Here is a 44,804-nt window from a genome sequence, read left to right as displayed (position 1 = left end):
TAAGGAACAACTGTCGTAGCCGTAATGATCTTTTATTTACAACAGATAAGTTCCGCCAATATACTAGCTGCCGAGGGCTTCTGTCGGCAGCTTTTTTATCTATATCTAGAAACCATGGTACATCGTGTTCGATTCTAACTTCAATGGCTTTATTAAATATAGGCTTTCATGATGGTTTTCATTTCAACTATTTCTGAAGATTGGTGAGCGAAACTGGCGCGCCGCATGTTGCTGTTTTTTTTAAAACAAACCTTTTATCCGTAAAGGCGGTGACTAATATATCTCCATCTTCAAGATCAGCATCTTCCATGTTCAAGATGACCCTTGCGCGTCCCTCTATAACTCCGGCAGACACGGGCAGACCTACTAATGCTTCAGACGGGAGATTTTCTCGTATGTACTCCCCTGCAATGATTTCACCATCAGACGTGATAACACGTGGTGGAGTTAGTTTTTCATAGCTGTACTCGTCTTTTCTTTTGCTGATGATGTATCCAGTTTATTTGTGCATCCAACCTCGTAAAGTTCCTCAAGAGCGAGATAGAAGATATCTTCCTTTTCATGAATGATGCCCGCTTGTACGAGTTGTTCGGTTTCTTTCAGCAATGCCTGCTTATAAACAAAGTATCGTTTGGATATTATGTTTCGTCCAGCAATTCTTCCCTGTACCTATCATGTAAGTAGACGATTCAGAGTATTTTTGTAGTAGCCCCCACTTTCTCGGTTTAAACGGTATTTTGCTCCGTCATGTTCCTTAGCCAGACTGGTATTACAGTCCTTACTGGGTTGTTATTCATAGTAGGGTTGGTCGCAGGCATATGCAGTGTTGTTCCTGTTATAGATGAAGCAGACTACTACTTGATTAAGGCTTCTATAAATGAAAATCAGGTACTGATAGGAGTTTTTTTCAGTTGCTAATGGTTGTTGCGTATGTTGGTATTCCGATATTGTGTTATATCTGATATTAAGCAAACATCATAAAGGGCTAGCTCTTGGATCTGTTGCTTGCAGAATCATTGCGGGTTGTTCATTGTGATTGATTGGTGTTATCATGCTTCTATTGCTATTGACATTAAGTCAAGAAGTCGCAAAAGTCGGAAGTTTGGATGTGTCGTATTTTCAGACCTTGGGTGGTTTGATGCGGGACGGTCGTGATTTGGTGAACCATGTAGCGACAACACGGGCCTTTGTCTTAGCCATGTTTTTATTCAATGCCTATTTTTACCAAACAAAATTAGTTCCGCGTTGGTTGTCAGTTTCAGGTGTTATTGGGTCAATATTATCCCTATTGGCAAGCCTATTATTTATGATTCGGTTCATCGCTCTGGATGCTGCCTACATGGTATTGAACGTGCTGATCGCTGTTCAACAATTGGTATTGGCAATATGGCTGATCATGAAAGGATTCAATCGGGCGGAATAGTTTCTATATCCAATGAAGTAAAAATGTGCAGGAGATGAGCTCGTCCATCTCTGCCGATGCTCTCAAATGAATGTCCTTACCAAACGTATTGTTAAGCCGTAAATTCCCTGTAAAAAAAGCGCATTGGAATTTTCCAAGCGCTTTTTGCTTTTACGGTATTATTTTAACGTGAGGTTTCCGTCAAGCCCTTCATAATAAACTCTGCTAGATACTGTATCAATTGCGGAAAATGGCTAAGCCCAATCTCTTCCTTATGTGCATCGATATAGGCTAACGAATCAAGAAAGGCGGGCAAAAGTTCATCATCTATATCATCTCGTATTTTTCCTTCTGCCTTCCATTTTTTGAATAATCCAGTATAGAGGCTGCGAATGGAATCATCTTCAGCTTTAACTTCTTCATAGTATTGTTCCAGTTCCCGAAAGAGATCATGATTGTACCATTCTTTTAGGATATTACTCGTGTTCGTGGCACTAATGTTCTGCTCCACGATCTGTTTCACTAGCGTTACGGGATCCTGATTCATGTCCAGGGATTCAATCATCCGCTTTTTGAATTTTTCGTTTTCTTTCATATAAATCTCAAAGAACAATCTTTCTTTTGAGGGATAGTAGTTATAAAAAGTACCTACCGCGATTCCTGCCATTTTCGCAATTTCTGAAATATTCGTATCCTTAAACCCTTTGGAGTGGAATAATTCCCATCCGCAATTAAAGATCATCGTTTTTTGTCCATTTGGCAACGAACCTTTCATGAATGAATATTTTATAATTCATTCTCATTAGATCATAGCTGCATTTTGATGTCAAGATTTGGTGTCTCCTACAATGAACAAAGGTGACCGGATGAATACTACATCCACTCAATTGTCGTCGGTGGTTTAGACGCAATATCGTATATGATACGATTGACATGGCATGTGGAAAGCATCAGACTACGGCTTTCTTGTTTCGAAAATCGCTTCCGGGAATTGTCTTGATGTTCTATCGAGCAATGCTGTTGGAGTGTTCTTTAGGTGCTTGTCGAAGAATGCTACCGAGTATGCGTTGATGATATCATGTGCTCGTCTGCCAATCGGCCCTCCTAGTCCAAATTTCGAAGAAATCGGGGATAAATAGGTTAGGTCAGTTAAATCAGCATGAAACATCCCAGGAACCTGAACGAAGTAGCCGTCTCCTGGCAAACTATTATATACCGCACGCATCGTGGTCTGAGTTTTCTCGATATCCTCCTCCGTCCAACCGCCGGCTCTTTGTCTTTCAAGCCGCATTGTGTCGGCATCTCGGGTAATCCACATGCTTGGCTGTTGCAATCCCTTCTGTACGACTTCTGCAGTCATATCAACATCCATCACCAAGCAGGCCTTTAGGCGCGGATCTTTCAAGCATGCTTCGGCACCAACCGTACCGCCAAATGATACCCCCAATATGCCAGTATGCTGCAGATCAAGCTTGCCGGTCAGAATATGATTCGGATCAGCGCTATTTATAGATTCCAACTGATTTAGCACGAAGCTGATATCTTTTGCAAAATACGGGATAACACCGTCCATGATTTCTGCATTGTTTAAGAGGTCTAATTTCTCAACAGTACTCCTGTTTTGTTCCCTAAGCGAATCCATCTCGGGTTTTGAGAGTCCCGCTATTTCACGTCCATCTGGAAAAGTCACCGATGCGGCTGCTCCCGGCTGGTCGATACCTACGGCAATATAGCCATGAGAGACTAATTCCTCAATCTGATAGGTGTTCATCTGACGGTATCCAGTAAGTCCTTCTAGAAAAAGGACGACCGGATAATTGTTTTTATTATCGGCTGCGACTATGGAAGAAGAGGAATGTGAAATCACATATTTGAGGTGCTTTAAGGAGAATACCGGGAAATTGTGCAATCGCGCTAAGGCTGTTGGAACAGAGCTGGAATTCTGCAAGTATGGAGCATACGATATGGATGATCCCTTCTTAGACGGATACCATACTTGCACCATCAGACCACGATGCGCACTTTTGTCAGAACCGAAAACTTCGTGACGACTTAAGTCCGTCCAATGGTAGGTTACAGTCCCGATTTCATATGATCCGCTTGGACGCGGGAAATGAAATACCGGAAAAATAATTGGAAGAGCAATCGATATTCCGATACCAATGATGCCTAATGTGATAGGAACAATAGTTACATAACGTTTCGTTAGGATTTGTTTAACATTCCCCCCTGCTTGTATAGTGCCCTGCAGCAAGCTAACTAATAAGAAAAGTACAGTCAGCACATATGCTGGAGCCATTTGCCAGCGCGGGCCTTCTATTAGCACTTGCACAATTGCTATACAGAGGGTGGCGGGTATGACAAGCCCCTTCCAACGAACGCGGTGAGGGCGCGGGATTATTAGGATCAATAATGCCATAAAATTGGCAAACGATAAAAGAATCTCGAATGGTCTCATATTCTCATCCTCCAAGCTGATACTCATCTACAAGATCATATTGCATCAAGACATTGACCAATTGACAGCTTCCGGAAACTAGAATACATGCGGGATTATTCAATAACCCAATTGGAGTTTCTCAACAAAAACGAATGAATATATTTAAATTCATTCATATTAAAACATAATCGTATTTGGTCGTCAATAGATCAATATTTCTTGAAAAAGAGAAATCCTAATGACACAGCGTTCTTGCGTAGCTTGTGACGAAGTACATTTGAATCGTCCCTTCCTGCGTCATAAAAACCAGCGGCAGCCTTTGACTGGATTATAAAGTCTTGGATAGCCGCTGGTTCATTTACATTACCAATAGCTTCTAATTCCACATTGCAGACGAATCAAAGCCTCAAAATAATAATAATCTCCCCAAATCATGTAATCATCCGGCCCACGATCTCCTCTAACGTGATAAGAGCCATGCTGCAGTAAACCTTCTGCATCTGGCATATTCATTGTGGAATAGTTTGCAACAAGTGACTCCATCTGTTCATGCAGCGATTGGGTGAAATACTCACGATCTGGATCTTCCACATCAAGCAGACCGTTCAGCTCAATCAAACCGCAGGCAACGATTGCAGAAGCAGAGCTGTCACGAGGCGTTGACGCTTCAACTGGAACGTCAAAATCCCAATAAGCAACATGATCCTCTGGCAGATGATCGATAAAATATTTTGCCATACGCTTAGAGGCAACAAGGAAGTCAGGATCTTGCGTATATCGATAAGCAAGCGCAAAGCCATAGACACCCCAAGCTTGACCTCGTGTCCAGGTTGAGCCATCCTGATAGCCCTGATGCGTGCCTCCGCGCAGAGCATTGCCATTCTCCTGATCGAAATAGAAGGTATGGTAGGAAGAGGAATCGCCTCTAACTAGAAAACGCAAGCTCTTGCGTGCATGCTTATACGCAATATCATAGTATTCCTGTTCACCTGTCTGCTCATATGCAAAGAACAATAACGGAAGATTCAGCATGCAATCAATAATGATTCTGCCGCCGTTCTCAGGATCTCCTTCTTTGCCCCATGCTTGAATAATGCCCATCTTCGGGCGCCACCGATTCGCAAGCACACGTGCTGCCTGCAAGGCTACCTGCTTTGCTTCTTCACTCTTTGTTATGCGATACTGGGCAACGGCAGATAGTGAATAGAGAAAGCCGATGTCATGATGATCCAAATCCACATGATGATCCAAACGATACTTAAAGTTCTCCAAGAACTTTTCCGCTGCTTCTTTATAATAGGAATCTTGATTATATTCATACGCCAGCCATATCATCCCGATATAGAAGCCCTCGATCCAATCGTTGTTCTCTCCCCATTCATAGCACTTGTCTCCCGTAATATGAGGAAGCAATCCTGGGTGATTGCGCAGATTATTTGCTATTTTCGCCTGTGCATCTTCAATTGCTTTACGCCACATGAGTTCTACTCCCCTGCCAGTTTAAAGTTTATTGACTCTTCCATCATCCTCTGTGATTTGTCCCAGGAGACAAACTCTCTTGGTGTTGTTCCTACATCACGCTTAAATAGTTTAATGAAATAGCTTTTGTTCGAATAACCGAGCAAATCTGAGATTTCCTCTACCGTTTTGTTCGATTGCAGCAGAAGCTCCTTTGCCTTCTGAAGTTTGACTCGATTCACATACTCTATAAAATTGATATTCAACTCTCGCTTAAACAGCCGACTGAAATAACTCGAGTTGAGATTTAAATAGCTGGCCATCTCCTCTAGCGTTATCCGCTCCGAAACATGCTGAATGACATATTGCTGCGCCTTAATCACTTCCGGACGCGAAGATATTGTAATCTCGCTTAATTTAGCAGCCATACGTGATAAGTAGTCTAGGAACCACTCCGATAAATGCGACAAGGTTACGATTTGGCTTATGGTTAAATAGAGCTTTTCATCGGAAAACTCGCTTTGAAAATGAAGTGTAACTTTTATTTTCATATGTAAATCCAAAAGTAATTGCAACACCCATTCTTTTACATAATCAGGATGAAAACGAGAGGATCTCACCCAATTCGACCAATCTTGTATTGTCATCATGAGTCCAGACTGATTCTTAGCTGCGATATGCTCGCTAATCATGGAATAATACTTTGCATACTCTTGATAAATATCAACTTTGCTGAATTCCTGTTTTGACCATGTGCTCACGCTGGATTCCGCACTATAAAATCGATGCTCCAACTCCTGCAGCATAGGAAGCAGAGCATCTTGAATTTCTTTGGGTTTGCTTACCGTTCGACCAATGAAGCCGGATACATGGATTTTTATGTACTGTTTGATGTTGGTAATGCAGGTCTGCATCATGTGATAAACATAGGACTGCTCAACACTCGGATCATCCGTTAAATAGAGAACAACCAAATCGCGACTATTATAGTTAAAAATAACGAAATTCCCTTTGTCGCTCAGAATCTCCTGAAGCACATTCTCCACCGCAAAAATAATCGTATGATCATTCAATCTGTGCACACGAGTCATCTCATTCAACCGATCTACAGAGAGGATCATGGTGACGTACTGTTTTGATTGAAGATTAATACCATTTAATCCTGCCTTCTCAATCCAAGCATGCTTCGACCAGGCATTTTGATACAGGGTATCCTTCAAAAATTTGTTTCTGACAGCAGTCTGATTCATTTTGCCTAATTGCTTGTAATGTTGAAATTCAGCCAATTGATCCTGTTTGGAGCATAATCGATGGGTTATCTTCTTTAAAATCTGCCCTAGTTGCTCCACTTCCAAGCTTTCTTTCAAAATATAGTCCTGAACATTCAACTTAAGTGCTTTTTGAGCGTAATGAAATTCATCATGGCAGGATATAATGATCGCCGCAAAGTCAGGGTTAATTGAGCTATACTCCGCAATCAGTTCGAGTCCGTTCATTTTCGGCATGCCAATATCCGTAATCACGATATCTGGCAATCGCTCGCACATACGAATCGCTTCCAACGCTTCTAACCCATTGGAATACGTACCGAGCAATTCGATGTGAAGCTGTTTCCATTTGACGGCTTGAGACAAATATTGAAGAACAGGGTAATCATCATCTACTACAATCGCTGTAAACATTTAGCTTCACTCCACTTCACGGTTTACTTGGGGCAATTGAAGCGTAATTGTTGTTCCTACATCAACTTCACTGTTAATCCTCATTAGAAACTTTTCGCCATATATTAATTTCAACCGCTGATAAACATTCGTCACGCCAATGCCAGAGAAGCCAGATTTGTTGGGAGCAGCCACTCTCTGGCCCTTCTCAAGTTTGGTTATCAATTCTTGCAATCGTTCTGGCGTCATTCCGACGCCATTATCATGAATCTTAATCAAGAGGCTGCTTTCTTCATTCACCTTTACCGTATACGATTCGATTTCAATTTGGCCGCCATACTGATGAAATCCATGAATGATAGCGTTTTCTATAATCGGTTGAATCATAAAGCGAGGAACGAAGACGTGCTCACTACCCACGACAATTTTCTCGATTAACTGAACCTGATTCGCATGCCTGAAGTTCATCAAACGTATATAATGCTGAATGGTCTCGACTTCGTCGCGAAGCGATATCCATTCATTATCTCGATTAATGGTCATCCGCAGCAATGATGATAACGAACCGATTAACTTCGCATTCTCTTCATCGCCGCGAATCAGGATGTTTAAGCGAATCGAATTTAACAAATTGAACATGAAATGCGGATTAATTTGTGCTTGAAGCATCTCAAGCTCTGCTTTGCGCTTCTTAGTTTGCTCAAGCGTAATCTGTTCGATCATCATCTCAATTCGATCCAACATTTGGTCAATTGATTTGCCAAGTTGGCCTACCTCATGCTGTCCTCTAATCCCCGAACGAATACTTAATTGCCCCATATTGACCTTGGAGACAAATTTACTTAACTTTGTGATCGGATTAGTGATCGCCGAGATCAGAATCATCAGCAGAATGCAAAACCCTGTAAAGAAAAGAAACTGCATAATGAAGCTGGTTACTAATATCTGATTGTTAGGGCCTACTGCCGAAGAATATGGAACTAGACTGAGCAAGGACCATTTGGTTCCAGCTACGGGCTCTGAAACATAGATATACTTTTCATTGTTGTAGACGAGCGTATTCTCGTTAATCGCATAATCATGGTATCGGAATTGTTGTCCGATGTTTATGGAGTCCGACTGAGATAAGATCGCTCCCTGATCATCCAGCAGCATAATTCTCTGTTCTGAATAGCTGTTTAGCTGACGTTGTATCTTACTTTCGTTCACACTGACAATCACATAGCCAAGCGAATGGCCACTTGAGTTTTTCATGGTGCGAGCGATGGTAAGCACCTTCGGTGACTTCTGCTTCGCTTCGAAATTGCCGTAATAATTATCCTGTAAACCAATCCATGCCGTTGAAAAAGCAGCAAGCTTATCCAGTTCCTTGAATACAATTTTTCCATTAAAGAAATTTGGGTTAAAATCACTAAAAGAATAATTCGTATACGTAAACCCATTTACACCCAACACGGTGATATACATATCTGAATTCTGGGCAAACAGATCATCCAGATTAGAAATCAAACGCATGTAATCTAACTGCTGACCTGAGTTATTACCGCTTGCAAACTGCTCTTTGCTGCTTGTTACATGTTTATTGATTTCATTATTCATCAAAATTATATTCGACAAAGATAGCATCTGTTCAACAATACCGGATACATTGGAATCAACTAATATTAACGTATCCTGCGTGCTAGAAACCGCTTTATGCAGCACAATATCTTTGGTTACATACGTAGTTAAGAAGTAATTCACAATAAGGGGAATCATAAAACACATCAAAGCCGCAATAACTAGTTTTGTACGAAGTGAATATCGATCTATTTTCATAAATGGAGCCCTCAAATGTTTATCACGTAGAATAGGAACAGGGAAATGATTTCTCATTTCCACTGTTACCTATATATAATGATCCTATCTAAATTTGGTCAAGCAACAATATCACAATTTCTATTTTTTGTTACTATTGATTACATCTGTGATTTTCTTGTCCATATTTTCAATTGTCTTATCGATATCTTGCTTATCTAACAAGTACAATTCAACCTCAGCAATGGCAGCTTTCTCGACCTCACCAACGTAAGGAACCGGAACTGGCGCTTGACCAGGCTTCGTGTTTTTCATGGTATATTTCAAGGATTCCATATCCACCTTGGAAGGGTCCTTCGAAGTGCTGACGATTTTCTCTGTCAACTTGTCGGAATCCGATTTTGCCCAACCGGAGAATACGCGACCGCCAATCTCCAAGCCCTCCGTTGTATACCATCTAACGAATTTGTATGCTGCTTCTTTGTTTTTGGACTTAGCAGCAACCCCCATGTAAGTAGGCTGTACTGGGGAATAATGCTCAGTTGCACCTTCCAGCTTAGGAATAGGAGCAAACGCTGCATGGAAGGTTGCAGGGATTGCATCCGTACCGCCCGATTCAGCAACCATCCAGTCCCCGATTGGTACCATCGCTGCTGCACCGTTAAAAAACTGTGTTCGATAATGCAGCTTTTGAGAAATAATGTCTTCGTATGGATTTGCTGTTTTATCTGTGTACATCATCGTTTTCAACATTTTCAAGCTGGATGTAAGGAGTGGCTCTGTCGCATTGGAGGTTCCGTCCGCTTTCAAGAAATTGTTATCGATTTCTTTACTCTTGAGCTGCAAGTTGTAAAGGTCTGGCCAGTTATGGAAGTAGGCACCATATACTTTGGAAGCGCCTTCACCTTTCGTGAGCTTTTTAGCATAATCTTCGAAATCAGCCCAAGTCCAATCTTGTGGAACCGGCAATTGTGCTGCGTCCAGCAAGTCTTTGTTTAATAAAATAAACCAGCGCTGCAGGGAGGAAGGGAGCGCAAAAATTTTCCCATCCACTTGAGTATCTACCAGGTATTCGTCACCGTACTTATAGCCTTCCTTTTCAATGTAGCTGTCAAGCGGTTCCAACAGACCAATCGAAGCACGCTGCGAGTAGTTTGTATACGGCATTTCGATAATATCCAATTGATCATCTGATGCAGCCATCAAATCAAGCTTTTGCATAGCTGCAACCGAGTCTCCTTTTTCGTTTAGCAGATCAAGCTCTACTTTGATGTCTGGGTTCGCCTTCTCGAATTCCGGTATGATTTTGCTCCATTGCGCCTTCGCATCTGTTTGCCAAGTGCTCAGCTTCAATGTTACTTGCCCTGTAGTAGTGCCATCTGTTGCCGGAGTTGATGTAGAATCAGAGGAATTGTTGCTGCCGCAAGCAGTTAGCGATAAAGCTAGTGATGCTGCTAATACAGTTTGAATGATCTTTTTCATGTAGACCCTCCTCATATGATGATGTCGTAAGTAAACTTCCTTCATGTCGGTATAATCGTAACATGATTAAAATCCATTCAAAGCAGACAATTTTTACTGAGGTAAGATTATTTTTACTTCTTTTAGCTTATAAAAAAATGAGACATGGTGTCGCTATAGATTCCCGAGATTATGTGAACTGGTACAAAGTTATGAAAGAGCTTATTTTCCCTCACAGATAAGATTAAAGTAATGTATTTTTGATGTAGATAGGATATATTTAGTAATAAGCTAATTAAAGCTATTTTGATGGATCGTCGAATGAATAAGAGGAAATTAAATGGAAATCAACTTACCCCATGCTAAATTAATTGCCTTGCCATGCCTAAACATATCACTAAATGAAATTACAAATATAAATCTATTCGATAATAATTTCACAAAAATCCCAAAAAGAGATCTATAAAATGAAGAATCTAGAGGTACTAAATATTTCTACTAATGAGATTAGGAAAATTGCTGCTAATATTAAAAATTTAAAAGAACTTAAAATGATGGACTTAGGACACAATCAGATTGAAGCAGTTCCATCAGAAATTAGGAGCCTTATAAAATTAAAATATTTGAATCTGAGTGATAATAAATTGAGGGAATTACTAAAGAAAATTGGTAACTAACCTGATAGAATTATGCTTAATGAATAACCAACTTAATAAGATACCTGAGAGTTTTAGCATGTTAACCAATATTAGAAGAACTTCATCTGAAAAATAATCAATTTAGTATTTTACCTTGAGCAGGCAAACTCATTTTGTCATACTGCGCCATCACTTTTGACGTTCGGCGAACCTTTCGCAGACGGTCAATGAACTCTCCCCACGTAAGGTATTCTAGCTTCCAGTTCGTGTCTGCAAGATGTTTTCTCCGAATGATATATCAAGTTCGATGTTGTGCATTGAGGGTTACCCTTTCAGCTAAATTACTAAGATAATGTTGTGTTTACTCTTCTTCCTCTATATCACCTATACCATTGCAATAGTCGCAAGGCTCTTTATAAGTTTCCTCAATATATGGTATGTGTGGTGATACAATCCCTATCTTTTCTTCCGTAGATCCCGACCCATGGCAATGGGTGCAATTCATTCAAATCACTCCGTTCATCACAAGAATTAGTATGTAAACCTCCTTACTATTAAAATATAATTTGCATATTTTTACTTTTAATGATAGGATAATGACATAACTTACCAGAAATGAGGTGGTAAAGATGAAAAAGTTTCTAGCTGTTGCTTTAGCAACCGTTATGGTTATATCAGTATCCGGTACTGCTCTAGCATTTGGTGAAATTGATAGGAGAGGTCAACTTCCTGGCGGTACTCCCCCTCCTCCGCCTCCCTATTGCCCTTGGGGAATGAATGCAAAGTGTTACACGCTTTGACTAATGTTATGATTTGGCGGGAGAATTCCTCCCGTCTTTTCATTTCTACAATTACCCTTATGTTAATGAAGAGCATGTGATATCTTATCGATCAGGCTCTACCATGTGTCTCCGGGTTGTCCACTTGGATCTTAGCCAGCGTAGCCAGAAAATCTTGGAAGTCTACCCCGAGTCCTTCAAACTGTACTTTGAACTTGAATGCTGATTCGTTTCCTGCCTATGCCGCCTTCTGCCGAAGCTGACAGTTCTTTTCAATGTCTATCTCTACAGTGGCAGGTACATTAATCGACTTTTCTTTCAATTCTTTTTCTAGTCGCTTCTGCTCTTTAACGGCCTTCTGTAGCTCACGTGCTGACATGCTCTCCACATCATTCTCCTGTACAAATTGCTCCCGATCTTCAGCTGGAACACCAAGAAGGGACAACGCTTTAGCATAGCTCAATTCTTAATCGCTTGGAAATTTGAACCGCACTCTTCAGTTATCCCATGAAGTTGTTGGCCGTTGATTGGCTGTAGTGAACATTTGCTTCCAGCCAGGTTCCCCATTCCCCGTGATTCACAAGGTCCTTAGCCTCATTCAAGCGCTTTCCTATTTCAATAGCACTACGTAGAACAATTTCTCTAGTTTTCAAATCGATACTACGGATTTCTGCTGCAATCACTTCTGCACTCCGCACTATATCGCTCATACTGGTTCCTCCTGCCGTTCATTCTATACCGTAGCTTTTGCTTTCTTCTTTGTCTTTTTTCGAATTTTTCTTTTTTAAAGGTTTCATCAAAATGTTTAACCTCTTCGGTCATCCCGCAATTCTTTCTCCCTCTGCACTGCATCACTGATCCCTTTTAACTCAATTCACATTCAAACGAAACTAAATAACCAGTCGCCAATTAATTTTCGACGACTGGCTGCTTAAACTTGCAAGGTGTTTTGCCCTATCTCACAAACAGGGGTCAGTCCCAATACCATCTTTATTATGCTTTTAATAAAAAACCTCACAATATAAGCTATGAGTTTCTTTTAGAGGTATTCAAGGAAAAAAATTAAATAATTACTACACATAATCTCTTTGGAATCTCTTTATTTGTCCAAAACTCCTTAGAGGTAAGCGTCAAATAGGTGGGGCTATTTGACGCTTACGCAGCGGCGAGCTGCGCAGCGAAGCTTCAGCTCGATTCTGGTTGTTCTTCAGGGGGTTGGCGCGATTGGCATGCCAGTTTCATGCTTTATTTCTTTTGACGCAATCTTTGTCGCTAAAGAGCTCCCCACTAGCGTCCTTGCTGACGGTAACGTCAATGAATTGCTCAGTTACCTCATAGTACACAGTTGCCGTAACCGTTGTTTGATTCATCATTGCGCCTTTAGGGGCTTCCACACTCAATTGATCTTTCTCTAAAGATAAATCTTCATCTCTAAGCCACTTCGCATATAATACGATATCGCTTGTAACCGTATCAGTAACGAAATTCCACGCATCGTTTAATTCTGCATCTCGGTACCAACCACCGAATTTCATTTCAGCTTTGGTTGGTACTGGCGGCTGGGTAATTGTCCCCCCCATATCAGCGAACTTCATCGCAACTTCACTGCCGCCATTGGAATCAAAAGTTACCGCATAAGGGTTGTGTACGCCGATCGAAGGCGTTCTATCGCCTAGTGGATTTCCAAAAAAGTCCGTTCTCTCTGTCATATGAGGCAGAGCGTTCACACGATCCACATATGGGCTAATTACTTTGACACCTGAACCATAGGCCATGTTGTTGTCGCCATCAGCAAGGCGGAACCCGTCCATTACGCTGTAATCAAGCTCGGCATCAACGGTTCCACTATTGGCAATCCAATGTTCCGGTGCAATCTTATAATCTTTCAATATGGAATATAGTTCTTTTTCCGATACGTAGCGATTGTCAGCTGTTGTTACACCTCTGCCTAAATATCCGCCCCCGCCAGCATTCATACTGCCAAAAAGATTAGCTGGATATACAATGTTGTTCGTAAACCGTCCGGCTATAAATGGCGCTGATGTTCCGCCGCCTTTTAGACCAACGCTGTTGTTAGCACCAGTATAAGCAAATATGTTGTTTTGGAAGTAAATATGCAAGTTGGAAGCCGTTGGGTCAAACACTAACGAACCGCTATTCTTCAATGGAGAGATGATTACATTGTTATAGTATAGTCCGCTTAATTCCTCGCTTGTTGAAGAACCGCCCGCAAGTAATACAAGGCTATTGTAACTCTTATTAAAATCCGGACTGCGACCGTCGTTCACGCTGATGTTATAGCGAACGATGTTGCCCTTGGCGGCATTCATCTGCAAATACCAACCGCCATAGTTGTTTCGGCTGTAGTTATATTCATACACATTATCCTGACAATAATTATCAATATCCCAAGCCATACCGTCATTACTTGCATGATAAGGGTTATCTACAGCTTCATTGTAGCGGAAGATCGTGCCTTTACTTGCCATAATCCACGCTGCCGCATAATTTTGCGAACCAAGATATGCTGGCGTTGTATTATTTGGACCCCAGTTCGGTACCAGTTTGCCGCTCTTATCGCTTAAATAGCTGTACCCGCTGTCTGTGACCACATTTCGTTCCACAAGGGAATTGTTCCCGCCGGACAGGACGATTCCATCACCAACCGAACCAGAAACCCAGTTGTTTCTAAATACAGCGTTAGATGCCCAAGGATAGCTTGAGTTGCTCCAAGAGAGGCCCGTATTGTTCGTCCCCGGGTTGCTTGGCCCATAAGCATTGTTGCGAATGCCTTCGTTATCACAGCGAAGGGTCTTATTGCCTTCGACCAGTACATCTACATAACCATTAATAATGATGCCGCCAGATATTTTACTGGCTCCATTCGCTTGGTGCAATCCATTCACATCATGAACATAGTTGTCTCGAATGACAATTCCTTGCATACGAGCATCCGCATAATCTTGAATGTTAAATTGACTTTGTCCCAGCTTGGATATACGGGACATCACAGCAATACCGGAGCGGCCGTCACCTGCTGTAGTGCCGATGTTCGTCACTTCAATTCCGCTGACTACCCAATAATTGACGTCGTACAACTCAATTGTACCGTTTAGGGTAATGCCTGATGGGCTTGACGCTGTTCCTCCGCCATTAATAATCGGCCGTTGGTTAGGATCGGTCGTATTATATTTAGTAAGCGTAATCGGATATCCTTCTTCGCCGTTGCCGCGCAATCTGATTTGTTCATTCCACACGCTGTTTGCATCCAAATAAATCGTTGAACCTGGGAGGAACACATATTCATTTATTTTGGATATTGATTTCCATGCTGTCTCCGGTGTGCGTCCATCGGCATGATCATCACCATTATTGGAGAAATAATAATCACGGACTTCACGAGATGCAATGTTCAACTCAAACGTAATTTCAGCAGGGTTCAGGTCGAGTCTAACGGTATATTTTCCTGGCACAATATTGTTTCTTACAAATGCTTTTTTGTTAATCGTTAATACATTGCCGCTAACTGTATAATCCAAAGCTTGTGTTAGGGTTGCATCGCCGATTTCCACACCAGCTAGATCCGCTAAATCAGGATTCACGGTAATTTTATAATCATCCAAGCCAAGAACATAAGTGCTGTCTTCGGAGTGAGTGTACACTTTAGGTAAGAGCTTTAATGTAACCGATGCTGTTGCCGTTTGGGCTGTTACTTCACTATCCATCACATATACGTCATCGATAAAGTGCTTGTTCTGCATATCTTTAATCGTTCCGGATTTATTGCCCCAATTCGTAGCAAGTTGCAATGCATCAATTTTCGAAATATTGTTCGATACATTCGTATTGAACGCGCCCCCATCTGTCGTTTGTCTCTTAATTGCTTTTCCATCAATTTTGTAGGTTGTTCCCGTTGAGGTAACGACCCATTGGAATTTATGCCAGCCTTTGCTGCGCTTCACGTCGACGGGATAGAACCTTCCAGTTGATCCGAGCCTAACTGCGTAGTTAGTCTGGTTCGCCGCCCAGTTGCCATCCGCATTCCCATAATTTATTGTGATATGTTCATTGGTTGACGGAGTTAAGCCAAATACCGCGTGATCACCGGATGCCACCCCGCCATCGTCGTAGTACCAGGCAGTGACGATTGTTGTCTTGCCGGCTTTTGGAGCGTAATTATAGGCGCCTGGGACAGTAGCCACCTGGCCAGCACCACTCGTTGTCGCGGCTTTTGCTCCGGTACGGGACATCACGTCACTTTGGACGTACCCGTTCTCACCCGTCGTAAACTTCTTATTCCCTTCAAATCCATCGTAGAACATCGTATCCTTCTTATTGAAGTAATCAACGCTGACATTTACGGTTACCTCTTCATTCTCTGTTGGGACATAACCTTTCTTAACCGTAACGAATCCAGCATGATCAACTTCGATCTTATCTTTGTCTCTCACTGCTGGGCTGAAGCTGATGTTATCAGCTACGAACTCATCGGCAGTGTCAACGATTAGCCGCTGGCTCTCGCCTGCCCGTAAAGTCTCGTTCTGACGGACTAGCGCAATATGAGCTGAATATGCTGCACTCTCCCCTGATTCATCAGAATCCAAGAAGCGTGTTGTTGCGCTGCCCATCGCTCTAACTGTAAATGTATCATCCAAGCTCGGGGACAGAGCTGCATCATTACCTGTTACTGCGACAGGGCTCCCATTAGCAACTCCGTGACTGAAGAGCTGAACCGAATACGCAGATGCGTTAGCAACGTTATTCCAAGTAGCATAGGTACCGTTCCATCTAACATTTTCCGGTGCAGACAAGTTCTCGATCGTTAATGTTCCTGTTGCCGTAACTTCTTCACTTCTATTTCCTTCTGTATTCATGACGATTGCTGTAACGGTGTAATTACCCGCCCCCAATGCCCTTGCATATGGCAGAACATGATGTCTTTCATGATTGTTTAGCTGGTCGGGCCCTCCATTTTTCGATAAATAATAGCCAACGGGTTCACCATCTTTGAACAGGGTTACAAGGGTATCCCCGTAATTAGAACCGCCTGTATAAATACCCGTGTTCGGGTCAAGCGTCGGGTTAATGGGCGCATTCACCTGCGTATTTGTCTGAATCAACAACGGTGCAGCTTGGGATTTCACAACAATTCCCTCTGCCGAAGACACCAGGCAATAATAAAACTTACCTTGCTGCGCAACTGAGTCAACCTTTGACAACGTTAATACCGCATCATTTGCTCCGACGACTTCCGCCCCGTTCAAACCTGTTTCGTCGTTAGATACATACCATTGGTATGATGCAGCAGCGGCTGATGCCGTAACGCTAAATGTTGCTGTCTCGCCTTGGTTCACTTTTGCTGCTATTGGATGAGTGATAATTTCCAAATCTGACGCTCCATCTGGTGGTGCTACATTCAATGTTAATGTTCTTGTACCAGTTACTGGAGCAACATCTTTGACAACATAAAAATCGTCGATAAGATGCTTGTTATGAACATAAGAAATGTTGCCTGCTTGGTTATTCCACCCTCCAGCAATTTTGGGTTGAATGGTTGTACCGCTCTTCATCGCTTTGTAAATATCATACTGTGCTGAATCGGGTATTGAAATGCCGTCAATTTGCAAGGTCGCACCATTCGGTGTAATGAACCACTCAAATTTGTGCCAGCCTGTGGAGCGTTCAACCCCGCTGTCTTGCCAACGTTTCGCCGCTGAACCGGCTGATGATGGTGCAAATGCCCAAGTATATTTTGTCGGGTTATGAATAACGTCGGCCTGTGAACTTTGATAGAATGTCCCAGCGAAGGTGGCATTTTTGCCATCCAAAATCGCAAATTGGGTTCTTGCAGCCGCTGTCTTCTCCTCTTCCGGATACGGGTCGTAATACCATGCCGTCATTTTATAGTTGCTTCCGGCGGGCAGAGCCACGTCTTGGCTTACATTCTCCGTATTCGTTGCGCTTGATGGTGTAATCGCTTTCAAACCAGAGCGCGACTGGGCATCAGACAGTGAAAATGATGAACCAAGTTTACTTATTGACGTCAGCGGACCATTGTTATTCTCAAAATCCTCCATGAATAACACATCTGAGTCATGGTAATAACTCGTCGTGGCGGTTATCGTCACTGGGATGCCTGTATCACCGGGGGCCGCGAAGGTATAACCGCTAGCTAATGCAACGTTTCCGTTATCATCAACCGTTACTAAATTCGAATTGCTTTAATCATAACTGAACGCATCGATCACCGGTCCTTTAACAAAATTGCTTACTGGTGCACCTTTGTAAATAAGGTTTACTCTGCCTGCATGATCCGTCGCTTGTGTCAGTTCTAGTACAACAGAGTCAAAAGATTCAACCAATCTCTCTGCAGCCGAAACTTCAGATACAGGCGCCAAGCCGGGCAGACCAGAGAATGTCAAAGTTGCTACCGTAACAATCGATAAAGCTTTTTGCATCCATTTTGTTCGTCTCATCTGGCAATCTCCTTTTCTATGAATTCATATTTATATAAATCTGAATCTATGAACACCAAAATAGATTCAGATTTATATAAACGTAAGAACAGTATTTCATCTAGTTCACTGTTAATTCATTGAATTGATTGCCGTTAAACATAATCTTCGCTTTATCCGCTCTAGTTGCAATTAACGTTCGTAAGTTAGACTCAGCCTGCCCGTATATAATGGAATCCTTCACTTCTTCCAGGGTAAGCTTGGTGAATTCCGGCTTTGTCATTAAGGTGGCAATGACATCCTCGCCCATATATTTGCCGATTACCGTCTCCCCTACAGAAGCGGCCGCCAATGACTCCCAGAAATTTCGTGATACAGTATCTTCTTTGGATATATCTAATCGATTTAACACTTTCTCTTCCATTGCTTGTCCAGTTGATGCGAACATAGCCGTTAATTCATCAGCAGTGCGCACATATTCTGCGCTCCTTGAAGCATATTCAACTTGTAACTCGGCGTCGCTCATTTTCGTTTGTTCGATCTGGGTTTCTACCAAATCCGGCCAACGAGCGCCACTTACATATTGCATGTATTGGTATAGATCTAACTCAGGCAATCCGTAGTAAGTATCCCCCGTATTTTCCATCTCAGCCCGCTTAGCGTTTTCATCTTCCATGTCGGATTTTAGCTCATTAAAACTTTTGTATGGAGCAATATCCCGCTCGTCTGCAATAATTTGCTCCTGTTTGGCCCTTAGCAATGCCGTCATCGCGGCTTTTTTGGCATATTCAGATGGTATTTCCTGATTTTCGCCGTATTGGCGTGTCCAGAACCCCTCATCTACTTGCGCACCATAGGTTCTGTAGAAATAATTTACGGTTACAGCTCTCTGCTCATTGATATAAAATAGATATTCTTCATCTGTCACAGCGTATCCATCCACCGTAAACAACCAATTATCAGGCAATGCAACTTTTTTGTTAGTTAATATCATCATTAATACAGCGAGTACAATTAGTATTACGGCTGTAAACCATATACGCACTGTTGGTTTTCGTCTTGTAAAACCCATATCAACCCACCTTTCTACTATTCAATCTATCTTTGCAGATTTATATACTTATAGGTAGCTTTATGAATAAAACTGTCATTGAAAACGCTTTTATTTATAAATATATCTATTTTCAGATGACCGACCAATTTCATATTTTGACCGATCTCAGACGATTTTGACTAGATACTTCCCCATATGACAAAAGAAATGAACGCAATGGTTCATTTCTTTTCGTTAACTATCTATTTGTATTGCTCCTATTCCTTCGAGCATTTCTATCCCTTAACGCCTCCGAGCGCAATCCCTTCAATAACTTGCTTCTGCCCGATAATAAAGATAATGACCAGCGGCAAGATTGCTGACACAGCTCCAGCCATCATCAAGGAATACGTATCTCCATATTGGTCACCGAACAATCTGATCCCAAGCTGAATGGTGAACAACTCTTTGCTTTTTAAGAAAATCAGCGGATACTGATAATCGTTCCATGTCCAAATAAATCTGAGGATCGCATAGGTTGCGATGGCTGGACGAATAAGCGGCAGCGCGATTTGGAAGAAGCTTCGTGCATGTCCGGCTCCGTCTATTTTGGCTGATTCGATATATTCGTTGCTGACACTCATAAAGAATTGTCTAAGCATGAAAGCTCCAATTACGCTAAATCCGTTCAGCAAGATAAGACCAATATGAGAATCAAATAAATGTAGGGAACGGAAAAGCAGGAACTGCGGAACTAATGAAGCTTGAGGTGGAACCATGTATAGTGCGAGAACGAGAAGAAACATCGTATCTCTTCCTTTGAAATGGACTTTGGAAAATCCATAAGCCGCAAGTGCACACACGGATACATTGAGCACAGTCGTTGCCACTGTTACATAAATCGAGTTTGCATAATATTTGACAAAGTTTCCTGACCACACTTCTGCATAGTTCTCCATCGCATTCCAGTTTCTCGGAATCCATTCGATTGGGAATTTGAAGACATCCGCCTCAGGCTTGAATGATGTTGACAACATCCAGATGAATGGAAGCAGGAAGAGAAGCCCTATAGCTGCCATAATCACTGTGAATATGATCTTTGAAACCGATATTTTTTTCATATAGGGGTACCGCCAACAAAACGCGGAAAACGTACGCTAAGGGGAAAAATCCAGTAACATCGCTGATTTTCCGTACGCTAAGGAATGCAGCACAAAGTCAATTGTGTTGTATTAGTCCGGGTATTCATGCGGAACCGTTCCCTCTAACGCAACACAATTTAGACGTTCTCGGCTGGATCACGATGCAACACAATTGTTAGCGTACGATTTTCGCGTTTTGCTGTCTCTACCCCATATAGATTGTTCCTCCATTCTAGATCTCTTCTAGTAGTTAACCCACTTCTTCTGGGCAATCCATTGTCCAGCCGTTATGGCTAAACAAATGAGGAATAATAGGAGCGCCATTGAAGAGGCATACCCTGTTTTCAACTGATTGAATGCAGTGTCATACAAGTCGTAAACGATTACATTTGTTGAATTAGCAGGTCCGCCTTGCGTTAATACTTGAATGAGATCAAACACCTTGAAGGAACCAATGATTCCTGTTACTAGCAAGAAGAAGGTCGTTGGCGAAACACTTGGCACTGTGATCTGTCGGAATTTCACCCACGTTCCTGCGCCATCGATATCTGCCGCTTCATACAAATCCTTCGGAATGGACTGCAGCGCAGCAATGTAAATGATAATGTTATAGCCGAGCATAATCCAAACTTGAATCATCATGAGAGAAGGCAATGCATAATCGATATCTGCCAACCATTTAGGTGGATTCTCAATGCCAAATGACATCAGCATCTGATTTACCGGACCTAATGATGGATGGAAAAGAACCTGCCATACCATGGCGACGGCAACGACGCTGGAAATATAAGGCAAGAAATAAACAACCTTAAATCCATCCTTGAAATAAACATGTTTGTCAATGAGAATAGACAGCAACAGCGATAAGATCAAGGTTATCGGAACCGTTATAATAAAGACTAAGTTGTTCAATAGGCTCTGTATAAACACATCGTCTTGGAACAAACGAATAAAATTATCAAAGCCTACGAATTTGATAGCACCATATCCCGCTACGAAATTCCACTCCGTAAAGCTCAGCAATAGGGAACACACAACAGGAATAAGGGTTAGGACAATTAATCCGATCATTAATGGGGCTACAAACATATAGCCGGCTAGTGTCTCTCTAGCGCTAATTCCTAGTGATTTCTTACCTTTCATTTTTTATCCCCCTCTGAAAAATACGTCTTGTTCTATAGTGTCATTGTAATCAGAATGAAAATCGCAAATAAGGACTAAAATCGTTCATTTTGAAACGAATTTTACTTTTCTAAGCCTTATTCACTAGATAAAAAAAACAAGCGTCTCCCCGTCTATCAAGAGAACGCTTGTTATCGTTCTTATTATTGGCGCGCTTGCTTAAATGCCTTCACATACTGATCAGCCTTGGCACGAACGAGTGTATAATTGCCTGTTTCAATGGCTTCCTTCGTAAGATCTGAACCAATTCCTACCGCAAATGCACCTGCTTTGATCCAGTCGCCCAAGTTTTCTATATTCACTCCCCCGGTTGGCATTACATTCACGTGAGGCAATGGGCCTTTGATATCCTTGATCATCCCTGGCCCGAATTGACTTCCTGGGAACAGCTTAACGACATCCACTCCTAAATCGAGAGCGCTTTGGATATCATGAATGGTCATGACTCCAGGCATGATTGGAACACGATAACGATTGCACAGCTTAATCGTATCTGGATTCAGTGAAGGGCCCACGACAAATTCGGCGCCGCTTAGCATTGCTTGGCGTGCCGTTTCAGGATCAAGCACCGTGCCGACGCCAATTATCGCTTGTTGAGCTGAATCAGGATGATTCCATGAATAACGGCTGGCAAGCTCTTCGATCGCCTTAAGCGCATGCGGAACCGTCATTGTAATCTCAATCACCTTAATGCCGCCAGCAATGGCTTCCTTGGATAGTCGAACCACCTGCTGCCAATTCTCTCCCCGTAATACCGCGACAACCCCTTCTTCATGAATCCGATGAATAATGCTCATTTTCTTCAATTTGCTTCCCTGCCTTTCATTGTATGTACTAGATTCATTGGACTTAACGTTCAACATGCGCTTTTCTACTAAGCTTCGCTTCTGCCTGTGCCATTGTCGGGAGACCCTGCCAATCGCCTTCCGTCTGGATCACCATAGATCCAAGCAAATTCCCGATGCGAACGGATTCCTCAAGGGATTTATTTCTTAGTAAACCGCTAAGGAAGCCAGCACAGAAGGCATCGCCAGCACCAACGGTGTCTACTACGTGTTCAGCAGTGAAATAAGGAATTCCAGCTACCTTTCCACCCTGTAATAAATAGGTTTCATGATCTCCGCCTTTGACGACGCATACGTTGCCAAGCTCATGCAGCTTCGCAAACAAAGCACTTTTGTCGTCAGTTTCATAGAGCAGCTTCAATTCATCAAGCCCAGGCAGGAAGTAGTCTGCTTCCGCCGCTAGAGGCAGAATGAATTGACGAGCTTTCTCCACGCTCCAGAGCTTCAGGCGCAGATTTGGATCAAAGCTGACTTTAACGCCATGCTTGCGTGCAAGACGTACAGCCTCAATAACAGCTTGACATGCAGTCTCGCTGATAGCCATCGTAATCCCGGTTACATGCAAAATGCGAGCACCTGCTATGTACGCCTCATCCAGCATATCGGGCGACATCAGACTAGCAGCCGAATTCCGCCGAAAATAATAAACGGAGGATTGTCCGGCTATTGCCTCACGCATCATTAGACCCGTTGAAGCAGCATCTGTGCTCTTCACGCGTGAGACATCAACGCCTTCGCCCCGCAATGCTTTGATCATCATCGTTGCCAGCGGATCTTCACCTAATTGAGAGAACCATCCGACATGAATGCCAAGCCTAGCCAAACCGATGGCTACGTTTGTTTCGGCCCCACCGAAGGTGCATTCCAACGTATGGCTGTATTCGATTCCTTTATTTCCGGTCGGCAGCATGAGTGCCATCGATTCCCCAAAGGTAACCACCTCAGGGCTTGCTTGCATCTGGGACACACTTCTATCCTTCATCGGTTCCCCCCCTTAGCTAATTAAAAGACTGTCATGGTCTGTCCATAACAGTCGCCATTTTTATGATAGTGATGTTATCGAAACATCCGCTGCCATCCACGCATCAAATATGTCCATTGATATATTCGGGTGCCCTGCCTCCAAATACGATTATCTTAACTATACACAGCCGAAATTTGCGGTACAGGACATATATTCGTGCATTATCAAACGAATTTGACTTGTTTACAAAAAACGACCCATGTGATTGGATCGAAGTGTGTAAGCTATTTATTTGCTCCGTGAAACGAAAAAAGCCTTTTATAGTTACCCTTGCGGGCAAACATAAAAAGCTTTACTTTGCATTCGATAATGCATTTTGTTTAAAATTTTTCAGGAAATTGTTTGACAATGCCTTCTGTCAGGATGTCAGCTAAATGAATCATATGGATCTCGTTTTTGTCGGTTGCTGCTATATCCGCTTTCCAATCTCCCTTGAGACAGCTTAGCACGATCTCCGTAATCAACTGAAGGTGGGTATACAGCATATCCTGAAGCTCTTTAAACTGCCAGTTCGGATTCGCATCGCTTAAAAATTTGGCGATCTCGTCAGCGTTTTTATGCCAGTCTGCCTCTAACTTTTTCACATCTGCCTGATTGCCCGCTTTGGCCGCCTCTACGATTTTCGCTGCAATTAGAATATGTTCTCTTAGAATTTCGGCCAGCTTATTGCCTGCGGCTTCCCCGTAATAAGGTTTGATTACATTTCCAATATCCTGCTGGTTCTGCAATAGCCGCTCCATTACATCCTTCTGATCTGGACGATTTGAGATAGCGCTGACAATATAGCTTCTTGTCCATATCGTATGGTCGATCCAAACCTTTTGCATATCGGTTTTCAGCTTTACCATTTTGGGACTCAGGCAATTCGGATCCTTCTTCTCGCTCACCATTGCATTTGCTTGCACGGGTGCTGCAACCTGCGTCATGCTAACAAAGAGTACCAAAGTTACAAGCAGCGCCAGCAACCATTTGTTTTTCATATTCATCTGCTCCTCTGTATGTCTGAAATAAAACTGGCTGTCTTAGTTTAAGTTGGAGGATCCATTTTCATACAGAGGATTATTGTTTGTGTCAAGCTTTTGCCACCCATGCGCGCAGTCAATAGAACTGTTGTGTAAGTCGGAGCGAACGAATCTCAGGCCACGAAGGTAGGAATCGATATTTCAACTTTGTAACGATTATTAATCTGTTTTTTAATCTGCCTGCATTAGAAGACGAAGCAATCCAAGTCACAAAATCCGCTGCCATGGTGATGATTGCAACTGTGATGCAAGCGCTGTTGCCTATATGGTTGAACTCCAGATCCATCGCCTCCGTCATACAATCCGTTATAGTATCCTCCAAAGAAATTCTGTGGAGACCAGTCTGGACTTGCTTTTGGAGCAGGCGGTGATAAAGCTTGGAACTCGTGTGTGCCGTAAACGATTTTGCCGCCTACAACGGTAAAGACGGACTCAATTTTTTTGATATCTTCTTCAGATACTTGAAAGAAATTGTCCGAAAGAATCGTGAAATCAGCATAATGTCCGGCTTTAATTTGTCCTTTAACATCCTCTTCTTTCGAAAACCATGCATTCCCGGTTGTATACATACGGAGCGCCTGATGTCTATCTACACGATTAGAAGCAGGATACAAGCTAAGCCCTCCAAGTGTTTTTCCCGTTACTAACCAGTATAAGGCCAGCCACGGGTTATAACTTGCAACTCTTGTTGCATCTGTCCCTACTCCGACACGCAATCCAGCGGTAAGCATCTTCGTTATCGGTGGTGCATGTTCTGCTGCCTTCGCTCCATAGCGATCGACGAAATACTCCCCTTGAAAAGCCATTCGGTTTTGAACGGAAATCGAGCCGCCTAACGAAATGACTCGTTCTAGATCTTTTTCTTGAATCGTCTCCGCATGATCAATAATCCAACGTATGTCTTTAAAAGGAGCTTCTTTATTTACCCGCTCAATTACATCAAGAAATCGTGTGATCGATTCTCCATAGGTAGCATGAAGACGAAACGGCCAGCGATGCTTGGCTAGATGCTCAGTTACTTCGAATAGTTCGTCTTCCAGTACGGCAGGCAGTTCTGGACGTGGCTCAACAAAATCTTCGAAGTCTGCCGCGCTATAAACAAGCATTTCTCCGGCACCGTTATGACGATAGAATGAGCTCCCGGTATACGGCTTTGTTGATTCCGTCCAATTTTTGAAGTCGTTTAGTTCATGCCCTAGGTTCTGTGTGAACAAATGGTATGCTGTCCGAACCGTAATTTCCCCTCGCTTATCCAGCTCTGCAAACACTTTATAATCATCTGGGTAGTTCTGAAAACCGCCCCCGGCATCAATCACGCTTGTTACACCAAATCGGTTCAATTCTCTCATAAACAGCCGAGTCGAATTCATCTGATCTTCATAGGAAAGTTTCGGGCCTTTAGCTAACGTGGCATATAAAATTGTCGCGTTCGGGCGGGCGATTAACATCCCCGTAGGATTGCCCTGACTGTCCCTTTGGATTTCTCCTCCTGGCGGGTTCGGTGTATCTTTTGTATAGCCGATCACACGCAAAGCAGCTTTATTCAAAAAGGCTTGACGATAGAGGTTTAGAATAAATACAGGGGTATGAGGGGCAATTCGATTGATTTCTTCTAATGTAGGCATTCGTCGTTCTTTGAATTGAAATTCGGTCCATCCGCCAACAACGCGAACCCAGTGAGGAGGAGGTGTCCGATCGACCTGCTTTTTCAACATCCGTAACGCATCAGCCACAGAAGGTACGCCATCCCAGCGCAATTCAAGATTAAAGTTAAGCCCACCTCGAATAAGATGCATGTGCGAATCATTTAAACCTGGTATTAACATGCGTTTGTTAGCATTTATAACTTTTGTCGAGGGCCCTACAAGCTTCATCATTTCAGCATCGTCCCCCACAGCACAAAATTGTCCATCCTTTACTGCGAGCGCAGTAGCTGTAGGGTTATCTTCGTTCATCGTAGCGATAAAAGCGTTATAAATAATAAGGTCAGTTTCCATTCCATTTATATACTCGATCATCTTTTGTCCTCCCTCATTTGTTGATGGTTAAATCCCACATGCTCGCTCCTACCTACCCTAACAGTAAAATCTCTAGCCTTAACGTTTTCAGTGCTTCAACTGTAAGTCTATAAATCCCAATTCATTCGATCAATATGGGGATTTCTATACCACACATAAGCGTTTATTATGCCTAACAAATGAACTATTTCAAGTACGTATCATTTTTAACGATATAGTTTTTGATGATGGATCCTATAGAAAAATGAAGATGGTTTGCAAGTTCATTACTCTCTACACTAATGACATGCAGCAGAAGTTCAAACGCAATTCTGATACTGTTGCGGTGATACTATTGAAGGAAGGGATTATTGTATGTTTAACGACAAAACCGATTTACTTACACCTGAGAACTCTGCCATTATTCTTATCGATCATCAGCCACAGATGATATTTGGTACACAAAGTGCAGACCGACAAACGATCATTAACAATACGGTTGGGCTGGCCAAAACGGCAAAAATATTTAATGCCCCCATCATTTTAACAACTGTTGCTGCGGAATCATTTTCAGGCCCGCTTCATCCGCACATTCAGAAAGTATTTCCAGATCAAAAGCCAATTGACCGCACATCGATGAACTCTTGGGAAGACAAAAATTTCATTGAAGCCGTGAAAAAGACGGGGCGAAAAAAATTGATTATCGCTGCGCTATGGACAGAAGTTTGCCTTGCATTTCCAACGATCTCTGCGATTAAAGAAGGTTACGAAGTGTATATTGTTACAGATGCTTCAGGCGGAACGACAACAGAGGCACATAATACAGCCATTCAACGCATGATACAGGCTGGGGCGATCCCTGTTACCTGGCTTTCTGTCCTCCTTGAGTATCAACGCGATTGGGCGCGTGAAGAAACGTATGATGCCGTCGTAAATGTTGCTAAAGAGCATGCTGGTGCTTATGGAACAGGTATTGTGTATGCCAAAGCAATGTTCGGTGGGTATGGAGGTTAAATTCGAAAATCCTCTCATTTCTATTGGGAAAGGTACAGCCTCCTCAGAACGGCTGTACCTTTTATATAAGTTGTCTGTTATACGGCAAGTGACTTTGTTGCTTTTAAAAAATAGTTCATAAAAGTTTGAATCGCCGCATCGATGAACTGATCTTTTCGAACAATAAGCTTAACTTCACGTGCAGGAATCGGATCTAAGAATTGAATTACTTTTAATTTCGAATAAGAAGAGCTATTCAAGTAAGAAATGGGTAAAATAGCCACCCCCATTTGCTGTATAACCATAGAAAGAATAATGGCAGCGGAGGTAGAATGAAATTTTGATTGCAGAGGTTGGATCACTTTGAAATCATATGCTTTGAGCAGCTTTACTATATTTGAATCTCTAACAAATAAATCAGATTCTAGATTTTTCAATTCCCGAACTGAAATGGATGTTCGATCTGCCCACGGATGATCCATATAAACGAATAGCGCTTGTTCCTCTTTGCATACATGTACAGCATATAGTTCCTTATTTAGTTCCGGACAATCGCTTATAACTATATCAATATGATTATGATTATGCAGTAAATCCCTAAAACCATTTTCGATGTTTTCGAAATGCAGCGTAATAGCTGGATGCTGTTCGTGAAACTTTAAAAAAACGGCATAAAATTCGGACAATCTAATGGTGAGATGCCGATGGAGAGCGGAAGTTGATTGATCTGGGTATTGCTTAGCTCAGCTGTTTCTTTTTTCGACTCCCCAATCAGCCTCATCACAGAAATAGCTTTCTCATACAGGATTTGACCTGCAGCCGTAAGCTTTATCCCTCTACCGGCCCGCTTAAACACAGGAGTGTTAAACTCCGCTTCTATGTATCGAATCTGCTGGCTTAATGCAGGTTGAGAAATCATGAGCGATTCCGATGCTTTAGCAAAGCTGCCTTCTTCGCAAATTTTAATAAAACATTCTAATTGCCTAAACATAACTTACACCTCAACCTCTCTCCTTGCTTCCTCATTGTTCGCTAAAATAAAACAATTGATTTCTTGAATACATGCACGCGACGTCGTACTCCATGCAAAGGAATCCAGATGAACAAGCGATACGTCCCAATAGGGTACGTAGTCTTCTAATCTCACCATCCGAAGCGCCTCTTTCTTTAACGTTACAGCTAAACATACAGGGAGAAGCGCTGCCCCAATTCCTTGGCGAACCGAATGTATTAAAAAGAGAACGAGGTCGTTTCAATCATGGACTCCAACGTAAACCCACAGACCCTACCATACATTTCGATGACCGATTTGTATTGCTGCAGAAATAGAATGGAATTGATCTGCTTCAATGATTGAAAAGGAATGGAGGGATAAGCAGCCATAGGGTGCTCCGAATGAACGAAAAGCGCCATTTCTTGGCGATACAAGTAAGTCGATACGATGGATTGACTTGACATCGCATTAGAAGTGATGCCGATATCAGCCTTTCGCTCTAGAATCATTCGTTCCATATTTTCTGACTCGATAATTTTTAATTGGGCATGAGGATGCTTTTCATGAAATTTCATCAAGCAAGGTGCAAGAAATTCAAGCTCAGCAGGACAACAACCAATTGCAAGCGTATCTTTCACTATTGTTACCTCCTCTTTCATTTCATTTCGAGCTTCCTCAAGCAGCTTCATGATCGCATTGCCCTTATATAACAGAATTTTGCCCGCTTCCGTTATTTCAACTCCCTTTGCACCCCGATCAAACAACAGCGTATTAAATTCATTCTCTAATACCCGAAGCTGCTGACTTAATGTAGGCTGCGTTACCCCCAATTCTGCTTTGGCTTTGGTGAGACTTCCCGATTTGCATATTTGAATAAAATATTGAAGCTGGCGTAGTTCCATTAGTGGCGCACTCCCCTTTCCTAGTTCATCAAACAACTTAACTTCATTGTAAAAAGCGCTGCTTAAAATGAACATGTGCAATCTTATGAGCATCATTAGCGATATTACGTCATTAAAAAAAGCATGAATCTATCGTGTAGCTGATAGATTCATGCTTCATATGGCTGATACGTTGTTACGGATTGACTTGAATCGTAAACGTAGAGGTTGGATTGTTTATTGGAGTGGTCCCTGGGTCCATATTCGCAAATTGCAAGTTATTAAACGTAGCAGAGCCGATCGGTTGGTTCGCCCAAACTCCAAAGCCTGATTTAGCATCAAAAGAATCTCCACTCTTGCGAACGCCTGATATTTTTATGTTGGATAAAATCGTATCCGTAATCGGAAATTGTGGCGTTGCTCCGACATAGTTCGTTTGAAACATAATCCCATGATAAACGTATTGTTGTATCCGCCGTATACGGCAAGTCCTGAAGCCCGCCATGTGAGCAGCGAGGTTAATTTTTCATAGACGTTGCCTTGATTATCTTCGGAAGTACCGGTGTCCACAGCGTTAAACAAGGCAAAGCTATCGTCGCCGGTGCTGCGAGCTTCGTTGTTCGTCACCAAGTTGTTCGTGCTGCCGTTTGTAAAATTGACGGCATCTGCAAAAACGTTGCGAATTCGGGAATTTTTAATGACGGTGTTATCGACGTTCTGCCCCCAGAACATGCACATCTGATGCTCGACCCAGATGTTGTCGATTGTCATGTTGGCTACATCATTAAATGCAAATACTTTGCCCGGACCGTCTTCACGGATGTTGTAGTTGCCGAAATAAGAAAAGTTGGCAAAGGTAGAACCGTTAGCGCTTGCTACTACATTAAAACCGATATCTGTGTTGGACTGATTGGAAGGAGCTACAAACCGGGTGTACCATGGACCGGCGCCGATTACTTTCACTGGCTTGCCGTGCACCTGAAACTTGCCCCCTGTTTTATAAGTTCCTGCAGGTAGATAGACACCGATAAGATTGCCGGTTGGATCCATACGAACTTGATCCAATGCGTGTTGAACCGCTTGATGCGTGGTGTTTGCAGGCGTAACATATTTGGAAGGATCGGGATTGGCCAGCGGCGATACTTGCTCGAGGCTGATGAAGTCGATCGCATAAGTCGTTGTATTTGACGGATCCTTTTGCAGCTTAATTGTACTTCCTGCAGGAATAGTGTTATCGAACATGACGTTCGCTTCATCGTAAATGAACCGAGGAGCACCCGCTGAAGGCGAATTGCCCGGCGATGCTTCGTCGCCGTAGAGCCACGAATACTTGGACGTGAGATCGATTGACTTGGCAAACGTGCCATTGACATATATGTTCAGCGTATTGTTTAATCCACCCCCGTTAGGTGCATCGGGTATGGAGAAGCGTGCAACAAGTGTGTTGGTGCTTGTTCTTGTCTTAAATTGAACGAAGCTGCCTGTAGAATTTAACGTGACTGCTTTTCTCCCGGAAGCTTCTCCAGCCAAATCGCCAATTTTTCGGTTCGGACCGACGATAACCGCGCCGCCACCAACTTCGCCCTCCTCCGCTTCATACATATCGTAAGGCATTGTGGCTCCTTTTGACGGCACAACAGAATTGTTGGAAAATTTGAACCAGTTGAGATTGAATAATCCAGCCCCGCTGCCTTTAAATATGAGATAGACATCGTGTACGCCGCTGATAGGGTTTATGCTGCAAGATTTAGTCGTCCATGTTTGCCATCCGCCTGTAGGCTCTACTGCGCAAGCAGCTGCAAGCGTTCCTGTCAAGCTGCCCAATCTGATTTCGATATGGCCTCCATCGCCATTGCTGGCCACTCGTGCCTCAAACTTCGATACGCCGGAGCCAAAATCGATATTGTAATAGGCTGTGTAGTCGTCATTTTCGATAAAGCCGATATTTAATCCGCCTTCGCTGGAAGATTCCGTTTGAATACCCGATTGTTGATCAAAGCTTTCAGCTTCGATGGTCGATAACGCGGATCTCGGTGGTGAGCTGGCACTTGCGATTTGGAGGGCATCCAAGTTGATGTTTCCCGAATCGGTTGGATCATACTTGTAAGCGATTGTATTAGCTCCTGCATTCAAATTTACGATTTCTGACTTGGTCGACCAAGTGTCCCAGTTGGCTAGATTCGATAAAGTCGTCTGCTTAATTTTTGTTCCATTGACGTATAGGCTTACTGTCTGATCCCCGCCTGAAGCGTTTCCGTATATTAAATTGGCTGAGTAGACCCCGGCACGATCCACGTTAACCATAAATTGAGTGGCTGCTCCTTGATTCCAATAGCCGTCAACAAAGCCAGTGCCTGTATATCCGGTATGATCCGTATTTACTTTTGCCCCTCCGGTTAATTGGGCATTTTCCGCTTCATAAGCGCCAGAAGACGCTGCGAACACTTCTAGTTCGGATAACTGGGCGGCGATCCAGCCGGTATTAGCAGTGAAGTTCAGTTTCACGTATCTAGCTGATGCAGTTGGGAAATTGATAGTCACCATATTTCCGCTCGCTGGATCAAACGAATAGCTGGCCGATGCAACCAGGGTTGTGTAGCTGGCATCATCGACACTACCCAACACGGACAAGGTTTGTGCTCTTTGACCCCACGATTCCGGGAGCCGCAGAACAACTTGACCAATCTTGCTCACATTGCCAAGATCGACACGAAGCCATTGCGGGTATGCGCTATTCGCACTTTCCCAATACGTCGATGATTCGCTGTCCACCGTGTTTGCAGCCGAGTAATTATCGTTGTGACTGCTTGCCGAAACAGGCTTGCCTGCCGCCAAATTGGAGGAGGCGTGTACGGGGCTTGAGCCCAAGGACAACTGTGTAAGCAACAAGCTTACAATGAGGAGTAAAATGAGACCTGTAGAGTTTTTCTGGAGTCGTGCTTGCATCTTTATGGCCTTCCTTTCATTTTTGGTTAACATGCATGTTCACTCGCTTATTCGACTTTCATCTGATTGTAAAACCTCTCCTGTACAAGCTGTGCTGCCTCTTCCAACACCGTCTTTGGATCCGCGTCTTTGCGTGAAAAAATATCCTGAACAACACTGGTCATCGTCGCGTAGTACTCTTGCGTATTGAACTGCGTCTCTAGTTTTCCTTCCATCAGTTCCATCGTCGCAGAGGGGTATTGATATACATTGTCGTATTTTTCATAGATCGCCTTAACTTTTTCTGCATAGGTAGAATCGGGTGTGAAATACTCAATAACAGGCGGAACAAAATATTTTTGATCTTTACGACGTTGCTGGATACTCGCTTCTATCGATAACAGTCCTGTATCGGTGAAATAATCAAACGTAGCGTAACGAAAGGCCATCTCTTTCTCTTCTTTCGTCGCTTTTGGATTGATGACCAAGAAATCTCCGCCAAGTATGCCTATGTGCTTGCCTCCCTTTTCAGCCGCTGGTATCGGATATACAACAATTTCCTCAGGCTTCATTCCCGCTTGGTTGAGTGCCTGATCGACCGGGCCATCAGGTCCCGAGATGACTATCGCCGTTCTCCCTTGAACCAAGGCGCCAACAGCATCCCCCCATCCAAGCGCCCAGTCTTGAGGGATCACCTTCGCTTCCCAAGCTAGACGTTGATAAAATGCAAGAGCTTTAATACCAGCTTCTAAATGAAATACGGCCGTAACTTTTCCATCTTCTACCTTCTGAATATCTCCACCTGCTCCAAATAGAAAATTCGTCCAGTTCCAGCCGGCTGCATTCCCCTTACCCATCGGTGCAATGCCGGAGATGCTTTTGGAGGGATCAGCCGCTGCTTGAGCTGTAGCAAGCATGTCATCCCAAGTCCAATCAAAACTAGGTAACGCAATTTCTTTCTGATCTAAGAGTCTTTTATTTATAATTGTGCTGGTAACATATCCTTGCTGGGCAATCCCGTAAACCTTGCCGCCAATAATGAACTGATCCTGCAATATAGGGTTCATTTGATCATGAAACGCATAATCGTGAAATAAGCCCGTGATGTCCGCAGCCCATCCCTTCTCTGCCAAAAATCTGCCTTCCGTTGCATATGTGTTGAATAGAGTTGGCGCCTCATTGGCCCCCATCTTAATTCCGATTTGATTCGGATCATACTGCCAATCGCTTTTTACAACTTTCACATTCGGGTACTGCTTTACAAAACGTTTGATCTTATCATCTTCCAGCGTCCTCTTCTCGATTTGATCAGGTGGAGGATAGTAGATGCTGATCGTTACTTTGGTAGATTCCGATGAATTTTTTTGGGTATCGTTTGTGGTGCTGCTTGAAGAACGGCTGCATGCGCTTAACATCAATGCAATGATACAAATGATTATCGCGGGCACAAGCATAAACCTACGTTTAGCCATGAGGATGGATGCTCCTTTGAGATAATCTAAATCATTCGTTCATACAAACTCGTGACCTTTTACAAAATTAGCTAATTTACAATTCCTATTGTAAGAAGGCAGGTTGACGATGAACATGTGTAATTCTATTTAGATCATTGGCGATTCTACTTCTTGAACTCGCTCAGACTTACTCCATAATATTTCTTGAATATTTTACTGAAATGCTCAGGTGATTCGTATCCGACCTTTTCAGCAATTTCATACCGTCGTAGATCAGTGGTTGTTAGAAGCAGCCTACTTTCTTCCATCCTCAGTTTAACGACATAGTCCCACAGGTTGTAGCCCGTTATTTTTTTAAACAAATAACTTAAATAATTCGGGCTCACATGACTTTTGTGAGCAATTTCCAAGAGTGTTAATCCCTTTTGGGCGAAATGCTCATGAATATATTTTTTGACCTTATCTACGATTTGATTAGACTGCATGTTCAACTCGTCCTTCTTGGGCTCTTCCTCATCTTGATTCCAGCAAAAATCTCCATAGTAAAACACATAATGATCCGGGTGTACGTGGTTAAGGCGTACTGCTCGTTTCGCCTGTTGATCCAATACGCTGATATACTCAATCCCCTGTAAGATATGGCTAATGCCAATCACACATTGCAGCGATAAGTAGACCTGAATGTTCATGCAGAGTAACCTACCAATGATATCCAATTGATTGATTTTGTTTATGCCTGAATCGCCATATGTTTCGCTATCCCATTGGAGAATGATCGTAATTTCATAATCTGGTGAACAAAAAGCAATATGACTGAACTGCCCTTCAAGCAGCTCATTCGCCATGTTCAACACGGCATATTGCAATAAATGGACATTTTCCCCAAAGAATCGCTCTCTGTTTGACGGGGATTGTAGATGAAGATTGATTTTGAGCACCGCAAAATAGGGCCCTACTAACGAAAGATCTCTCAACTGCTGAGCAGAAAAAGCGTTTTCACATACATGCACAGGATTAGCAAGCAGGCTGTTTAATAACGCTGTTGTCGCCGGAGCAGGCTCGCTCATACTGAATCGTTCATTTAATGGAGCGGCAATTTCATCTTGAGCCGTCCATGTTTTAGTTAACCTCAGCAGCACGCTTCGCACGGAATCTAGGAACTGGGTGCTGTTAATGGGTTTGATTAAATAATCTTTTGCACCCAGCCGCATAGCCAACTGCGCATATTGAAAAGTCTCATGAGCGGAGACAACAATGGATTGAACGGACGGCTTTTCCATTTTGGCTTGATGCATCAATTCGATACCGCTCATTCCACTCATTTGAATATCTGTAATCAATAAGTCAATATCCTCCATTCGAATGAAATCCATTGCCTCATATCCGCTTTGAGCGATGAAAATGTTATGGATATGCAATCCCGAAATAGTAAGAAGATTGCTTAGTCCCTTGCAAATCCATGGTTCATCATCTACGAGCAAAATGTTATACATGTAACGAATCACCCCGTAAGTAATTGTGTCCGAGAAGCAGTTTCGCTTATAGGCAGCGTAACGGTGACAATCGTCCCCTGTTGCTTTTTTTGCTATAGCTAATCCCATAGGAGCAGCCAAAGTGCAGTTTAATCCTTTGCTGAATGTTGCGTATCCCATAACCGAAAGAAGGCACTTCCATCTCCATGTTCAACAACCGGTGAATTTCTTCATAGTCGACAACTTTATATCCATTATCCTCTATACGGATAATCACAATATCGTCATGTATGTCGGCTGAAATAACGATTTCACCGTCATCCTCCATATTTTTCACTCCATGAATAATGGCGTTTTCAATTAACGGCTGAAGGATAATCTTCGGAATCTGCAATTGGCGTACCTCATCGGCTATATTCCACATAACCCGAAATCGAAGCTCGTACCTGCGCTGCTGCAAGTTAATGTACGCAGCAGCATGCTGCAACTCCTCTTCAATGGTTATTAATTCTCTCCCTCTGCTTAATCCGATTTTCATTAATTTGGCCAAGTCTTTAATCATCTCGGCAGATTGCGTGCTTCCTTCCAACATGCTTTTCCAGTGGATGCTCTCCAGCGTGTTGTACAATAAATGCGGATTAATTTGTTGGTACAAAATTTGCAGCTGCGTTTCCCTTTTCTTAATTTCATATTGATATTTATCGTTCATAAGATGATTTAAACGGTTAGCCATATCGTATACGGACGTAATCAGCACACCCAATTCATCATTTCTGTTCTCATCGCTCGATCTGACTACTTGTTTTCCCGGTATGTAACTTCGGATGAAACGGGACAATTTCTGCATCGGCTTCATCAACGATCTCCAAAAATAGATGAAGGCCGCAAAAACGAGTAAAGCGTAAACGATCGAAATAAGCTGAATAATCTGTTTGAGTTGGCTCTGCTGCTGGAGTAAGGAATGAAGCGGTATTCGATAGACGAGTTTTTGCTGAAGATGATAGCTATAATTAATGACATAGATGTGACCCGAATGGACGATATCCATAAAGCCATCTTTTTGCTCTACTTCTTTCGCTTCGTCCGGTAGTCTCAATATGGTTCCGATTCCTTCCGCTGTTGAGGCGAAAATCTGATTGAACCAGTCTGTCAAGAAGATTTCTCCTTGCGGCAAAGAAACCGTGCTGAAATCGTTTTGAATCATTTTTTCAAGTTTAGTGACTACGAGTACGCCAATCATACCATTTGCCTGGGACACATTATTGACAGCTCGGACATAGCTTAATGTTTTTGATTGGGGAGGAGAGTTCATACTATCAATGACTTTCAGACGACCCTTCCCTTGCATCTGAACTGCTTCCAGAAACCAATCGGGCTTATCTTGCTCCGTCAAAAATATACACCGGATTGTGGAGCGATCCGAACTTTTGGAGCAAACGAATAGTAGTCGGCAGGATCATAAACATAAAGGGAAAAGTAAACCGCTTCTCCCCCATTTACGCCAATCGAGTAACTTTTGAGCAGTTTGTCCAACGCTTCATATTTACTTACCCGTTCAAGAATGGATTCGGTGCCGCTCGGAATCATTTGCTGTGTAAGGGGATTTTGAATAATGGTCTTGGTCATTAGATCAATGGAGTCCATATCCCGATTTACAAGGTATAAGTTCTGTTTGTTTAATTCCAGATAGGCGTTCGTGACGGTTTTCTTCAATATGTGCTCTGCTGCCAAGTTTCCATAATAGGAAAGAATAAAAACAGGGCTTATAATAATTAAAAACAGGAAAAGAAGTTTGTAGGTAACACTCATTTGGGGTATAAATCTAGTAAGTATTTTTCGCACGTACTTCGCCCCTTCAAAACTTCTGTTTAACTGGATCAGGCTAATCGATATAGCAGATAAGTAGAAAAAAATCGACCATGATTCAAAATTCAAGGAGCTAAGATGTTATTTATGTCATTCCAAAAAATTCGATTATAATACATTATTTAACTATATTTGATACATTACATCAAGTATCTTCCCATGAGCAGCTCATGGGCGAGATTCCACCACTACATCCATTTTTACAATTTCAAGCGATTCCAGAAGAAATGAAACAACCTCAGTCCAGTAAAATACCGATATATCTATCCAGTTGCTGACTGATCAGAACCACTTCTTGGTCCGTAAATTCCCCCTTATTTTCAACGATCTCCGTTAATTTCTTTCTCAATACGTTTATTTTATTCTCTATCGAACAATGATTGTTCACCTCACGCATATGATCTCACTCAGAGAGTATAATGCACGTTACAGTAAAAACTGTATAAATGTTCCACTGCAACCCTTTGTCGAAACATATTAAATAAGCACCTTTATAGCAATAAGAGACAATAGAGCGAGTCAAGGACTACAAAACATAAAGAACTCCCGCGGTAAAGTAGTTTACGGGAGTTCGTCTTTAATCTGAACCCGGCCTAAGGCTGGGTTGTATGAGATTGTTCTTATTTTTGCGTCCACTTTTTAGGCAAGTATTTATTGATCGTATGAATACCCTCATCGTTGATTGCATAGTACATACATAATTCCCCGTTAGCATCCAGCTCGTACTGGATCTCGTCAATCAGTCCGTTTGCCTGCAACGACAGCATATGATCCAGAAAGTTTGCTCTTGTAAATTGACGTTCTCCACCGTATTCGCTTTTCAAAGCGTCCATCGCATCATCAATATTTGCCTGCTGCACAGTGGACATGAAAAGCAGCACCCGGGAGCGAATCGGCAACAATGGCATTTGCTTACGCCTCCTTCTTTTTGAACAGATCCATTGGATTCATCGAAACTAAAAGCGCTCCAATTGTAATGATAATTGCACCGGCAATTACTGTAGGAGTTAGCGCATCACCGAGGAAGATAGCAGCAAAAACAACCCCCCACAGCACATAGGTAATGTTGAGCGACATTCCGACAGCAACGCCAACCATATTGTTGGCCATATACCAAGTCAGGAAAGAAATAGCCGTAAACAAGGCTGCAGCCGCGATAATGAGCATTGGTGATACGGATCCAAGCGCGGAAGCAAAGAGATCCGTTGCCCCGAAAATAGGCACTAGCACGGCAATGTAAACGATTCCAGAAACACCCTCGCGAATGGTAATGGCGATATTAGAATCCAGCATGGACATCCCGAAAGTGGCAAATACACCTTCCAGTCCCCAGCCAAGCGCGGCTACCAGAGCAAAAACAATGCCCAATGTGAAATTCTCCACGCCGCCTTCAGGCTTGACATAGGAGATGAGCGCCGCTCCGATAACACAGATGAACATGCCGACGGCCACCCGTTTATCAATCTTCTGCTTCAGAAACATTCGCGCGAAAATAGCACCAAACATCGGACAAAGCGCCGAAATAGGGATAGCCGCCGCTCCAGCCATATCAATCCCAACCAGATAGGCCCCGTTGGCGATCGGGCCGCCAAACACCGCGGCAATCGCGACCATCAATCCGGGTATCGTTACCAGACTGCGGCCGATTTCTTTGATCTTTCCTTTCTTTATGTTCCAGATCAGAAGCCAGATCGCCGCCAAAGCATCATTAATCGCCGATGCCACTATGGGTGCCGCAAACGCTCCTATAATCCCCAGAAAAGGTTCCTTCATCATGGCCAGGGCTACAACGGTACTGTAAAGGCCGAACGTTAACCCGGAAATCAGTCCGTAAACGATTCCATTTCTTCGGAAACGACTGTTCATCTTTTGTTTCAGCATGCCGGCCGTAGCCGCGGGAGCTGCCACTGTTTCCTTCATCATCCATACACCTCTGTTAAGTAGATTTATCTTCGTAGATGTATCTTCATTGTATAGCAAAGAGACCATTGCGCCTGTTACTAACCGTACCTCTTGTTGGACTTCCTGAATCATTTTTTCTCCATTCTGGTACTATTCGTACTTTTAGGACGATAAAGCCAACAAAAAAGTCTCCCACCATAATCGGGGGAGACTTTAGGAACTCTATTTCGTGTTTTTTCTTTCGGCAAGAACGCTTTTTTTATATTCCTTCGGCGTCATATTCATTTGCTTGTAGAATACCCGGTTGAAATAAGATGGATCGGTAAAGCCGCATTCTGTGGAGATGCGATAGGCGGGATACCCAGTAGTCTCAAGCAGCTTGCAGGCATGTACAATCTTGAGCTTGTTCACATAATCCGTATAAGTAACGCCGAGCTCCCTTTTGAAAATACGGCTAAAAATATTGGGCATTCATATACACATGACTCGCCACCATTTGCAAGGTCAGCTTATCTTTGTAATTCTGCTGAATATAATCGACGGCTTCTTTAATAAAGCGCTGACATTCTTGAGCCGATTGAATCTGATAAGTTTCTGTCAAACACTTTTCTTCTGATTGAGCGGCCTTATCCAGCCCCTTACGGATCATTTGCCGCAATTTTTCCGGCTTGACCGGCTTAAGCAAATATTCATGTACCTGCAGACTGATTGCCGCCTGTGCATAGGAGAAATCCGAACTGGCAGACAAAATCGTCACGCATGCGTCAGGGAGAAAGCGGCGAATTTCCTGCAACGAGGATATTCCATCCATTTCAGGCAGCATGATGTCCATAAAAATAATATCCGGCCGATATTGTTTGGCGAGCTTAATCGCTTGCATACCCGTATCGCAAATAAGCAGCTTATCTTCAGCACCCAGAATTTCCTGCGCGATGGATTGAAGAAACTCCAGTTCTATCGGTTCATCTTCAACAAACATAACTACGCTCATTGCATCACCTCGCAATTGGTTGGGTGGGGATGCGGATGTTAACCGTGCTCCCGCTGTAATCGGATTTCACGATCGATAACCCATACTCTTCTCCGAAATAACGCTTTAAACGGCTATCGGTGCTCCGGAAGCCCACGCCGATCTTGCTGCCCGGCTGATGAATGAGCTTTAGTACCTCCGGCGAGAACCCATTACCGTTGTCTATAACAGAAATGGTGATATCATTTCTGTACTTTTCGGCAATCAGACGAACGGTACCCCCGTCCCGCTTAGGGGTAATTCCATGAATGACTGCATTTTCCACAATAGGCTGAATCACCAAATTAGGAATGCGATAAGCCTTTAATTCATTAGGAACAATGATTTCATACTGCAGGCGATTTTTGAAGCGTGCCTTTTGTATATACAAATACTTCTCAATGTTATCCATTTCGGCTGCGATGGTATGAAGCTGATCATCCTGCTTAACATTGTATCGCAGCAAGTCGGACAGGCAATAAATCAATTCCTCCGTCGTATGGGAGTGTTCGAAATAGGCGATGCGGGCAATGGAATTCAAAGTATTGAAAAGAAAATGTGGATTGATGACGAGAGACATGTTTTTTGCTTCTAAGTCAATTACTTTCTTCTCCAGTATTTCTTTTTCCGCAGACAGACGATTGATAATTCCTGTGTTGTCCTGCGCGCTTTCGGCGATGTCGAGCGCAATATTCCTTGCGATATGATGGCAAAGCTGCTCATGAATATCTGCTTTATCCTGATCAATGGTTGGAAAAGCCGATATCGCCTTCGCTACAACCTCCAAATCCAGCCCCTTCATTTCGGCCAATTCCGCCGTATTAATCAGGTACTTCTGAAACTCCCTCTCCTGGGAATACGCCTGCATCCCCGAGATGAAGCCAACAACTTCATCTTTGATCTTAATGGGCAGCAAAATATTCTCCAGACCGTAACAGCAAACAAATCGCCCCTGTTCACCGGTATTAAAGCGCTTCAAATAATCCGCGCAAGGTCGCGTAGGATTCTCCCAACAAATATGCCTGCAGAAATCAGGAGACGGATTGAACTCAAGCAACACGTCTCCATTGTTATCGTGCAGCAGCAGCGAGAACTTAGAAAGAGACAGAATGCCGCTGTATCGTGCGTATACTTTGGTTGCGATCGGGCTATTGGTTTTCAGCATAATCTCGTTGCACCCTTTCACCGAAAATGAACGGGAAAATAAACATTGCATGCTAAATTTTTCACAATATATCATCTCTATTATAGCAATTTTCAACCTGTTTGGAAATAGTGCATCCCTCCTCCTCAAATCCTTATTTATAGAAAAAAGACTACTCCGACAAGCTTTCGACAAGCGGATTGTTGCAGACAAAAATAAAAAGGCCAAAACCAGTTTTACCGAGTTTTGGCCCTTTGCAGAATATCAATATAAATTATAGCTTAGCACCGGGAAGAATGTTTTCCACTTCACTGTGAGGGCGAGGAATCACATGTACGGATATCAGTTCCCCTACACGCTGTGCGGCTGCAGCACCAGCGTCCGTTGCCGCTTTCACCGCTCCTACATCGCCACGTACCATTACGGTGACAAGTCCGCCGCCTACCATCTCTTTGCCGATCAAGGCGACATTGGCCGCTTTGACCATAGCGTCCGCTGCTTCGATAGAACCTACCAGACCTTTTGTTTCAATTAAACCCAATGCTTCTGATTTCATGTTACATTCCTCCTAAAAGTTTTGTGAGAATCAAGCGCTAGCTCCGAACAAAACTTACTTCGGAAGCATAGGCCTAGTTTTGTGAGAATCAAGCGCTAGCTCCGAACAAAACTTGCTTCGGAAGCATAGGCCTAGTTTTGTGAGAATCAAGCGCTAGCTCCGAACAAAACTGCTTCGGAAGCATAGACTTAGTTAATAATTTTTTGAATTATGCCTTAGCAGCCGGAAGGATATTCTCCACTTCGCTGTGGGGACGAGGAATCACATGTACCGACACGAGTTCCCCTACATTTTTCGCAGCTGCGGCACCGGCGTCTGTCGCCGCCTTCACCGCTCCTACATCGCCCCGTACCATAACGGTAACAAGTCCGCCGCCTACCATCTCTTTGCCGATTAGAGTGACATTGGCCGCTTTGACCATAGCGTCCGCTGCCTCGATAGAACCTACCAAACCTTTTGTTTCAACCAAACCAAGAGCTTCTGATCTCATGTTCATTTCCTCCTAACGATTTTTAATGATTTTAACAACAGACGCCGATGTTAAATCCATCGCGTTGGCCTCTTCAACGTCGATATGACAGTCGAGAGCAGCGTCACTGCTAACTCTGATTGCGACCTGATTGTACCCTCCGCCCCGGAGTCCATCAAATTGAATACTGACCATTTCTCCATCGATTACGCCAAAGAAAAGGGCATCATCAGGCGTCATATGAATGTGGCGCTGTGCAACCATCAAGCCGCAGGAACTATATACGCTTCCCTTCGGCCCGACCAACGTGACGCCCGGTGTGCCTTCAAGCTCCCCGGACAAGCGCACTGGAGCTTTCACGCCCAACTTAAAACAGTCTCCCCGCATAATTTCTACCTGGGTCTGTTTCCGCACTGGACCGAGAACCCGTACTTTTTCGATGGCCCCCTTGGGCCCGCAGACCGTAACGGTCTCATTACATGCATACTGTCCGGGTTGGGACAAATCACGCATTTTGGATAGCGTATATCCGGATCCGAAGAGCGTCTCCACATCAGCCTGAGAAAGATGCACATGGCGATTCGAAATCCCTAAAGGGATGGAGCGCGGCTCCTCCTCCGCCTTACCAGCACCGGATACAACCTCCATTAACAAAGAAAGTACTTGATCATAGTTCCCCACTAGCTGTCACCGCTTTTCTGCAAAATGGACATCAGCTCATCGACTAGATTCAACAGCAGCGCATCGTCCTGTTGCTTTGGCAACTGCGGAGTTGGAACAGAGTAGGGGGTTTGTGCCGTACAGTCCTTAATGCCGTAAGCCACACGCTTGATATTAATCAAGTGCTGTGGTCCCACATTATCTGAAGTGGCGCTGCCCCCCCAGGTTCCACATCCCAAAGTGAAGGCCGGGGCAAGTCCGGTGCTTGCGCCCACACCACCCTGAGTGGAGCCTGTATTCACCAAAATGCGGAACACAGGTTTTTGCGCAAATTCCATGACCATATCATGATTCTGCGTATGGATGGAGAAGCTATGGCCTATTCCTCCATTACGCAGCAGTCCAACACTTAGATCGCAAGCCTCATGCCAGTCCTGTACGGTGTAAAACGCCAATACGGTAGTAAGCTTCTCATAGGAAAGCGGGAATTTCTCTCCCACGCCCTGCTGTTCGCCTAATAGCACCTTGACCCCTGCAGGAATTTGAATGCCGGCCGCTTCCGCGATCACCTGAGGTGAACGTCCCACCAGTCTTGAATTCATGGCATGGCCTTTTACAAACAACTTTGCTGCGACTTTAGCAGTTTCCTCCTGATTCATAAAGTAACCGCCCTGACGCTCAAACTCTGCGATCACCTGAGAACGGATACACTCCTCCACGATAACAGCCTGTTCAGAGGCGCAGATTGTACCGTAATCGAAGGTTTTTGCTGGCAATGATATTTGCTACCGCCTTTGGAATATCAGCGGTACGCTCAATGTAGGCTGGTACATTGCCCGGCCCGACTCCCAACGCCGGCTTACCCGCACTGTAGGCGGACTTCACCATTGCCGAGCCGCCCGTTGCGATAATCATGGCGATTTCATCGCACTTCATCAGTTCCTGCGTCGCCGGCATCGAAGGCTTGGTAACGCAGCCAATGATTCCTTCGGGAGCCCCTGCCTCGACAGCGGCGGCGTGCATCAATTCCGCGGCCCGCATGATAGATTTCTTTGCCGAAGGATGCGGCGAAAAGATGATTCCATTGCGAGCCTTTATCGCAATGATCGATTTAAAAATCGTAGTGGATGTCGGATTGGTTGATGGAATAATACCCATGAGCAGTCCGACTGGCTCGGCAATCTCTATTAATTGATTCGTCTTGTCCTCGCGGATAACCCCAATCGTTTTCGTATCCCGAATGGATTCATACAGCTCCGTGGAAGCCAGTCGGTTTTTGAAGATCTTATCCTCAATCTTGCCAAATCCGGTTTCCTCTACTGCCAGTGCAGCCAGTTCAGCGGCGTTGACCTCCGCTGTCCGTACCATGTTTTGTACAATTCTGTCAATCTGTTCAGCATCGTAGCCGGCAAGGACATCGGCGGCCGCTTTTCCTGCACGGGCCAAGTCCCGCGTTTCCTGAATCGATTGCAAGTCATAATCATAATTTTCCAAGTGAAACATCCTCCTCTCGCTTACTGTTTACTGCTGATAATAATGGCGGAACCGCTTGAGCAGTTTGACCTTGTTTGCCTTCGAAATTGTCGTCATGCTCATCCCATATGCGGGGCTGCACTCTCTGGCCAGTCCGCGCAGCCTAACAGCAGTCATTGTTTCCAGCAGTTCCATTGCTTTGTCAAGCCCTGATTCCTTTACCAGCACATCAATTTGGTGTTTGAGTGGACTGTCTAGCACTGCCGGATCTCCATCTGCCGCATCTTGATTGTCTGGTTCTGGACTGACGTCTTTAGACGCAAGAGCCTGAGCGTGATCGGCTGTTAGTACAGGGAAGTCTTCATCACCACCGATATTGAATGAGACTTCGGGTGCTGCTTCCAGTGGAACTTTAGGAGCCATGTCCAGTGGAATATTGGGCGCATCGCCCAGTTGAACATCAGACGCTGTGTAACGTTTCGAGGTCTGCTCTGGCGTTTGCTCAGGCAGCTGCTTTGGAAACTGTTCCGCCGCCTGAGTATGCTGTACTGGCAGCGCCAGCTCGTCCTTCTCCTTGGTGAAATTCGAAACGCTGCGCCGGCCGATGATGCTCGCTATGTCGTTGTGGGGTCTTGGAATAACATGTCGGCTGATAAGCACATCACTGCCC

The 44,804-nt window shown here is 43.5% G+C and carries 42 protein-coding genes and 1 pseudogene (1 of these 43 running past the window's edge); 3 read left to right on the top strand and 40 right to left on the bottom strand.

Features of this window, described 5'->3' with window-relative positions:
- Positions 1–256 precede the first annotated feature (256 nt).
- Positions 257–630: pseudogene (locus PAV_RS33745) on the bottom strand (phosphoenolpyruvate synthase); the annotation flags it as partial.
- A gap of 406 nt (positions 631–1,036) precedes the next feature.
- Between PAV_RS33745 and PAV_RS36450 the strand changes: the two are divergent.
- Entirely contained in the window at positions 1,037–1,423 is a 387-nt protein-coding gene (locus tag PAV_RS36450) for a DUF4386 family protein (protein WP_238555896.1), read from the top strand.
- Positions 1,424–1,586: 163 nt separating this feature from the next.
- Here PAV_RS36450 and PAV_RS22995 read toward each other — a convergent pair whose 3' ends face one another.
- The 7 genes from PAV_RS22995 to PAV_RS22970 form a co-directional block, all read right to left on the bottom strand.
- Positions 1,587–2,144 carry a TetR/AcrR family transcriptional regulator gene (locus PAV_RS22995; protein WP_005550221.1) on the bottom strand — a complete coding sequence of 186 codons (558 nt, stop codon included), beginning with the start codon at positions 2,142–2,144 and terminating at the stop codon, positions 1,587–1,589.
- 131 nt (positions 2,145–2,275) lie between these two features.
- Positions 2,276–2,353: a GMP synthase (glutamine-hydrolyzing) gene (locus PAV_RS37740; RefSeq protein ID WP_081505811.1), complete on the bottom strand. Its 78-nt coding sequence runs from the start codon at positions 2,351–2,353 to the stop codon at positions 2,276–2,278.
- Between the two features lie 4 nt (positions 2,354–2,357).
- Complete coding sequence (locus PAV_RS22990) at positions 2,358–3,860, bottom strand: alpha/beta hydrolase family protein (protein ID WP_005550219.1); 1,503 nt, start codon at positions 3,858–3,860, stop codon at positions 2,358–2,360.
- 345 nt (positions 3,861–4,205) lie between these two features.
- On the bottom strand, positions 4,206–5,321 hold the full coding sequence (locus PAV_RS22985; RefSeq protein ID WP_005550218.1) for a glycoside hydrolase family 88 protein: 1,116 nt from the start codon (positions 5,319–5,321) through the stop codon (positions 4,206–4,208).
- A 5-nt stretch (positions 5,322–5,326) separates the two neighbouring features.
- Positions 5,327–6,982, bottom strand: coding sequence for a response regulator transcription factor (locus PAV_RS22980; protein ID WP_005550217.1), 1,656 nt, complete (start codon positions 6,980–6,982; stop codon positions 5,327–5,329).
- 6 nt (positions 6,983–6,988) lie between these two features.
- Positions 6,989–8,779: a sensor histidine kinase gene (locus PAV_RS22975; protein WP_005550216.1), complete on the bottom strand. Its 1,791-nt coding sequence runs from the start codon at positions 8,777–8,779 to the stop codon at positions 6,989–6,991.
- Between the two features lie 120 nt (positions 8,780–8,899).
- Positions 8,900–10,240, bottom strand: coding sequence for an ABC transporter substrate-binding protein (locus PAV_RS22970; protein ID WP_005550215.1), 1,341 nt, complete (start codon positions 10,238–10,240; stop codon positions 8,900–8,902).
- 446 nt (positions 10,241–10,686) lie between these two features.
- On the opposite strand from PAV_RS22970, the gene PAV_RS32655 reads away from it, so the two are divergent.
- The gene (locus tag PAV_RS32655; protein ID WP_005550214.1) at positions 10,687–10,896 is read left to right on the top strand and encodes a leucine-rich repeat domain-containing protein; all 210 of its coding nucleotides are present in this window, start codon (positions 10,687–10,689) and stop codon (positions 10,894–10,896) included.
- Positions 10,897–11,874: 978 nt separating this feature from the next.
- Here the strand turns inward: PAV_RS32655 and PAV_RS37015 are convergent.
- The 11 genes from PAV_RS37015 to PAV_RS22910 all read right to left on the bottom strand — a co-directional run bounded on the left by PAV_RS37015 (position 11,875) and on the right by PAV_RS22910 (position 26,357).
- On the bottom strand, positions 11,875–12,099 hold the full coding sequence (locus tag PAV_RS37015) for a DUF3102 domain-containing protein (protein ID WP_051135191.1): 225 nt from the start codon (positions 12,097–12,099) through the stop codon (positions 11,875–11,877).
- Between the two features lie 37 nt (positions 12,100–12,136).
- On the bottom strand, positions 12,137–12,346 hold the full coding sequence (locus PAV_RS37010; protein WP_005550210.1) for a DUF3102 domain-containing protein: 210 nt from the start codon (positions 12,344–12,346) through the stop codon (positions 12,137–12,139).
- Between the two features lie 528 nt (positions 12,347–12,874).
- Positions 12,875–17,713: an InlB B-repeat-containing protein gene (locus PAV_RS22950; protein WP_040736542.1), complete on the bottom strand. Its 4,839-nt coding sequence runs from the start codon at positions 17,711–17,713 to the stop codon at positions 12,875–12,877.
- 144 nt (positions 17,714–17,857) lie between these two features.
- Entirely contained in the window at positions 17,858–18,112 is a 255-nt protein-coding gene (locus tag PAV_RS22945) for a hypothetical protein (RefSeq protein WP_005550205.1), read from the bottom strand.
- Positions 18,113–18,212: 100 nt separating this feature from the next.
- Entirely contained in the window at positions 18,213–19,163 is a 951-nt protein-coding gene (locus PAV_RS22940; RefSeq protein WP_005550203.1) for a hypothetical protein, read from the bottom strand.
- A 257-nt stretch (positions 19,164–19,420) separates the two neighbouring features.
- Positions 19,421–20,245: a carbohydrate ABC transporter permease gene (locus tag PAV_RS22935; RefSeq protein ID WP_005550200.1), complete on the bottom strand. Its 825-nt coding sequence runs from the start codon at positions 20,243–20,245 to the stop codon at positions 19,421–19,423.
- A gap of 264 nt (positions 20,246–20,509) precedes the next feature.
- On the bottom strand, positions 20,510–21,409 hold the full coding sequence (locus PAV_RS22930) for a carbohydrate ABC transporter permease (RefSeq protein ID WP_005550199.1): 900 nt from the start codon (positions 21,407–21,409) through the stop codon (positions 20,510–20,512).
- A gap of 182 nt (positions 21,410–21,591) precedes the next feature.
- A complete protein-coding gene (locus PAV_RS22925) occupies positions 21,592–22,254 on the bottom strand; it encodes a bifunctional 2-keto-4-hydroxyglutarate aldolase/2-keto-3-deoxy-6-phosphogluconate aldolase (protein ID WP_040736612.1) in 663 nt (220 codons plus the stop codon).
- Between the two features lie 43 nt (positions 22,255–22,297).
- Positions 22,298–23,275, bottom strand: coding sequence for a sugar kinase (locus tag PAV_RS22920; protein WP_005550196.1), 978 nt, complete (start codon positions 23,273–23,275; stop codon positions 22,298–22,300).
- A 362-nt stretch (positions 23,276–23,637) separates the two neighbouring features.
- Positions 23,638–24,297: a hypothetical protein gene (locus PAV_RS22915; RefSeq protein WP_005550194.1), complete on the bottom strand. Its 660-nt coding sequence runs from the start codon at positions 24,295–24,297 to the stop codon at positions 23,638–23,640.
- Between the two features lie 227 nt (positions 24,298–24,524).
- A complete protein-coding gene (locus PAV_RS22910; protein WP_005550192.1) occupies positions 24,525–26,357 on the bottom strand; it encodes an amidohydrolase in 1,833 nt (610 codons plus the stop codon).
- Between the two features lie 354 nt (positions 26,358–26,711).
- Between PAV_RS22910 and PAV_RS22905 the strand changes: the two genes are divergently transcribed.
- Positions 26,712–27,350: a hydrolase gene (locus tag PAV_RS22905; RefSeq protein WP_005550191.1), complete on the top strand. Its 639-nt coding sequence runs from the start codon at positions 26,712–26,714 to the stop codon at positions 27,348–27,350.
- 77 nt (positions 27,351–27,427) lie between these two features.
- Here PAV_RS22905 and PAV_RS22900 read toward each other — a convergent pair whose 3' ends face one another.
- The 21 genes from PAV_RS22900 to PAV_RS37005 form a co-directional block, all read right to left on the bottom strand.
- Positions 27,428–28,015, bottom strand: coding sequence for a LysR family transcriptional regulator substrate-binding protein (locus tag PAV_RS22900; RefSeq protein ID WP_238555895.1), 588 nt, complete (start codon positions 28,013–28,015; stop codon positions 27,428–27,430).
- Positions 27,988–28,320 carry a LysR family transcriptional regulator gene (locus PAV_RS36445; RefSeq protein WP_238555894.1) on the bottom strand — a complete coding sequence of 111 codons (333 nt, stop codon included), beginning with the start codon at positions 28,318–28,320 and terminating at the stop codon, positions 27,988–27,990. Before PAV_RS36445 ends, PAV_RS22900 begins: the two co-directional genes overlap by 28 nt.
- A 3-nt stretch (positions 28,321–28,323) precedes the next feature.
- Entirely contained in the window at positions 28,324–28,479 is a 156-nt protein-coding gene (locus tag PAV_RS36440; protein WP_005550189.1) for a hypothetical protein, read from the bottom strand.
- 80 nt (positions 28,480–28,559) lie between these two features.
- Positions 28,560–29,225, bottom strand: a complete 666-nt coding sequence (locus tag PAV_RS22895; RefSeq protein ID WP_005550188.1) for a LysR family transcriptional regulator — start codon at positions 29,223–29,225, stop codon at positions 28,560–28,562.
- A 354-nt stretch (positions 29,226–29,579) separates the two neighbouring features.
- Positions 29,580–32,150, bottom strand: a complete 2,571-nt coding sequence (locus tag PAV_RS22890) for a carbohydrate-binding protein (RefSeq protein WP_238555893.1) — start codon at positions 32,148–32,150, stop codon at positions 29,580–29,582.
- Between the two features lie 47 nt (positions 32,151–32,197).
- On the bottom strand, positions 32,198–33,601 hold the full coding sequence (locus PAV_RS22885; RefSeq protein WP_005550185.1) for an ABC transporter substrate-binding protein: 1,404 nt from the start codon (positions 33,599–33,601) through the stop codon (positions 32,198–32,200).
- Between the two features lie 146 nt (positions 33,602–33,747).
- Positions 33,748–35,076 (bottom strand): response regulator, encoded by a 1,329-nt coding sequence (locus tag PAV_RS22880; RefSeq protein ID WP_040736537.1) that lies wholly within the window; start codon positions 35,074–35,076, stop codon positions 33,748–33,750.
- 46 nt (positions 35,077–35,122) lie between these two features.
- Positions 35,123–36,448 (bottom strand): sensor histidine kinase, encoded by a 1,326-nt coding sequence (locus PAV_RS22875; protein WP_005550181.1) that lies wholly within the window; start codon positions 36,446–36,448, stop codon positions 35,123–35,125.
- Positions 36,445–36,768 (bottom strand): hypothetical protein, encoded by a 324-nt coding sequence (locus tag PAV_RS36435; protein WP_238555892.1) that lies wholly within the window; start codon positions 36,766–36,768, stop codon positions 36,445–36,447. The genes PAV_RS22875 and PAV_RS36435 overlap by 4 nt, the downstream gene beginning before the upstream one ends.
- A gap of 391 nt (positions 36,769–37,159) precedes the next feature.
- Complete coding sequence (locus tag PAV_RS33730) at positions 37,160–37,318, bottom strand: aspartyl-phosphate phosphatase Spo0E family protein (protein WP_005550179.1); 159 nt, start codon at positions 37,316–37,318, stop codon at positions 37,160–37,162.
- Positions 37,319–37,541: 223 nt separating this feature from the next.
- The gene (locus PAV_RS22870; protein WP_005550178.1) at positions 37,542–37,829 is read right to left on the bottom strand and encodes a hypothetical protein; all 288 of its coding nucleotides are present in this window, start codon (positions 37,827–37,829) and stop codon (positions 37,542–37,544) included.
- A 4-nt stretch (positions 37,830–37,833) separates the two neighbouring features.
- Entirely contained in the window at positions 37,834–38,844 is a 1,011-nt protein-coding gene (locus PAV_RS22865; RefSeq protein ID WP_238555891.1) for a DMT family transporter, read from the bottom strand.
- Between the two features lie 201 nt (positions 38,845–39,045).
- Positions 39,046–39,294, bottom strand: coding sequence for a helix-turn-helix domain-containing protein (locus PAV_RS36430; protein ID WP_005550176.1), 249 nt, complete (start codon positions 39,292–39,294; stop codon positions 39,046–39,048).
- Entirely contained in the window at positions 39,278–39,814 is a 537-nt protein-coding gene (locus PAV_RS22860) for a response regulator (RefSeq protein ID WP_005550175.1), read from the bottom strand. The genes PAV_RS36430 and PAV_RS22860 overlap by 17 nt, the downstream gene beginning before the upstream one ends.
- A 4-nt stretch (positions 39,815–39,818) precedes the next feature.
- Entirely contained in the window at positions 39,819–40,997 is a 1,179-nt protein-coding gene (locus tag PAV_RS22855) for a histidine kinase (protein ID WP_005550173.1), read from the bottom strand.
- Positions 40,998–41,250: 253 nt separating this feature from the next.
- Positions 41,251–41,532, bottom strand: coding sequence for an ethanolamine utilization microcompartment protein EutM (gene eutM, locus PAV_RS22845; protein ID WP_005550171.1), 282 nt, complete (start codon positions 41,530–41,532; stop codon positions 41,251–41,253).
- 208 nt (positions 41,533–41,740) lie between these two features.
- Positions 41,741–42,022 (bottom strand): BMC domain-containing protein, encoded by a 282-nt coding sequence (locus PAV_RS22840; RefSeq protein ID WP_005550169.1) that lies wholly within the window; start codon positions 42,020–42,022, stop codon positions 41,741–41,743.
- Between the two features lie 12 nt (positions 42,023–42,034).
- Positions 42,035–42,682 (bottom strand): phosphate propanoyltransferase, encoded by a 648-nt coding sequence (locus PAV_RS22835; protein WP_005550168.1) that lies wholly within the window; start codon positions 42,680–42,682, stop codon positions 42,035–42,037.
- A complete protein-coding gene (locus PAV_RS37405) occupies positions 42,682–43,263 on the bottom strand; it encodes an aldehyde dehydrogenase family protein (RefSeq protein WP_338010916.1) in 582 nt (193 codons plus the stop codon). Before PAV_RS37405 ends, PAV_RS22835 begins: the two co-directional genes overlap by 1 nt.
- A 130-nt stretch (positions 43,264–43,393) precedes the next feature.
- Entirely contained in the window at positions 43,394–44,155 is a 762-nt protein-coding gene (locus tag PAV_RS37400; RefSeq protein WP_051135189.1) for an aldehyde dehydrogenase family protein, read from the bottom strand.
- Positions 44,156–44,182: 27 nt separating this feature from the next.
- Positions 44,183–44,804, bottom strand: partial view of a BMC domain-containing protein gene (locus PAV_RS37005; protein ID WP_005550166.1) — the 3' portion only. Its footprint extends 197 nt past the window's final position; only the last 622 of its 819 coding nucleotides appear in the window; the start codon falls outside the window, past its right edge; it ends in the stop codon at positions 44,183–44,185.

Origin of the sequence: Paenibacillus alvei DSM 29 (assembly GCF_000293805.1) — a bacterium.
In the GTDB taxonomy this organism is placed as follows: Bacteria; Bacillota; Bacilli; order Paenibacillales; family Paenibacillaceae; genus Paenibacillus_B; species Paenibacillus_B alvei.
Note: the sequence above shows the minus strand (reverse complement) of the source record. Positions and strands in the feature narration are given on the sequence as shown.

Coding starts and splice junctions, on each gene's coding strand:
- PAV_RS22995 (WP_005550221.1), bottom strand. CDS start 2,144: ATGATCTTTAATTGCGGATGGGAATTATTCCACTCCAAAGGGTTTAAG.
- PAV_RS37740 (WP_081505811.1), bottom strand. CDS start 2,353: ATGCTTTCCACATGCCATGTCAATCGTATCATATACGATATTGCGTCT.
- PAV_RS22990 (WP_005550219.1), bottom strand. CDS start 3,860: ATGAGACCATTCGAGATTCTTTTATCGTTTGCCAATTTTATGGCATTA.
- PAV_RS22985 (WP_005550218.1), bottom strand. CDS start 5,321: ATGTGGCGTAAAGCAATTGAAGATGCACAGGCGAAAATAGCAAATAAT.
- PAV_RS22980 (WP_005550217.1), bottom strand. CDS start 6,982: ATGTTTACAGCGATTGTAGTAGATGATGATTACCCTGTTCTTCAATAT.
- PAV_RS22975 (WP_005550216.1), bottom strand. CDS start 8,779: ATGAAAATAGATCGATATTCACTTCGTACAAAACTAGTTATTGCGGCT.
- PAV_RS22970 (WP_005550215.1), bottom strand. CDS start 10,240: ATGAAAAAGATCATTCAAACTGTATTAGCAGCATCACTAGCTTTATCG.
- PAV_RS32655 (WP_005550214.1), top strand. CDS start 10,687: ATGAAGAATCTAGAGGTACTAAATATTTCTACTAATGAGATTAGGAAA.
- PAV_RS37010 (WP_005550210.1), bottom strand. CDS start 12,346: ATGAGCGATATAGTGCGGAGTGCAGAAGTGATTGCAGCAGAAATCCGT.
- PAV_RS22950 (WP_040736542.1), bottom strand. CDS start 17,713: ATGGAGGATTTTGAGAATAACAATGGTCCGCTGACGTCAATAAGTAAA.
- PAV_RS22945 (WP_005550205.1), bottom strand. CDS start 18,112: ATGAGACGAACAAAATGGATGCAAAAAGCTTTATCGATTGTTACGGTA.
- PAV_RS22940 (WP_005550203.1), bottom strand. CDS start 19,163: ATGGGTTTTACAAGACGAAAACCAACAGTGCGTATATGGTTTACAGCC.
- PAV_RS22935 (WP_005550200.1), bottom strand. CDS start 20,245: ATGAAAAAAATATCGGTTTCAAAGATCATATTCACAGTGATTATGGCA.
- PAV_RS22930 (WP_005550199.1), bottom strand. CDS start 21,409: ATGAAAGGTAAGAAATCACTAGGAATTAGCGCTAGAGAGACACTAGCC.
- PAV_RS22920 (WP_005550196.1), bottom strand. CDS start 23,275: ATGAAGGATAGAAGTGTGTCCCAGATGCAAGCAAGCCCTGAGGTGGTT.
- PAV_RS22915 (WP_005550194.1), bottom strand. CDS start 24,297: ATGAAAAACAAATGGTTGCTGGCGCTGCTTGTAACTTTGGTACTCTTT.
- PAV_RS22910 (WP_005550192.1), bottom strand. CDS start 26,357: ATGATCGAGTATATAAATGGAATGGAAACTGACCTTATTATTTATAAC.
- PAV_RS22905 (WP_005550191.1), top strand. CDS start 26,712: ATGTTTAACGACAAAACCGATTTACTTACACCTGAGAACTCTGCCATT.
- PAV_RS36445 (WP_238555894.1), bottom strand. CDS start 28,320: ATGTTTAGGCAATTAGAATGTTTTATTAAAATTTGCGAAGAAGGCAGC.
- PAV_RS36440 (WP_005550189.1), bottom strand. CDS start 28,479: ATGGTGAGATTAGAAGACTACGTACCCTATTGGGACGTATCGCTTGTT.
- PAV_RS22895 (WP_005550188.1), bottom strand. CDS start 29,225: ATGGAACTACGCCAGCTTCAATATTTTATTCAAATATGCAAATCGGGA.
- PAV_RS22890 (WP_238555893.1), bottom strand. CDS start 32,150: ATGCAAGCACGACTCCAGAAAAACTCTACAGGTCTCATTTTACTCCTC.
- PAV_RS22885 (WP_005550185.1), bottom strand. CDS start 33,601: ATGGCTAAACGTAGGTTTATGCTTGTGCCCGCGATAATCATTTGTATC.
- PAV_RS22880 (WP_040736537.1), bottom strand. CDS start 35,076: ATGTATAACATTTTGCTCGTAGATGATGAACCATGGATTTGCAAGGGA.
- PAV_RS33730 (WP_005550179.1), bottom strand. CDS start 37,318: ATGCGTGAGGTGAACAATCATTGTTCGATAGAGAATAAAATAAACGTA.
- PAV_RS22870 (WP_005550178.1), bottom strand. CDS start 37,829: ATGCCATTGTTGCCGATTCGCTCCCGGGTGCTGCTTTTCATGTCCACT.
- PAV_RS22865 (WP_238555891.1), bottom strand. CDS start 38,844: ATGATGAAGGAAACAGTGGCAGCTCCCGCGGCTACGGCCGGCATGCTG.
- PAV_RS36430 (WP_005550176.1), bottom strand. CDS start 39,294: ATGCCCAATATTTTTAGCCGTATTTTCAAAAGGGAGCTCGGCGTTACT.
- PAV_RS22860 (WP_005550175.1), bottom strand. CDS start 39,814: ATGAGCGTAGTTATGTTTGTTGAAGATGAACCGATAGAACTGGAGTTT.
- PAV_RS22855 (WP_005550173.1), bottom strand. CDS start 40,997: ATGCTGAAAACCAATAGCCCGATCGCAACCAAAGTATACGCACGATAC.
- eutM (WP_005550171.1), bottom strand. CDS start 41,532: ATGAAATCAGAAGCATTGGGTTTAATTGAAACAAAAGGTCTGGTAGGT.
- PAV_RS22840 (WP_005550169.1), bottom strand. CDS start 42,022: ATGAGATCAGAAGCTCTTGGTTTGGTTGAAACAAAAGGTTTGGTAGGT.
- PAV_RS37405 (WP_338010916.1), bottom strand. CDS start 43,263: ATGAATTCAAGACTGGTGGGACGTTCACCTCAGGTGATCGCGGAAGCG.